Source organism: Candidatus Palauibacter polyketidifaciens, from assembly GCF_947581785.1.
GTDB lineage: Bacteria > Gemmatimonadota > Gemmatimonadetes > Palauibacterales > Palauibacteraceae > Palauibacter > Palauibacter polyketidifaciens.
Window position 1 is genome coordinate 1 of sequence record NZ_CANPVO010000019.1, and the last position, 57671, is coordinate 57671.

Annotated in this window: 45 protein-coding genes and 1 pseudogene (1 of these 46 running past the window's edge); 12 read left to right on the forward strand and 34 right to left on the reverse strand. The window is 69.2% G+C overall.

Going from position 1 to position 57671, the window contains the following annotated elements; genetic code table 11:
- From RN729_RS05915 to RN729_RS05935, 5 genes and pseudogenes are all read right to left on the reverse strand, one after another.
- Positions 1-1641 (reverse strand): annotated as a pseudogene (locus tag RN729_RS05915) (hypothetical protein); the annotation flags it as partial.
- 261 nt (positions 1642-1902) lie between these two features.
- Positions 1903-2694 carry a 23S ribosomal RNA methyltransferase Erm gene (gene erm / locus RN729_RS05920; RefSeq protein ID WP_310782756.1) on the reverse strand — a complete coding sequence of 264 codons (792 nt, stop codon included), beginning with the start codon at positions 2692-2694 and terminating at the stop codon, positions 1903-1905.
- A gap of 52 nt (positions 2695-2746) precedes the next feature.
- A complete protein-coding gene (locus RN729_RS05925; RefSeq protein ID WP_310782757.1) occupies positions 2747-3166 on the reverse strand; it encodes a type II toxin-antitoxin system VapC family toxin in 420 nt (139 codons plus the stop codon).
- Between the two features lie 9 nt (positions 3167-3175).
- A complete protein-coding gene (locus RN729_RS05930; RefSeq protein ID WP_310782758.1) occupies positions 3176-3421 on the reverse strand; it encodes a hypothetical protein in 246 nt (81 codons plus the stop codon).
- 61 nt (positions 3422-3482) lie between these two features.
- Positions 3483-4040, reverse strand: a complete 558-nt coding sequence (locus tag RN729_RS05935; RefSeq protein WP_310782759.1) for a hypothetical protein — start codon at positions 4038-4040, stop codon at positions 3483-3485.
- Between the two features lie 233 nt (positions 4041-4273).
- Here RN729_RS05935 and RN729_RS05940 point away from each other — a divergent pair, with 233 nt between their 5' ends.
- Positions 4274-5011, forward strand: a complete 738-nt coding sequence (locus RN729_RS05940; RefSeq protein WP_310782760.1) for a class I SAM-dependent methyltransferase — start codon at positions 4274-4276, stop codon at positions 5009-5011.
- A 130-nt stretch (positions 5012-5141) separates the two neighbouring features.
- Here RN729_RS05940 and RN729_RS05945 read toward each other — a convergent pair whose 3' ends face one another.
- The 3 genes from RN729_RS05945 to xsc are packed head-to-tail and all read right to left on the reverse strand — an operon-like array spanning position 5142 to position 9455.
- Positions 5142-6287 carry a reductive dehalogenase domain-containing protein gene (locus RN729_RS05945; RefSeq protein ID WP_310782761.1) on the reverse strand — a complete coding sequence of 382 codons (1146 nt, stop codon included), beginning with the start codon at positions 6285-6287 and terminating at the stop codon, positions 5142-5144.
- A complete protein-coding gene (locus RN729_RS05950) occupies positions 6287-7681 on the reverse strand; it encodes an aminotransferase (protein WP_310782762.1) in 1395 nt (464 codons plus the stop codon). The genes RN729_RS05945 and RN729_RS05950 overlap by 1 nt, the downstream gene beginning before the upstream one ends.
- A 43-nt stretch (positions 7682-7724) precedes the next feature.
- Entirely contained in the window at positions 7725-9455 is a 1731-nt protein-coding gene (gene xsc / locus RN729_RS05955) for a sulfoacetaldehyde acetyltransferase (protein WP_310782763.1), read from the reverse strand.
- Positions 9456-9563: 108 nt separating this feature from the next.
- Between xsc and RN729_RS05960 the strand changes: the two genes are divergently transcribed.
- From RN729_RS05960 to RN729_RS05970, 3 genes are read left to right on the forward strand one after another with little or no spacing between them, the layout of a single operon-like run.
- Positions 9564-10997 carry an alanine/glycine:cation symporter family protein gene (locus RN729_RS05960; protein ID WP_310782764.1) on the forward strand — a complete coding sequence of 478 codons (1434 nt, stop codon included), beginning with the start codon at positions 9564-9566 and terminating at the stop codon, positions 10995-10997.
- 10 nt (positions 10998-11007) lie between these two features.
- Positions 11008-11754, forward strand: coding sequence for an ABC transporter ATP-binding protein (locus tag RN729_RS05965; RefSeq protein ID WP_310782765.1), 747 nt, complete (start codon positions 11008-11010; stop codon positions 11752-11754).
- Positions 11751-12617, forward strand: coding sequence for a hypothetical protein (locus RN729_RS05970; protein WP_310782766.1), 867 nt, complete (start codon positions 11751-11753; stop codon positions 12615-12617). The genes RN729_RS05965 and RN729_RS05970 overlap by 4 nt, the downstream gene beginning before the upstream one ends.
- A gap of 33 nt (positions 12618-12650) precedes the next feature.
- Here the strand turns inward: RN729_RS05970 and RN729_RS05975 are convergent, their stop codons facing one another.
- The 9 genes from RN729_RS05975 to RN729_RS06015 all read right to left on the reverse strand — a co-directional run bounded on the left by RN729_RS05975 (position 12651) and on the right by RN729_RS06015 (position 24410).
- A complete protein-coding gene (locus RN729_RS05975) occupies positions 12651-13952 on the reverse strand; it encodes a choice-of-anchor B family protein (RefSeq protein ID WP_310782767.1) in 1302 nt (433 codons plus the stop codon).
- Positions 13952-14995: a hypothetical protein gene (locus RN729_RS05980; protein ID WP_310782768.1), complete on the reverse strand. Its 1044-nt coding sequence runs from the start codon at positions 14993-14995 to the stop codon at positions 13952-13954. Before RN729_RS05980 ends, RN729_RS05975 begins: the two co-directional genes overlap by 1 nt.
- A gap of 277 nt (positions 14996-15272) precedes the next feature.
- Positions 15273-17222 (reverse strand): ankyrin repeat domain-containing protein, encoded by a 1950-nt coding sequence (locus RN729_RS05985; protein ID WP_310782769.1) that lies wholly within the window; start codon positions 17220-17222, stop codon positions 15273-15275.
- Positions 17219-18643, reverse strand: coding sequence for a DUF1552 domain-containing protein (locus RN729_RS05990; protein WP_310782770.1), 1425 nt, complete (start codon positions 18641-18643; stop codon positions 17219-17221). Before RN729_RS05990 ends, RN729_RS05985 begins: the two co-directional genes overlap by 4 nt.
- A complete protein-coding gene (locus tag RN729_RS05995; RefSeq protein WP_310782771.1) occupies positions 18640-21141 on the reverse strand; it encodes a DUF1592 domain-containing protein in 2502 nt (833 codons plus the stop codon). Before RN729_RS05995 ends, RN729_RS05990 begins: the two co-directional genes overlap by 4 nt.
- A 100-nt stretch (positions 21142-21241) precedes the next feature.
- Positions 21242-22438 (reverse strand): AAA family ATPase, encoded by a 1197-nt coding sequence (locus tag RN729_RS06000; protein ID WP_310782772.1) that lies wholly within the window; start codon positions 22436-22438, stop codon positions 21242-21244.
- Between the two features lie 109 nt (positions 22439-22547).
- A complete protein-coding gene (locus RN729_RS06005) occupies positions 22548-23795 on the reverse strand; it encodes a PQQ-dependent sugar dehydrogenase (protein WP_310782773.1) in 1248 nt (415 codons plus the stop codon).
- Between the two features lie 29 nt (positions 23796-23824).
- Positions 23825-24160 (reverse strand): type II toxin-antitoxin system YafQ family toxin, encoded by a 336-nt coding sequence (locus RN729_RS06010; protein WP_310782774.1) that lies wholly within the window; start codon positions 24158-24160, stop codon positions 23825-23827.
- Positions 24129-24410 (reverse strand): type II toxin-antitoxin system RelB/DinJ family antitoxin, encoded by a 282-nt coding sequence (locus tag RN729_RS06015; RefSeq protein WP_310775110.1) that lies wholly within the window; start codon positions 24408-24410, stop codon positions 24129-24131. The genes RN729_RS06010 and RN729_RS06015 overlap by 32 nt, the downstream gene beginning before the upstream one ends.
- 154 nt (positions 24411-24564) lie before the next feature.
- On the opposite strand from RN729_RS06015, the gene RN729_RS06020 reads away from it, so the two are divergent.
- Positions 24565-25911, forward strand: a complete 1347-nt coding sequence (locus RN729_RS06020) for an amidohydrolase family protein (protein ID WP_310782775.1) — start codon at positions 24565-24567, stop codon at positions 25909-25911.
- Positions 25908-26501, forward strand: coding sequence for a GNAT family protein (locus RN729_RS06025; RefSeq protein ID WP_310782776.1), 594 nt, complete (start codon positions 25908-25910; stop codon positions 26499-26501). Before RN729_RS06020 ends, RN729_RS06025 begins: the two co-directional genes overlap by 4 nt.
- A 51-nt stretch (positions 26502-26552) precedes the next feature.
- On the opposite strand, the gene RN729_RS06030 is transcribed toward RN729_RS06025, so the two are convergent.
- From RN729_RS06030 to RN729_RS06050, 5 genes are all read right to left on the reverse strand, one after another.
- The gene (locus RN729_RS06030; protein WP_310782777.1) at positions 26553-27170 is read right to left on the reverse strand and encodes a DUF2911 domain-containing protein; all 618 of its coding nucleotides are present in this window, start codon (positions 27168-27170) and stop codon (positions 26553-26555) included.
- 33 nt (positions 27171-27203) lie between these two features.
- On the reverse strand, positions 27204-28259 hold the full coding sequence (locus RN729_RS06035) for a carboxypeptidase regulatory-like domain-containing protein (protein WP_310782778.1): 1056 nt from the start codon (positions 28257-28259) through the stop codon (positions 27204-27206).
- A gap of 67 nt (positions 28260-28326) precedes the next feature.
- Complete coding sequence (locus RN729_RS06040) at positions 28327-29682, reverse strand: Na+/H+ antiporter NhaC family protein (RefSeq protein ID WP_343218904.1); 1356 nt, start codon at positions 29680-29682, stop codon at positions 28327-28329.
- A gap of 178 nt (positions 29683-29860) precedes the next feature.
- Positions 29861-30718: an MOSC domain-containing protein gene (locus RN729_RS06045; protein ID WP_310782780.1), complete on the reverse strand. Its 858-nt coding sequence runs from the start codon at positions 30716-30718 to the stop codon at positions 29861-29863.
- Positions 30715-31989 carry a hypothetical protein gene (locus RN729_RS06050; RefSeq protein ID WP_310782781.1) on the reverse strand — a complete coding sequence of 425 codons (1275 nt, stop codon included), beginning with the start codon at positions 31987-31989 and terminating at the stop codon, positions 30715-30717. Before RN729_RS06050 ends, RN729_RS06045 begins: the two co-directional genes overlap by 4 nt.
- Before the next feature lie 186 nt (positions 31990-32175).
- On the opposite strand from RN729_RS06050, the gene RN729_RS06055 reads away from it, so the two are divergent.
- Positions 32176-34818, forward strand: a complete 2643-nt coding sequence (locus tag RN729_RS06055; protein ID WP_310782782.1) for a M14 family zinc carboxypeptidase — start codon at positions 32176-32178, stop codon at positions 34816-34818.
- A gap of 117 nt (positions 34819-34935) precedes the next feature.
- Here the strand turns inward: RN729_RS06055 and RN729_RS06060 are convergent, their stop codons facing one another.
- Positions 34936-37014 (reverse strand): S9 family peptidase, encoded by a 2079-nt coding sequence (locus RN729_RS06060; RefSeq protein ID WP_310782783.1) that lies wholly within the window; start codon positions 37012-37014, stop codon positions 34936-34938.
- A 217-nt stretch (positions 37015-37231) separates the two neighbouring features.
- Here RN729_RS06060 and RN729_RS06065 point away from each other — a divergent pair, with 217 nt between their 5' ends.
- Positions 37232-39580 (forward strand): choice-of-anchor B family protein, encoded by a 2349-nt coding sequence (locus RN729_RS06065; protein ID WP_310782784.1) that lies wholly within the window; start codon positions 37232-37234, stop codon positions 39578-39580.
- A complete protein-coding gene (locus tag RN729_RS06070; protein ID WP_310782785.1) occupies positions 39577-40050 on the forward strand; it encodes a thiol-disulfide oxidoreductase DCC family protein in 474 nt (157 codons plus the stop codon). The genes RN729_RS06065 and RN729_RS06070 overlap by 4 nt, the downstream gene beginning before the upstream one ends.
- 40 nt (positions 40051-40090) lie before the next feature.
- Here the strand turns inward: RN729_RS06070 and RN729_RS06075 are convergent, their stop codons facing one another.
- The 3 genes from RN729_RS06075 to RN729_RS06085 all read right to left on the reverse strand — a co-directional run bounded on the left by RN729_RS06075 (position 40091) and on the right by RN729_RS06085 (position 42719).
- Complete coding sequence (locus RN729_RS06075; protein ID WP_310782786.1) at positions 40091-40498, reverse strand: PIN domain nuclease; 408 nt, start codon at positions 40496-40498, stop codon at positions 40091-40093.
- Positions 40499-40519: 21 nt separating this feature from the next.
- Positions 40520-40729, reverse strand: coding sequence for a type II toxin-antitoxin system VapB family antitoxin (locus RN729_RS06080; protein ID WP_310782787.1), 210 nt, complete (start codon positions 40727-40729; stop codon positions 40520-40522).
- 124 nt (positions 40730-40853) lie between these two features.
- Positions 40854-42719 (reverse strand): amidohydrolase, encoded by a 1866-nt coding sequence (locus RN729_RS06085; RefSeq protein WP_310782788.1) that lies wholly within the window; start codon positions 42717-42719, stop codon positions 40854-40856.
- A 264-nt stretch (positions 42720-42983) separates the two neighbouring features.
- On the opposite strand from RN729_RS06085, the gene RN729_RS06090 reads away from it, so the two are divergent.
- On the forward strand, positions 42984-44483 hold the full coding sequence (locus RN729_RS06090; RefSeq protein WP_310782789.1) for an Nramp family divalent metal transporter: 1500 nt from the start codon (positions 42984-42986) through the stop codon (positions 44481-44483).
- 1 nt (position 44484) lies between these two features.
- On the opposite strand, the gene RN729_RS06095 is transcribed toward RN729_RS06090, so the two are convergent.
- Together RN729_RS06095 and RN729_RS06100 are read right to left on the reverse strand one after the other, a co-directional pair.
- Entirely contained in the window at positions 44485-45228 is a 744-nt protein-coding gene (locus RN729_RS06095; protein ID WP_310782790.1) for an ion transporter, read from the reverse strand.
- A 17-nt stretch (positions 45229-45245) separates the two neighbouring features.
- Complete coding sequence (locus RN729_RS06100) at positions 45246-45680, reverse strand: VOC family protein (protein ID WP_310782791.1); 435 nt, start codon at positions 45678-45680, stop codon at positions 45246-45248.
- Between the two features lie 161 nt (positions 45681-45841).
- Between RN729_RS06100 and RN729_RS06105 the strand changes: the two genes are divergently transcribed.
- Together RN729_RS06105 and RN729_RS06110 are read left to right on the forward strand one after the other, a co-directional pair.
- Positions 45842-47950, forward strand: a complete 2109-nt coding sequence (locus RN729_RS06105; protein WP_310782792.1) for a hydantoinase/oxoprolinase family protein — start codon at positions 45842-45844, stop codon at positions 47948-47950.
- A complete protein-coding gene (locus RN729_RS06110; protein ID WP_310782793.1) occupies positions 47947-49638 on the forward strand; it encodes a hydantoinase B/oxoprolinase family protein in 1692 nt (563 codons plus the stop codon). Before RN729_RS06105 ends, RN729_RS06110 begins: the two co-directional genes overlap by 4 nt.
- Before the next feature lie 6 nt (positions 49639-49644).
- Here the strand turns inward: RN729_RS06110 and RN729_RS06115 are convergent, their stop codons facing one another.
- The 6 genes from RN729_RS06115 to RN729_RS06140 form a co-directional block, all read right to left on the reverse strand.
- Complete coding sequence (locus RN729_RS06115) at positions 49645-51219, reverse strand: D-aminoacylase (RefSeq protein ID WP_310782794.1); 1575 nt, start codon at positions 51217-51219, stop codon at positions 49645-49647.
- A gap of 32 nt (positions 51220-51251) precedes the next feature.
- On the reverse strand, positions 51252-52232 hold the full coding sequence (locus tag RN729_RS06120) for a 2-dehydropantoate 2-reductase (protein ID WP_310782795.1): 981 nt from the start codon (positions 52230-52232) through the stop codon (positions 51252-51254).
- A gap of 13 nt (positions 52233-52245) precedes the next feature.
- A complete protein-coding gene (locus RN729_RS06125; protein ID WP_310782796.1) occupies positions 52246-53817 on the reverse strand; it encodes an acyl--CoA ligase in 1572 nt (523 codons plus the stop codon).
- 73 nt (positions 53818-53890) lie between these two features.
- Positions 53891-55663 (reverse strand): ankyrin repeat domain-containing protein, encoded by a 1773-nt coding sequence (locus RN729_RS06130; protein WP_310782797.1) that lies wholly within the window; start codon positions 55661-55663, stop codon positions 53891-53893.
- Positions 55663-57054 (reverse strand): DUF1552 domain-containing protein, encoded by a 1392-nt coding sequence (locus tag RN729_RS06135; RefSeq protein WP_310782798.1) that lies wholly within the window; start codon positions 57052-57054, stop codon positions 55663-55665. The genes RN729_RS06130 and RN729_RS06135 overlap by 1 nt, the downstream gene beginning before the upstream one ends.
- Positions 57054-57671, reverse strand: the final stretch of a protein-coding gene (locus tag RN729_RS06140; RefSeq protein ID WP_310782799.1) for a DUF1592 domain-containing protein. Its footprint extends 1896 nt past the window's final position; 618 of the gene's 2514 nt are visible here — the last part of the coding sequence; its start codon lies beyond the right edge, outside the window; its stop codon occupies positions 57054-57056. The genes RN729_RS06135 and RN729_RS06140 overlap by 1 nt, the downstream gene beginning before the upstream one ends.

A 57671-nucleotide genomic window follows, 5' to 3' on the forward strand; every position in this document is an offset into this window, starting at 1 on the left:
GACGATCCCCGTCTCCGCGCCGCGCGTCAGCCGCTCGCCTCCGGAGCCGTCGGGCGCGACGCGCCAGATGTCGTGCTCGTCGTAGAGCAGGACGGCCTGGTCCCCGTCGAGCCAGCCGCCGGGACCGAAGTTGTGCGGGGGGATGACGTCGGTGGGCGTGTCGTAGCCGGTGTCCGCGAACTCGGCGGCCAGCGCCGACGTCATGTCATGCCGTTCGCCCGTGGCGATGTGGAGGCTGTGGTAGGCGGAGCCGTCCCACGAGAGCAGCCAGTCGCCGCCCGCGCTGGGCCACTCGTAGCGCACGCGGGTCAGGAGCCGGCGGCGCTCGCCGGTGTCCGCGTCGATCGCCCACACGTCGTGGTACGGACGGCCGAACATCGCACCCCACGGGTAGGGCTCGCTGATGTCCTCCAGGGCGTACTCCCAGCCTTCCAGGAGTTGAGCCCCGGCCATGAGGTCGGACCCGAGGACGACCGCCCGGTCGTCGTCGAGGTGCCAGACGGCGAGCAGCGAGCGCGCGGCGTCGCGGTTCTCCGAGACCTTCTGCTCCGGGAAGAGGCGGACGTCGCTCGTGTGCCAGATCTGCAGACCGGGCAGGTCGGGCTCGGCATCGGCGGCCGGGGCGTCCTCACCGTCCGGGTCACCGTCCCGCGGCTCGTCGTCCGCGCCGCCCTCATCGGCATCGTCGCCCGCTTCCGGCTCGATCGGCCGGAGCCCCAGGGAGATCATGCGGCCGTCGTCCGACCAGGCCGGGGCGCGGTGCCGGACCGCCTCGAGCGTGTCCGGGATGCCGGCCGCGTCCGCCCCGAGGACCATCGTCTCGACGCCGCGGTCCAGGCCGCGCCACGCCAGCACGTCGTAGGCAGCGCCGTCCGCGGAAGCCGCTTCGCGGGAGCGGAGGGCGGCCAGATCCGCCGAGTCGTCACGCCAGCGGAGGCTCCGGTAGGACGAACCGGAAGCGTCGGCCGAGCGCAGGGTGCCGGCATCGGCGTCGTACACCTGCACGCCGTTCCCCACATCGGCGCCCGTCGCGATGGCGAGCGCCAGAAGAGATCCGCCTGGGCTCCAGGCCATCTCGCTCACGTTCCCGAAGGAGGTCTCCGCCCCCGTCGCCAGCGTCACGATGCGCAGGTCAGCGCCCTTGCCCGGGGGCTCGTCCGGCGAATAGCCGCGCAGCGCCACGTACCGCCCGGAGGCGTCGAAGCGCCCCTCGGAGACCGCCTCGAACTCGCGGATTTCCCCGGTCTCCAGATCCATCACCGAAGCCTTCTCGCGCACCGGCTCGTCGCTCTCCGCCAGCCGCTCCCGTTCCTCCGGCGGGAGCCCGATGGTCCAGGCCAGCCAGCGCCCGTCGGGCGAGAACCGCGGCTCCGACCCCCACGGAAAGACCCGAGCGGAGTCCTCTTCGATCCTGCGCACGCCGAGTTCCGACGTCTCGTCCACCCGCGTGACCTCGTAGGCGATCCAGTCCCCGAGCGGCGAGAACTCGCCAGCGCCGAGCCGCTCCCAGCGGCCATAGTCGTCCGGCGTGACGAGCGGTCGCTCCTGGGCGGAAGCGGAGGACGGAAGGACGAACACGAGACCGCCAAGCGCGGCCAGCGTCGCAAGCGTCCGGAAACGGGAGGCGAGGGTCCAAGTCATCGCGCACTCCTGAAAATCACTGAGACTCCAGCCGGTTTCGATCGGCGGCCAACTCTTCGCTGGCCGAACGGCCCGCGGGCGCACGCCTGACCGCTTCATCGGCGGCATCGAGCCATGAACGCAACCATGCTTCGTGTCTATCCGGGATATCGCTGGGCGTTTTCATGTCTGCCATGATAGCTGTACCACCGTATCCCCCCCAACGCGTCCGGGGCACGGCTGCTTCTCCTGTTCTCGTATCGGCGCATACAACCGCGGCGCTTACGACCGCGTCAGCTTCCGGAACCGGAACAGTGCGAGCCACTGGTCGAAGGTGAGGTCGCGGGATGGTCCGGAGGGATCGAATCGGAGATCCCGACCCAGCCGGGAGATCTGCGTTCGCGTGAATTCGGATCGCAGGCACCGCCGGATCGAGCGGCCGTCGCGGCCGAAGCAACTGCGGATGAAGCGCCGGTAGTCCGCGGCCTGGGAGCGGTCCACGAGCGGTCGCGTGCGTCGCGCCAGCCACAGGGCGACGGCGTCGACGCTCGGAGGAGGATCGAAGTCGGTACGGCGAAAGCGCCGCGCGATCTCGATCTGCCACCACGGCTTGAGCAGCAGCGAGGACTGGGTCTCCCGGGCACAGGGACGGCCGGCGAACCGCTCGGCCGCTTCGCGCTGGACCACGAGCCAGGCGTCCCGCGGCGGAGGATCGGCCCGGACGAGCCGCCGGACGATGGCGGCCGTCCGGTTGAACGGGATGTTCCCCAGGACCTTGTAGGGGACATCGGGCAGCCGAAAACGCAGGAAGTCGGACCCGACGATTGTGATACGGCTGTCAGTCCGGAAGCGCGCGCGAAGCGCTTCGGCCAGCGCGCCGTCGAACTCTACCGCAACGACCGCACGGCATCGACGCGCCAGCTCTCGAGTGAGGATGCCGCGGCCCGACCCAACCTCGACGACCAGATCGCTTCGCGTGACGGGAGCCTGAGCGATCAGGCTAGCCGCAAGCGACCTGCTCCGGAGGAAGTGCTGCGAAAGGTCCGCACGCCTGGGTGTCCGTTGCCTGGACACGGCGAACCATCACGAACGTAGACATGCAATCTCCCGCGCTACACGAACAAGATTATCCCGACCAGGGATCGATCACATCCAGTCCGGTACCGTCAAAGTCACGCACGTTGCGCGTGACCAGAGTGGCCCCGCGGGCGCGGGAAATGGCAGCGATCCGGCAGTCGGCCTCGCCGATGGGTCGGCCCGCGTGGCGGCGCTCGGCGGCGATCTCCGCGTACGCTCGGGCAGCGGCACTGTCGAACGGAAGGATACGCTCTCTGAAGCCAAGATTGAGCCAGCGGGTCATGGCAGCCTCGAGCGCGTTCCGCCGCTTGCCGGCCGGCAGGATCGCGACACCGTAGAGCAATTCCGCTTCGCTGACGGCCGTCAGGTACATGTCCTGCGCATCGTGCCCGGCAATCCATGCCGCTACTGCCGCCGTCGGTTCAGTGCGCATCAGTTCCGACGCGACATTCGTGTCTATTACGAACATGAGAGCCGCTCAGGAGAAATCCGGAGGCGCACGCATCGGGCCGCGAGGGGGAAGTTCGAGTTCGACGCCGCCAAGGGACGCGAAGCACTCGCGGGTGAACGTCGCGAGGTCTCGCGGACCAGTGCGACCATCGGTGACGGCGTCGCGCAGGATGATACGCACTTCCTCCTCCATCGAACGGTGATGCTCGGCCGCGCGTACGCGAAGGCGCGTCTTTACGTCGTCGTCAAGATTGCGGATCGTGATGCTCGCCATCGGCCGTGCCTCCTCGCGGTACGGGAGCGGGCGGAGAAGCTACTGAATGATTGCAATGCAATCAAGCGTCTTCCGAAGGGGAATCGGCGGGAACGTTGGCCTGGCCCGGGGCGACGGCATGGCGCGCCGGAGAGGCCAGTTGTTCGTTTTCGGCGGGGTCGGCCGGCAGGCGCACCATGGCCAGCGACAGCTCCGCGGCGAACTCCTCGGCAAGGAGCCGATCCGGGCGCTTGATCCGCAGAACCATCTTGGCGGGGTGTTTCAGCTTGAGCCCCTGCTCGCCCGCGATCTTCTCGAACGCCAGCAGGTCCGAAGCCGCGATCACCAGCCTGGGCCCCCGGATGTGCCACCAGCGGCGCGGGGGCACCGCCGCGCCCGCCACCTTGGCCAGCGGGATCACGATCTCCTTTACGGGCTCGATCGTCTCGCTCGTCTCCCAGGTGTCGCCCATCTTCTCGGTCTGCACGGCGATCCGCCACTGAATGACGAGCTGGTCCGCCTCCAGCCGCACGAGGCCGTGCGCGGTCTCGGTCGTCGACTCGTAACCACCATGCGCATCCCAAAGGTCGGAGCTGCGCTTCAGCGTGAACGGAACAGCGGAGAAACGGGTCGCGTTCATGTCACGTGTTCTAAGGCACGCACGTCCGATCGACCAGATCCCGGTCCTGGATCTTGCGATCGGGGTCCCATGAGCGGCCGAGGCCGACAACCATCGTGACACAAGGCCGCAAAGCCGTCCGTAGTCGTCTCGAAGGGACGGATGCTCTGCAAAGGCTTAGCTCTGAGAACATCTGGCTTCTTGAGCCACGGATGGATCGGGGATCAGAGGGTGGGCGTATTGAGGCCGTGCGAGTGAACCGCTACGACGCATATGACCCCTTTGCTGGCATCTACGATCGGCATTGGGGGTTCTTCGCGACGAACGTGTACCCGATCCTCGACGATCTGGTCCTGGGGAAACTTCCACCAGGATGCGCCGTCCTCGATCTCTGCTGCGGTACCGGACAGCTTGCCGCCGAGCTTTCGCGGCAAGGCTTTCTCACGACGGGTCTGGATGGCTCGGAAGCGATGGTCGAGATCGCGAGAAGGAACGCCCCGGATGTGGAATTCGTCGTTCAGGACGCCCGGGCCATCGCTTTGTCCCACAGGTTTTCGGCGGTCTTCTCGACCTTTGACAGCCTGAACCACGTGATGAGTCTCGGCGAGCTGGAACAGGTATTTGAAGGTGTCTTCACCGTCCTGGAAGATGGCGGCTACTTCCTGTTCGACCTCAACACGGAATACGGCTACCTGTCCAGGTGGTGTGGTTCCTTCGCATATGTGGAGGAGGATCACGTTTGTGCGGGTCGGTTCTCGCACGATGCGAACGAGAGAATCGGAAGGTGCGACGTCACGCTGTTCGAACCGAAAGGTCCAAACTGGGAGCGGACTGATTTCTCTCTGACTCAGCGCTGTCACGAAGAAAGTGAGGTCAGGGAACGATTGCGAAGGGTCGGTTTCGAAGAGTTGCAGTCTGTCGATGGGAACGCACTCATCCTAGAGGGCGTGTCGCACGAGGGCAGGATGTTTTTCGTCGCAAGGAAGCCGTAGAAGTGTGGCGTCTCGCTCACACCACCGCGTCGTATGGCCCATCGTCGCCCCAACGGAAGCAGATACGCCATTGGGCGTTGATCCGAATGCTGTGCTACCGACTCCCGTCTGAAGGCGTGATCGCGGGCGGTCAGGCGGGGGACCACCAGCGGGACGGTTTCAGGCGCTCGCCGCGGCCGCTGATGCGGTCCAGCCAGAGGGCGAGTCGCCGGAGCGGCGTGCCGGCCATCCAGCGCCACACTCGACTCCAGCGCTGGCGATAGTCGCGGTTGTAGGGGCAGACGCGCACGCAGATCGAGCAGTCGGTGTTCTGGTTGGCCCAGAAGCGGAAGCACTTCTCGGCATCCGTGGTCCACTTCCGGATGCCCTGGATGTTCGACCGGTTGTGGACCAGCGTGGACGGCGCGCCGTCGGCGATCGCCCCCGCGGGGCAGCCGCTCGTACAGGCACGGCAGATGTCGCACGTCTCCTTCACGCCGAATCCGACGGGCCGGTCGTGGGCGAGCGGCATGTCGGTGAACACCTTGCCGAGCCGCACGCGGGGACCGTACTCGCGGGTGATGAGGAGGCCGTGGCGCCCGTACTCGCCCAGCCCGGCCTTGATGGCGAGCGGGATGGCCAGCGCCGAGTCGTTCATGCTGGCCACGGCCCGGTAGCCGAGGTTCGTGATGTACTGCGCGATCGCGAGCAGCACGATCGTATCCCGGGAGTAGGTGGCGCCCGTCGCGGTGCCGCTCAGCGCCGAGGGCGCCGTGCTCAGGAGTTCCCGGTCCATGGATTGGGCGATCACGATCACGTTTTCGAGATCGGTCGAGACCTCCTGCGGTTTCTCGTGCTCGTTCTCGCGGCTGTAGGCGTGCGTGTAGAGCCACCGCTCGTCGTTCCCGGTGATCCCCACCAGGTCGGCGCCCAGGGTCTTCGCGGCGTGCTTGATCTCGCGCGCCATCTCCTCGGGAGACCCCACCGGCAGCGTGCTGTCCGGGCCCTCGCGAACGGTCGTGTACGGATCCAGGAAACCTTCGCGGCGGTCGTCGCCGTCGCGCAGTTCGGCGAAGACGTCCGTCACGTGCCAGGACGCGTTGCGCAGCGCGTAGTCGCGCTGGGTGAAGCCGTCGACGGAACGCCAGGTCAGCTTCGGCGTGCGGTACGTCTCATAGAACATGTCCGAGCGGTGCGTGCGCACCTCCGGGTCCCAGAAGGAGCGGCAGAAGATGTCGTCCCTCTGTGAGAAGCGCTGGAAGTCCTCCCGGACGTCGAAGCCGGCTTCCGTGTCCATCAGAGATCCCTGCAGCCGAATTCGATGCCGGTCTTCACGGCTTCGACCAGCTCGTCGATGTCCGCCCGGGTCACGATGAGGGGCGGGGCGATGGTCACGGTGTTGTTCAGGCCGGGAATGCTGCGGGTGGTCCGGCCCACGAGCACGCCCTCCCGGGCGGCCCGGCCCACGACGGCCGCCATGACGTCTTCGCTCACGGGCGCCTTCGTCGCCTTGTCCTCCACCAGTTCAACGCCGGCGAACAGGCCCCGGCCGCGGACGTCGCCGACGTGGTCGTGGTCGAGCAGTTCGCGCAGCCGGTCCTGCAGGTAGGCGCCCATCACGCGACTGTTCCCGATCAGGTCCTCTTCCTCGATGATGCGGAGGTTCTCCAGCGCGGCCGCGAACCCGGAAGTGCATCCGCCGTAGGTGCTGATGTCCCTGAAGTAGTGGAACCTGTCGCCCGGATCCGCCAGGAACCTGTCGAACACCTCGCCGCGCACCGCGGCCGCCGAGATCGGTGCGTAGGAGCTGGCCATGCCCTTGGCCATCGTCACGATGTCCGGCACGAAATCGTAGTGCTCGAACCCGAACATCGTCCCCGTGCGTCCGAACCCGCACACGACCTCGTCGATGATCAGGATGACGCCGTATTCGTCGCAGATCTCGCGGATGACTGAAAAATATTCATCCACCGGAGGAATGACCCCCCCGCCCGCGGTGATCGGCTCGAGGATCACGGCCCCCACCGTCTCCGGCCCCTCCTCCTCGATCGCGTCGCCGAGGGCGCGCGCACACTCGATGTCGCAGGACGGATACGTTTTCCCGAAGGGACAGCGGTAGCACATCGCGTGCGGAATCCCCGAAAACCCCTCCGGGAACGGCCCGTAGGCCTGCTTGCGCTCCTCCTGACCGCTGGCGGCGAGGCAGGCGATGGTCGTGCCGTGGTAGTCGCGGTCCCGGTACAGGACCTTCGACTTCCGGCTCCCGTTCAGGTGGGCGATCTGGCGCACCATCTTGAAGGCCTTCTCGTTGGCCTCGGAGCCGCTGTTGGCGAAGAAGATGTGGTCGAGCCCGGGCATCCACTCGGCCAGCGCGCTCGCGTACTGGGCGGCCGGGACGGTGCCGACGACGCCCGCGTAGTACGGCAGCCGCTTCAACTGCTCGTAGACGACCCGCGCGATGCTCTCCCGCCCGTGGCCGACGTTCACGCACCAGACGCCGCCCGAGGTCCCGTCCAGGTACTCTTTCCCATGGATGTCCCGCACACGCGCGCCGCGGCCCTCCACGAACACCTGCGGATCCTGCGTCTCGAAGACGCTGTGCTGGAACAGGTGGTGCCAGAGATGCTTCCGGTCCTTCTCGATGACGTCCTGGACGTCGTAGTCCGCCAGCAACGCCTGTGTGTCGGACATCCGGCTCTCCTCAGCGGGCCGCAGCGGGGGCCGCCACGGCACGCTAGCTCAGGCTGAGATGGGCGTATTTCTCCAGGTGGCGCGTGGGCATGGCGAGCGCGTCGCGGCGGAAGGGCTCCGCGAGCACGTTGGCGCCTCCCTCGACGATGGCGTTGATGACGCACGGCTCGCCGCTCGCCACGGCGTCGCGCACCACGTCCCGGACGTCACGGTAGTCCTCGACGGTGTAGCCCCTCGCGCCCATCGACTCCGCCACCTTCGCGAAGTCCGGATTGCTGCGCAGGTTCGTGCCCACGAAGCGGTTGCCGTAGAAGTCGATCTGGTTCTTCTTCTCGGCGCCCCATTCGTGGTTGTTGATGACGATGGCGATGACCGGGATCTCCTCGCGCACCGCCGTCATCACCTCGCTCATCCCGCTGATGCCCCACGCGCCGTCCCCCTGGATGGCGAACACGGGAGCCGTCGGGTTGCCGATCCTGGCGCCGAGCGCGGCTCCGTACGCGAAGCCGCAGTTCCCCCACGTGAGCGCCGCGAGGTGCTGCCGCGGGCCGTCGAAGCGGAGATATCCGTTCGTGATCGAGCAGGTGTTGCCGATGTCCGTGGTCACGAGCGCGTCCCCGGGCAGCGCGCGGGTGAACTCCCACAGGAAGCGCCGCGGATGCATGAGGGCGTTGGTGGATGATGACCAGTTCTCGAGTTCCTCGTCCCAGGCCCGCTTCTCGCGGGCGACGTCGGCGATGCGCGCCTCGTTCCGCCCCGGATCCGGCCGCGCCTCCCGCAACTCGCCGAGCAGTTCGACGGCGTACTCCTTCACGTCCGCGACGGAGAAGAGCGCCGGGATCCTGCTCATGCCCCACTGCCGGGCGTCCCGGTCCACCTGAATGAGGGTGGCGTTTTCGGGCCAGTAGGTCATGTCGTACTGCGGCAGGAGGCCGAAGACCCCGAGCCGGGTCCCGAGCGCGAGTACCACGTCGGCCTTGGCGATGGTGCGCATCGCCGCCTTCGACCCGCAGTAGCCGATCGGCCCGCACCCCAGTTCATGGCTCCAGGGGAAGGTGTCGTTGTGCAGGTAGGTGTTGACGACCGGCGCGCTCAGGTGCTCGGCGAGCGCCCGAACCTCCTTCAGGGCGTCCCCCTGGCTCACGCCCCCTCCGGAGACGATGACCGGGTAGCGGGCGCCTTTCAGGATCCGGACCGCCTCTTCGATGTCCCCCTTCGGAGGCCGGCCGGGACCGAGGGAGGGCGTCGCGAAGATGTCCTCCTCGATGTCGCCGTAGAAGTAGTCCCTGGGGATGTTGAGGTGCGTGGGGCCGAGTTCGAGCTTCGCGCGGTAGAAGCAGCGCCGCGCGAGTTCGCCCATGCGCTCGGGACGGTTGACGCGCACCTGGAAGACGGTCTGGGCCTCGAACATCGGCATCTGGTCGAGTTCCTGGAAGCCTCCGGTGCCGATGCCGAGCGATCCGGTTTCGGGCGTGATGGCGACCACGGGGGAGTGCGCCCAGAAGGCGGCCGCGATCGCGGAGACGAAGTTGGCCGCGCCGGGGCCGTTCTGGGCGATGCAGGCCTGGGGCCTTCCCGTGACCCTCGCGAGCCCGTCGGCGGCGTGCGCGGCCGCCTGCTCGTGCGCGACCGAAATGAAGCGGATGCCCGCATCCGGGAACAGGTCGAGGGCGTCCATGAACGCGGATCCCACCAACCCGAATACCTCGGTCACGCCCTCCGCGACCAGCGTCTCGACGAGCGCTTCGGAGGGAGTCATCGTTCTTTTCGGCACGTCCAGCCTCCAGCGGTGCGAGCGGCGCGGTCCCGGAAGGAAATCGAGGGCGCCCGTGGTCCCCGCCCGGGCGCGCATGCAATCCGGGGAACGTAGTATAGGCGCGCCATGGGTGTCGACGAACTCATCAACAGGGTCATGCGGCCGGTCGCGGACGCGGTATCGGAGTTCATCTTCTTCTCCGTGCCGGTCGGCGGGGCCGAGATTCCGCTCATCGTGGCGTGGCTCATCGCCGGGGGCGTGTTCTTCACGCTGTACCTGGGCTTCATCAACGTGCGGGGCTTCAGGCACGCGCTCGACCTGGTCAGGGGCCGCTACACGGATCCCTCGCAGCCGGGCGAGGTGACGCCCTTTCAGGCGCTCGCGACCGCCGTGTCGGGCACGGTCGGCATCGGGAACATCGCGGGCGTGGCCGTGGCGATCTCGCTGGGCGGGCCCGGAGCTACGCTCTGGCTGATCATCGCGGGGCTGCTCGGAATGAGCACGAAGTTCGCCGAGTGCACGCTGGCGGTGAAGTATCGCCGCACCAACCCGGACGGCTCCGTGAGCGGCGGCCCGATGTACTACCTGCAGCACGGCCTGGAGCTGCGGAACCTGCCCGGGCTCGGGCGCGGCCTGGGGCTGTTCTACGCCGCCGCCATGGTGCTGGGCTGCCTCGGCATCGGCAACATGTTCCAGTCCAACCAGGCCGCCGCCATCCTGATCGAGGTGACGGGCGCCGAAGCGAGCTTCTTCAGCGACAGGGCCTGGCTGCTGGGCGTCCTCATGGCCGTCGCGGTGGCGCTGGTCATCGTCGGCGGCATCAGGAGCATCGCCCGCGTCACCTCCCGGCTGGTGCCCTTCATGGCCGTGCTCTACGTGCTGTCGGCGCTGGCGATCATCGGGCTGAACGCCGACCGGCTGCCCGGCGCCATCGTCCAGATCTGGGAGGGGGCGTTCTCGGCGGACGGCATCGGCGGCGGCATGATCGGCGTGATGGTCATCGGCTTCCGGCGCGCCGTGTTCTCGAACGAGGCCGGCCTCGGTTCCGCCGCCATCGCGCACTCGGCGGTGCAGACCGACGAACCGTCCACCGAGGGCTTCGTCGGCCTGCTCGAGCCGTTCATCGACACGGTCGTCATCTGCACGATGACGGCGCTCGTCATCATCACGACCGTCTACGATCCGGCGCTGGCCGACACCGGCATCACCGGCATCGAGATGACCAAGACCGCCTTCGAGAGCACCCTATCGTGGTCGCCCGTGCCCCTCTCCGTGGCGGCGGTGCTGTTCGCCTTTTCCACCATGATTTCGTGGAGCTACTACGGCCTGAAGTCGCTCACGTACCTGACGGGCGAGAATCGAGCCGTGGAAGCCGGCTTCAAGCTGTTCTTCTGCGGGTTCGTGGTCCTGGGCGCGAGCGTGCAGCTGGGCGCGCTGATCGATCTCTCGGACGCCGTGATCTACGTGGTCGCGATTCCCAACCTGCTCGGCCTCTACCTGCTGGCCCCGGTCCTGAAGCGCGAGATGCGCTCCTACCGCGAACGCCTCGGCCGCTACTGAGCGACGAAGCATGAAGGAGAACGAGGAGAACGAGGAGAAAGTGACCATAGCAAACGGTCCGGCGGAGCTGAGGCTCCGCGCGCTGGGTGTCGGGTATCGGCGGGGGCGGGTGGTGCTGGGCGGGCTGTCGCTCGACATCGTGCCGGGGGAGGTGCTCGCGGTGGTGGGGCCGAACGGCTCGGGGAAGACGACGCTCTTCCGCACGCTGCTGGGGGTGCTGGCTCCGATCGAGGGCGAGGCCACGGTGGCCGGTGCGGGGCCGGGGGACTACCGGCGGCGGCACGGGATCGGCTACCTGGCGGAGGACACGGTGCTCCCGCCGGGGTGGACGTGCGACGGGCTGCTCGCGCTGGCGGCGGCCGCAGCCGGTCCGGAGGCCGACGTCGAGCGGGCTTGCCGGCTGGCCGGGGTGGACTACGACACCGACGGTCCCGTCGACGCGCTCTCCAAGGGGATGCGCCGCCGGCTGGCGCTCGCCATGGCCCTGATGCGGCCGACCGGGCTGCTCTTCCTGGACGAGCCCGAGTCGGGACTGGATCCCGGGCAGCGCATCCGTCTCCGCCGGCGGATCGAGGAGATTCGCGGCCAGTCCACGATCCTCGTCGCGAGCCACGACCTCGGCGAACTGGCGATGATGAGCGACCGCGTCCTCCTGATCGACCGGAAACGCGGCCGCATCGTGCTGCCACCGGAAGGCGGGTTCACGCGCGAGTTCCTCGAGACGGAGTTCGTCGGACTGGAAGGGGCGGTGTCATGAACGGGACCATGAACATCATCAAGACCTCCATGCTGAACGCGTTGCGCCGCAGGTGGAAGCTCGCGCTGGTCGTGTTCCTGTTCGGCGTCGGCCTGGTCATCTTCACGCACGCCTACGACATGACGGCCCTGGATAACGTGCGGATCAGCGGGACGCCGGTCGGCGCCGACGGCGGCGAGCCGACCCCCGAGGAGGTCGAAGCCATGGCGCGCCGAGCGGGCATGTTCGTCCTCTTCGCTCTGTTGGCCGCCGCCTTCGCCTTCGGCACGATCCTCTTCGCCTTCCTGATGCCGGGCGGGATGGTCGCGAACGAGCAACGGAGCGGCGCGATCATGCTGTGGGCGCAGCATCCGATGCCGCTGCGCTCCTTCTACCTGCGGCGATATGCCGGCGTACAGATCGCCACCGTCGCCGCTCTCGCGATCTTCGGTCTGACGGGCGCCGTCGCGGCCCTGTCGCCAGGGGGCGGGTCCCCCACGGGAGTGGGAGGGGCGGTGAACCTCTGCCTCACCGGCGTGCTCGCATGCGCGATCAGCTTCGCGATCACCGCGCTGGGCGTCCGCCGCGCCGCGCTCTTCGGGATGCTGTACTTCGTGCTCTCGGGGACTGTGGAGGGGGTGCAGGTGACCAGCTCTGAGATGGGCAGGAATCCAGAGACCTGGTCGGCGGGGGAGGCGGTCGGGGGCGTACTGCCGTTCCTCATCTTTCCCAGTAGAGTCATCGACGATCTCGTCGCGGGGTTCGGGGCCGGCGCGGCGTGGGACTGGGGGGCGACGGGACTCGTCCTCTATCACTTCGCGCTGTGGACCGGCATCGCGTGGCTCGGGCTGCTCAGGATCGAGAAGCGGCCGCTGAAGCTGTGACGCGGCGGCTGTGACGCAGCTGCCGCGGCGCAGTTACTGCTGCAGGCGGAGGACGAAGAGGCCCTCGTCCCAGCTCGACGCGATGAAGATGCCGCTCTCGAACCAGGGGTAGGTCGACCAGGAGCCGTCGAAGTTCGTTTCGTTGTGCGCGGGCACGGTGTCGAAATACCCGGCCTCCATCGGGTTCGCGGGGTCCGAGATGTCGAGGATGCGCACGCCGAACGCGTAGTTGGAGTGGTAGATCAGGCTGCCGTGCACGTAGAGGTTGTGGTCGATCGCCTCGGTCGGGCCCAGATGCTCCTTGGCAAGAACCGGATCGTCGAGGTCGGCGAGGTCCCACACGAGCAGGCGCGTGCGAGAGACACGGTTGTTCCTCTCGTCGTTCTCGTCGTTCTGGTAGAAGTACCGGTGGTCCTCGCTGAGCCACCCCTGGTGGATGTAGTCGCGGTCGGCGTATGTGGCGGTCGACAGCGTCACCGGGTTCGCCTTGTCCGTCACGTCGGACACGACGATCGCCGTCTCGTTCGAACCGAAGCAGATCTCGCGGCCCGCGTGCTCCGCGTCCGGCCCCCGGTACACGACGCACTGGACGTCGTGCGTGTAGCCGCTGCCGCGGAACCCGGTCCCTTCCGCGGCATGGCAACCCGCGAAGGTCGGGCTCTTCGGGTCCGAGAGGTCGATCATGTGCAGGCCGCCACCGCAGGTCTCGCCGCCGGAGTTGCTGCCGACGGCGTAGGCGAAGCCCGTCTCCTCGTTGATCGCGATGTTGTGGACCGCGCTCACCTCCCGGTAGCGCGCGTCCGCCGCCAGTTCCGTGAACGCCGTGAGTCCGCGAAGCCGGGTGAGATCGAGGACCTGCATCCCGTGGCCCGTGATGTTGTCCGCGACGACGTAGGCGTGATCCTCGTACACCTTCATGTCGCGCCAGCCGCTGTGCGAGGTCGCCGAGGGCATGAAGGCGATGGGGCGCGGTTCGGTCGGGGTCGAGAGGTCGACGATGGCGAGCCCGTCGTGGCGGCCCACCAGCGCGTACTCCACGCCCGTCTGCGGGTCGGTCCACCCCCAGATGTCGTTCACGGCCCATTGGTCCGCCGATCCCGCCGGCGTCCGTCCCGGGCTCAGGTCCGGCAGGGATACGTGCGCCGCGAGATCCACGCGGTCGCACGGGAACCCGGCGGCCGAGCCACCCGAGCAGGGCACGATCTGCGCCGCGACGGGAGGAGGCGGCGGCGGCTCGGGCGGATCGATCGGACCCGGATCGGGCGGACCGGTCGGGGGGTCCCCGCACGCGGCCGCCGCGACCGCCACGATGGCGAGCGCGGGGATGCGGCGCATCAGGGGCTCAGCAGGAGCCGCGGGCCCAGGAGGCGGGCCGGGTCCGCGTCCGGCTTCGGCGTGAACTTGTTGATCCAGCCTCCGCTGTAGGACGCGATATACAGGTTGCCGTCCTCGTCCATGTCCATCTGGTGTGGGAGCGAGAGGCCGCCAGGCCATATCCCGCGCCCGATGGCGCCGGCCGCCCCGTAGGCGCCCCAGTAGTCCTGGAGGACGCCGTCCCGATCGTACTTCAGGACGCGGTTCAGCGACGCGTCCAGGACCCACACGGCGCCCTGCTCGTCGAGCCAGATGTTCACGGGGTCGAAGATGTTCGGCCATTCCTCGATGAACTCGCCGTCGTGCGTGAACAGCTGGAGGCGCTCGTTCTGGCGGTCCCCGACGTAGACGCGCTCCTCGTCCGCCGCGAGGCCGTGCAGGAGATCGAATTCACCGGGTCCGGTGCCGAGCCCTCCCCACTGCATGATGAACTCCCCATCCTCCGAATACTTGATGATCCGCGAGTTCCAGTACCCGTCTGCGAGGAGGAAGCTCCCGTCCGGGAGGAACGCGAGCTTGGACGGCCAGCCGTAGGTGTAGGGTCCCCAGTCGTCCCGGGCGCGGGCGGCTTCGCGCGTCTTCGGGTGATCCCGTTCGCCGAGGCGCATGACGATCTCGCTGCCGTCGTTCGTGAACTTGACGACCTGCATGTGCCCTTCGCCGCCGCCGCTGTCGATGACCCACACGTGCCGGTCGGGGTCGTAGGGGCTGATGTACACCTGGTGCGGGAGGGTGAAGATCGAGTCCCACTGCGCCCACTGTTCCACGATCTCGCCGTTCCCGTTCGCGACGACGATGTAGTTCGTGCGGCGGAGGCGCCCCTCGCGGGGGACGGACCGGTCGGCGGGCCAGTCGCCGCGTGTGACGACGATGATGCGGTCCGCGTGGTCCACGGCGACGCCGGCCACCTGTCCCCAGCCCCATTCGTCGTCGTGGTCGGGCGCGGACTTCCACCAGCCGGCCACGGGATCGTAGGGTCCGGTGCGGTCGTCTCCCCCCTTCACGACAGCGCCGTTCGCCGTGTCCGCGGCCCGGCCCTCGCCGCCGCACGCCCAGGAGGCGGCCGCGACGGCGGCCAGCGCCCAAGTCGCGAACAGGCCCCCTCCCGCGCGTCTTTGCGGCGGTTCGGGTTCGCCCGACTCAGGACCGTCGCCGCCGATGGGCCCGCCAAACCGGGCACGGGAATCCTCCGCGCATTCCCAGCAAAGGAACGGGTTGGACCTTGGAAAACGCGCGACGTCCCCGCACCTGCGGCACAACCTTTCCGAACGCTTCGAGCCGTCAGCCACGTCTCTTCTCCTCGGTGGTTGTCCGCGCGGGGGCCCATGGGTCGTCGATGCCGGCGCCGGGGCACGAGTCGCCGGTGTCGAGGAAGTGCGTGTGGAGGCACTCGAGCGTCGCGCCGAGGCTCGTCAGCAGATCGACCGTCTCCGGGAACGGGACGCGGGTGAAGAACCCGGCCCGGCCGCCGCGCGCCATGTCCGCCGTGGACTGTCCGAGGCGGGTGATCGCGGTGACGTCCCCGCCCCGTGACACGAGGTACTCGATCAGTTCGTTGTCGCCGCGCGAGGCGGCGTAGTGCATCGGCGTGTAGAGCCAGGAGTCGCGCTGGTCGACGTCCGCGCCGAGTTCCTCGATCAGGTACTTCACGGCGGGGATGAACTGGTCGGGCCGGTTGCGGACGCTGAACGCGCCCAGACCGAGATAGCCTCCGCCCGCGGCGGCGTGGATCGGCCACGCGTTGGGCGCGCCCTCGGGGATCCAGGGCAGGGCCGAGTCCTCCTGCTGGCGGCCGTCCTGCTGCCGACGCTCGCGCATCCCGACCTCGGGCCAGCGCGTCGGGATGTTCGGATCCGCGCCGTGCGCGACGAGCAGCCTCATCGCCTCGAGGTCCTGGGCGAAGGCCGCGCGCCAGAACGGCGTCGCCCCGGTGAGATCGACCCCCATCTTCGTGAGGCCGTATTCCCAGTACCACAGGTGCGTGTTGAGGCGCCGGTTGGGATCGGCCCCTGCTTCGAGCAGCGCGCGGAGCACGTCCATGTGCCCGGCGTCCTGCAGGTCCTGCGCGCGCGGCTGCGGGTAGTTGGACTTCGGCGCCCACTGCGTCTGGAGGACGGCGAAGAGGGGCGTGGCCCCGTCCGTCGAGGCGGCGAGGTCGGGGTCGGCCCCGCGCTCGATGAGGGCGAGCGCGAAGTCGAACTGGCCGTTGAGCGCCGCCATTAGGAGCGGGGTCGTGGCGTCCGCGCTCGCCTGGTCGATGTCCGCGCCGCCGTCGAGCAGGGCCGTGGCCGCTTCGATGTGGCCCTCGCGGGCCGCGTGCAGCAGCGCGGTCATCCCGCCGGTCCGGCCGACGAGCACCTCGCGGTACGGCGGACGGATGAGGTCGGGACCGCCCGGATAGTCGGGTCCCAGGCGGCCGAGCGAATGTGCGCTGACTTCGCCGACGTCGTAGCCGGAGCGGAGGAACTCGCGCTGGGCACGGATGGCCGCCTGCACACGGGCCGGGCCGGGCTCGCCCGGCCACTCGGCTTCGGGGTCGACCTCGGGCCCGTACGGTCCGAGCGTCTCCGGGGGCGCGCCGATCATGTCCCGCATGCGGCGGTTGGCTTCACGGTCCAGCGCCAGACTGGGCAGGACGTCGACCACGGCGGTCGCGATGCCGGGGTCGGCGCCGGCCTCGAGCAGCGCGGCCGCGGCGGCCGGCCGGTTCGCGGCGGCGGCGAACATCAGGGGGGTCTGCCCCGCCGACCCCTCCCGGGCGTTCGGATCCGCGCCGTGGTCGAGCAGCGCGGCCACGGCCGACCGGCCGTCCACGGCGGCGGCGGCGAGGTGCAGCGCGGTCACGCCGCTGTTCGTCGTCGCGGCGTTCGCGTCGGCCCCGGCCTCGAGCAGGAGCGCGACGACGGGCCCGTGCCCTCCGCGGGCAGCCAGGTGCAGCGGCGCATAGCGGCCGATCCGCGTCCCGGCGTCGACCGCCGCGCCCGCATCGATCAGCGCCCGGGCCGCGTCCGCGTGGCCGCGCTCGGCGGCGAAGTGCAGCGCCGTCACCCCGTCGCCCGGCGCCGCGTTCACGTCCGCGCCGTCCTTCACGAGCCCCCGCACGACCTCCACAGCCCCATCGCGCGCGGCTTCGAGCAGGCGGTCGTCGGGGGAGGACGCTCCCTCCTGTGCGGCGGAGCCCGCCGGGAGGAGGGCCGACAGCACGAGCGCGACCGCGAAGCGCCGCCTCATCGCGCGCCGCTCCCCGAGGCCGCTTCGCCCGTGAATTCGAGCGGGAGGATCCCGTCGCTGTCGCCGAAGGTGGCCATCTCCGGGTGTCCGATCTTCCGCATGAGGCTCACGAACGCGTTCGCCATCGGGGTTCCGTCCGGGGCCCGCAGATGGACGCCGCCCTCGAGCGCCCCGTTCGCCCCGCCCATGATCAGCAGCGGGGCCCGCCGGTGGTTGTGGAGGTTCCCGTCCGCCATCGGCGACCCCCACACGATCGCCGTCTTGTCGAGCAGCGACGCGTCGCCCTCCACCGTGTCCCGCATTTTTTTCAGGAAATAGGCGACCTGCCCCAGCCGGTACGTGTTGATCCGGTTGAAATCCATGATGTCCTCGGGGACGTTCCCGTGGTGCGAGGCCCCGTGGACGGACTTCGTCGTCCCGCTCTCCGGGAAGGTCCGGTTGGATTGATCGAAGCCGGTCTTGAAGGTGATGACGCGCGTGAGGTCGGTCTGCAGCGCGAGCAGCTGCAGGTCGAACATCAGCTGCATGTGCTCCTCGAAGGAGTCGGGGACCCCGGAGGGCGCCTCCGGCATCTCCCGTTCCTCCCCGCTCGAGTTGCGCGCCTCGACGAGCTGGATCCGGCGCTCGATCTCGCGGATGTGCTCGACGTATTCGTCCAGCGCGACCCGGTCCGCCGCGCCCAGCGTCCTGCGGAGCCGGGCGACCTCGGTCGCGATCCAGTCGATCATGCTGCGGTCCGTGCGGCGCCGCGCCGCCCGGTCCTCGGCCGAGTCCCCGGCCCCGAACAGGCGTTCGAACACGACGCGCGGCTCCCGGATCGCCGGCAGCGGCTGGTTCGGCGACGCCCACGCGAGCGACGTCGTGTACGCACAGTGGTAGTTGTACGCACAGCCCCCACCGCGATCGATGCCCTCGATGCAGAGTTCGAGCGAGGGGAGCACGGTCTCGCGCCCGAACCGCTGCGCGTGCAACTGGTCGAGCGAGGTGCCGAGGAAAATGTCGGAGCCCTGCGTCTGCTTCGGATGCGCCTGGGTGAGGAACACCGCCGTCGACCGGTCGTGGTCGCCGCCGATCTCCTCCGCCCGGAACGCTTCCGCCGAGCGGCAGTCCGTGTTGCTCACGATCGTCGTGTACTCGCGGAACGCCTCCAGCGGCTTGAGCTGGCTGTCCGCCACGAGTTCGAAATCGCGGCCCGGCGTCGCGGGCGCGAACAGGTGACGTTCGTCGCCCCAGTCGCTCGAACCCGCCACCCCCATCGACTCCTCGATGCAGACGAGGCGCGTGAACTCCGCCGCCTTCATCGGGTCGGCCCAGAGCCGCCCCGCGGGGACCATCGCGTCGAGCAGCGGCAGCGCGACGCTGGCGCCGGCCCCCCGAAGGAAGGTGCGGCGCGAGAGGTGTGTACCGGTGATGAAGTTCATGAGCCTGCTCCACTTCTCGTGCGGTCGTCCGCCACCTCCTCGTCGTCCACGGTGGGCGCGGGACGCGCCATCCGGAAGGGGTCGCTATTAACGACGCCGAGGATGAACGAGGACAAGCGGTAGTCGTTGGCTTCCGCTTCGCGTGCGATGGCCCGGATCCCGGGCTGGTCGAAGTATTCCGCGCGGCGTCCCGTCGCGTACGCGAGCAGGTGCGCGGTGAAGTTCCGGACGAGCGGGATCGGCCGCTTCATGAGGACGTGGACGAGCTCCGCCGGCGTGCTCACGTCGGTCCCGTCGTAGAAGGTCCCTCGCGTGTCGAGCGCGACGCCGTTCTCGCGAACCCGCACCCGCCCCGTCACGTCGTAGTTGTCGAGCGCGAGCCCGATCGGGTCCATGAACCGGTGGCAGGCGCGGCACGTCGGGCTGGCCGCGTGCATCTCCAGCCGCTCCCGCGTCGTCAGCAGCCGCCCCGACCGGGCCGATTCGGTGTCGTCGAAGGCGGGTATGTTGGGCGGCGGGGGCGGGGGCGGCGTGCCCATGAGCACCTCCATCACCCACTTGCCGCGCAACACCGGCGACGTGCGCGCGGACATCGAGGTGAGGAGCAGCACGCTCCCGTGCCCCAGCACCCCGCGCCGGCTGTGGTCCGGATAGGTCACCCGCCGGAACTCGGGTCCCGAGACCCCCGGGATCCCGTAGTGGCCGGCGAGGCGCTCGTTCAGGAAGGTGTAGTCCGCCGTGAACAGCTCGAGTAGACTCCGGTCCTCCCGGACGAGGTAATCGAAGAGGAACTGCGTCTCCCGGACCAGGTCCTCGCGAAGCTGACCGGTGAAGTCCGGGTAGAGGTAGGGCTCGGGCTGGTTGTCCTCCGCGTCCTGGAGCCGCAGCCACTGCGAGGCGAAGCGCGTGGAGAGCGCCTCCGCGCGCGGGTCCGCGAGCATCCGCCGCACCTGCGCCTCGAGGACCGCCGGATCCGAGAGCCGTCGCTCCGCGGCCAGCGTCAGTAGTTCGTCGTCCGGGCTCGCCGCCCAGAGGAAGAAGGAGAGGCGCGAGGCGAGGTCCACGTCCGCGATCGGGTAGCTCTCGCCGGGCGCGATTTCGGACGGCGCCTGCTCGAGACGGAAGATGAAGGAGGGGTTGGCGAGGATCGCCTGGAGCGCGGTCCGGACCCCGATCTCGAAGCCGTCCTCTGACGCGGCATCATCGTAGAAGGCCATGGGTCCCGCGAGATCGTCCTCCGTCACCGGCCGCCGGTACGCCGCTCGCGCGAGCCGGGTCACGATCGCCTCCGCGCACGCCCGAGCCTCCGCCGGCGCAACCGACGCCTCCGCCTCCGCTGTCTCCGCCGGCCCAGCCTGACCGGGATGGCAGTGGAAGATCTTCCGCCGACTCGCCGTCTCGGAGAGTCCGGAGCTGCGGCGGGGACCCGTGATCATCAGGTCGCTCAGGTGGGGGAGCGCGGTGATCCCGTAGTTCGCCCACGCCTGGGAGTCCTCGCCTCCGACGAAGGACCAGCCCGGCGTCTTCAGGCGGTCCTCGTACGGTCCCTCGATCGTGCGCACGAACGCGGCCGCGACCTGGCGCTGGCCCGCCTTCACGAAGATGGGCTCCGTGCGGATCGGCACCGTCGAGCGCCCGCCGTGCTCGAGGCCAAGAAGGGCGACCCCCTCCCCGCCGATCGAGATGTCGACGTCCTGGAAGCCGGTCCCCTGCCCGAAGAGCGTCTCGATCGAGACTACGTACTCTCCGTCCACCGGGAAGTCGTGGGTTACGACCATCCCGCCGCGGGTCCCGTACGGCGTGCCCTCGATGTGATCCCAGGCGTGCTGCGAGACGTCGATCGGGTTCGTGTACTTGGCGGTCTTCGAGAGGGCGGACGGGTTGCCGACCGCGATCCGGCTCACCTCCGTAGCGGCCCTCAGGTAGGCCTCGAGGAGGGTGGTCGAGAGGCCCTGCGCGTCCGACATGTTGTCGAAGGCGCCGAGGTAGGTGTCCGCCGGAAGCCAGCGGCTGGCGTCGATCTCGAGGTCGAGGAGATCGCGGATGACGCGCTCGTACTCGGCCCGGTTCAGCCGCTGAAAGCGCCGTGAGCCGGGGTTCCGGTCGCGGGCGGCCTCGCGGTCGACGACGGTCTCGAGCGCCTCGACGAGGGCGAGGAGCGTGTCCGGCGAGGGCCGGCGCTGGCCGGGCGGCGGCATCATCCCCGCGCGGAGCTTCCGGATCATCTTCTCCGCCGTGGGGGCCCGGTCGTGCGCCGCCTCCACGGCGAACGTCTCCAGCGTGAGGTTCCCGCGCAGGAGGCGCTCGTTGTGACAGCGGACGCAGTAGCGCTGGACGACCGCCGTCAGATCCGCCGTGTCCGCGAGGGCGGCCGCGTAGGCCGACGCAGCGGAGGTTTGCTCAGGGAGCGGGCCGGCGCGGGACGCACGGTCCCCCGAAGGCTGCCCCGTGAGAGCCAACCACAGCCACAGAACCGCACCCGCACTCAGTGTCTTCACGCGCCCGTCCTTCGAGACCGATGGATGACGCCGCTTCGCAACCCTTCAACTTAGGAAACGTCATTTCTGCGGGCCACGCCCTTCACCCCTTCACGCCGCTTCATACGGCGCGGACAGCTCGCTCCAGCCCCTGTCCTGGGTGCAGGCGGGTGAGAAAGTCCCCTACCGGCAGGCACAGGATGTCGCGCACGGCAAGCCGCTCCGTGCCACGGTACAGAAGCACGCGGCGCGCGTCCGGGTATTCTGTGCCGAAGGCCGCCAGACCTCGCAGGTCCTCGGGCCGTATGCGGTCGGAGTTCTTCACCTCGAACGCCCAGATCCCGTCCGCGCCGTAGAGCACGAAGTCCACTTCCACTCCGGAGCGCGTGCGCCAGTAGTAGAGTCGGGCGTCGACTCCGGAATATGCCAGCCACGCCCGAAGGTGCTGTGCAACGAGCCCCTCAAGCGCGGGGCCGCCGATCTCCTCGGGCCGGTCGAACGGGCCTGCCGGTCGCAGGCTCCTGAAGATGCCGCAGTCGAAGTAGAAGAACCTGGGGTGCGCCGCGAGCCGGCGTTTGGCACGCCGGGTGAACACGGGCAGGCGGAAGGCGAGCAGGAGATCCTCGAGCAGCTCCAGGTATCCTGCGACGGTCGTTCGGCTCGTCTCGCACTCGCGCGCGACCGCGCTCACGTTGAGCGTCGTACCGTGCGAAAAGGCCGCCGCCTCCAGGAAGCGCGAGAAGCTGCCGACGTCGCGGGCCAGTCCCTCCGCGCGCACTTCCTGCTCGAGATAGAGCGCCGCATAGGCAGCGAGTGCCGACTCCGGATCCTGCGAGGAGAAGACCGCGGGAACGGTTCCGAGCCTCAGACACGTCTCGAGATCGAAGCGGCGTCCCGCTTCGCCGGCGACCTCCCCCGCCGTCATTTCCCCGGCCATGAAGGGATGCATGGAGCGCATTGCGGCGCGGCCCGCCAGGAGGTTCACGCCGCCGCGCCGAAGCTTGCGGGCGCTCGAACCCGTGAGGACGAACCGATATCCTCGCGCGGACTCCATGAGGTCATGGACGACGTTCAGCAGTTCCGGGACGCGCTGGATCTCATCGATGACCACGTCGCTTCTCGCCGGAGTTGCCAGCACCAGTTCGCGCAGACGTTCGGGACGGGCGGCCAGCCGGCGATACTCCTCCGGCTTCAGAAGGTCCACTACGAGAGCGTCCGGCAGCGTCGAGGCCAACCAGGTGGTCTTGCCGGTCCCGCGCGGGCCGAAGAGGAAGAAGCTGCTCCGCGGAAGCGCGAGGAATCGCGGCAGTGTCGTCATAATGCGCGTCAAAATGACGATAGAACCGTCATTTTGTCAACGTGTGCGTGCACGGGAGAGGCAGTAGAAGGAGGGGGAACGCGCGAAAGCCGCCGACGCTCCGCATGGGCTACCGGCGGCCGGCGGGTACCAGTCGCACGATGCCGGTCGGGGGGCCGTCCACGTCCCGCGTCTCCCCGTCGATGGCGAGGTAGATGAACCCGTCGGGTCCCTGGCGGACGTCGCGGATGCGGCCGATCCCCTCCAGCAGGGTCTCTTCGTGGGTCACCTCGCGGCCCTCCATCCGCAGCCGGGCGAGGCGCCGCCCGCTGAGGCCGCCGACGAGCATGTCGCCGCGCCACTCGGGGAACGCGTCCCCCGTGTAGAAGAGCATCCCGGAGACGCCGATGGAGGGGACCCAGATGTGCTCCGGCGGCTCCATCTCCTCCATGAGGGTCCCCGAGTGGATGCGCGAGCCCGTGCGGTAGTTCACGCCGTACCCGACGACGGGCCAGCCGTAGTTGAGCCCCGGCTCGATCAGGTTCAGTTCGTCGCCGCCCTGCGGGCCGTGCTCGTTCTGCCACAGGTCGCCCGTCTCCGGATGGACCGCCATCCCCTGCGCGTTCCGGTGACCCCACGTCCAGATCTCGGGGTGGATCTCCTCGTCGCCCACGAAGCCCGCGAACGGGTTGTCCTCGGGTACGCGTCCGTCGTCGTGGATGCGGATCGTGCTGCCGTTGTGGTTCGAAAGGTTCTGGGCGGGGTGCGCCTCCAGTTCGCCCGCCGGGGGCCACTGCCGGTCGCCCAGCGTCATGAACAGGTAGCCGTCGTGGTCGAAGACGAGCCGCCCGCCCCACATCGAGCTGCGCTCCGTCCCGTTCCCGGGCGCGTCCGCGTGGAACAGTTCCTCGACGTCGCTCAGGCGGTCGTCCTCGAAGCGGCCGCGGGCGATCGCGATCGTGCCCAGCGAATCGGGCCCCGGCTTCACGTAGCTCAGGTAGAGGAGCCGGTTCGTCGCGAAATCCGGGTGCAGGATCGCGTCGCGCAGACCCGCCTGCTCGAAGCCGGCCATCGAACGGGCGCCGCGCCCGAGCGCCCGGATCGGTGGCAGGCCCTCCACGGAGTCCGGGAGCAGGACGCCGTCGCGGATGATGCGGAGCCGGCCGGGACGTTCCGTCACGAGGAGGTCGCCCTCGGGCGTGAAGGCGATCGAGAACGGGCGCACGAGCCCGTCCGCCACTTCCTCGACCCGGAAGTCGTGCAGCGCGGTCTGGATAACACCGCCGTCGTCACCCGCCGGCTCTCGGCCACCAGGGGCGCACGCGGCGACGGCCAAGAGCAATACGACGAGGAAGCGGGAGGCGCGGGGATGGTTCATCCGGGGATCGTCCGTCCGTGTCTGGGGAGTCATTTGAAGAGTTCGGCGTGGGAGCCAGCGCGAACAAAGTTGATGGAGCCACTCGGCTTCGGCGAATCATCGACCTGGTAGATCAGAAGGAAATCTCCGCCGACATGGCACTCGCGGTGATTCGCCCAAGCGCCTTTCAGCGCGTGATCCCTCCGTTCCGGACCCAGCGGGGCGTCGTTGGCGATGAGGTCGAGCATGACCGCCTTGAGTCGATTCAGATCGTATCGGCCGGAACGCGAGAGACGCTCCCAGTCCTTGAGGAACCCCCGCGTAAAATCGACGCGGCGCGGCGGGCGCGCCCGCTTACGGGCTGCCGGCTTCTTCAAGCTCGGCAAACATCTCGTCCGCGCTGGCGAATCTGGCCGTCCCCCGCCTCATCATTTCCTCCGATTCGGCCATCGCCCGTCGGGTCTCGGTGTTCGGCACCTTCAGTTCAAGGGGGAAGGCCTGATCGACCGCGATTCGGTGGAAGAACAGCCGCACCGCCTCCGAGGCCGTTAGCCCCATGGCCGCGAGTGCCGCCGTCGCCTTCCGCTTCATCTCCGTATCCATCCGGACATGGAGCATCGAACTGTTCGTCTTCATCCGAACCTCCCGTATCTCAATTGCGATGCAAGTTGGCTTTGCTGCCTCATCCGGTCAACTCGGGGGGCCGGCGGCGGGATCGTCCGTCCGTGTCTGGGGAGTCATTCGGTCTCTATACTTATGGCGTCCCACAGGAGCCTGACAGGAGGCAGACATGTTTCGCGCCAACGCGGCCACATCTGCGGTCACATCGATTCCCGCCCTTCGTCTCGCCTTTCGTTCCGCCCTTCGCCCCGCCTTCTTCGCGACCGCCGCAGCCCTCATGGTCGGTTGCGCGGCGGATGGCGGTGGAGACGCGACCGAGGGAGGCGGAGTCGCCACCGGCGCGGTCGCCTACGAGGGGGCGCGCGTGATCGCGGGCGACGGTTCGGTCATCGAGTCCGGTGTATTCGTAGTTGAAGCGGGACAGTTTGCCGCGGTCGGGGCGAGCGGGGAGGTCGAGGTGCCGGGCGGCGCGCAGCGGGTGGACCTGTCCGGCAAGACGGTCATGCCCGCGATCGTGAACGCGCACCTCCACCTTTCCTCCGAGCGCGACGAGCGGATCGAGCAACTCCAGCACATGGCGTACTACGGGGCGGGGGCCGTCGTGAGCCTCGGCACCGAGACCGGCGGCATCGGAATCGAGATGCGCGACGAAGTCATCCCGGACGCGGCGCGCGCGAAGACGGCCGACCGCGGGATCACCACGGCCGAGCCCGGCCGTTCCGATGCCCCCTACTGGATCGCGACGGAGGAAGAGGGGCGGGCTGCGGTCCGCGAACTGGCGGAGCGGCAGGCCGACATCGTGAAGATTTGGGTCGATAACCGCGGAGGGCGCTACGAGCAGCTCTCCTCGGAACTTTACGGCGCGATCATCGACGAGGCGCACCGGCACGGGCTCATGGTCACCGCCCACATCTTCTACTTGGAGGACGCCAAGGAACTCCTGCGCGCAGGCGTGGACGTGTTCGCGCACGGCGTGCGGGATCTCGACGCGGATGACGAACTCATGGAACTGTGGGCCGAGCGTCCGGAGGTCGTCCTCGTCCCCAACCTCCCCGGGCCGGGAGTGGCGCTCGACCTGAGTTGGCTCAGCGGCACCGTGCCCGCCGACCGGCTGGTCGAGATGCAGGCGGCGTCCGTGGACAATCCCGGTGCGCAGGAGTTCTTCGGCATCCAGGCGCGGAATCTCGCCCGCTTCGCCGAGGCCGGCATCAGGATCTCGTTCGGCACCGATGGCAACGCTGCCTGGGCCGTGCACCAGGAGATGGAGGACATGGTCCGCGCCGGTTTGAGCCCGGGCGACGTCATCGTGGCGGCGACGAAGACCTCCGCCGATCTGATGAACTGGGACGACCTCGGCGAGATCGCGGCCGGGAAGAGCGCCGACTTCATCGTGCTGGACGCGAACCCGCTCGACGACATCACGAACACGCGCCGGATCGACGCCGTCTACCTGCGTGGAGACATGGTCGACCGGGAGGGGATCAGCGCCCGCCTGCTCGCGGCCGGGACCGAGTGATTGAACTTCGGCCGGTGACCCTCGAGGGGCACGGCGTCCGTCTCGAGCCCATGGGCCTCGAACACGCCGACGCGCTCGCCGAGGCCGCCGCGGACGGGGAGTTGTGGAACCTCTTCTTCACCTTCGTCCCGGCCCGGGAGGAAGTGACCGACTACATCGAGACCGCGCTCGAGGGCCAGGCCACCGGCCACATGCTGCCGTGGGTCGTCCGGCTCGCGGACACCGGCGCCGTGATCGGCTCCACCCGCTACCACGACATCCTGCCGCAGGTTGATCGGGTCGAGATCGGCTACACCTGGTACGGCGCGAGCCACCAGCGCACGCACGTCAACACCGCGTGCAAGATCCTCCTCATGACGCACGCTTTCGAGACGGTGGGGTGCGGCGTGGTGGGACTGCGCACGGACGGCATGAACCTGCGCTCGCAACGGGCCATCGAGGCGCTCGGCGCGAAGAAGGACGGCGTCATCCGCAACCACTCCCTGCGCCGCGACGGAAGCGTGCGCGACGACGCGATGTACTCCGTCCTCCTCCACGAATGGCCCGGAATCAAGCGCCACCTCGAAACCCGCCTCTGGCGCCACCGCTGACGGCGGCTGACGACCCGCCCTTCGCGGGTGACGTCAGCCGCCTGCGCCGGGCTACATGCCGAGGGAGATGTCGACCTGCGTGTTCTCCCATGAGAGGCGGAGGGCGCCGTCCACCTGCTCGAAGGTCATCATCTCCACCATGCCGGCTGTCGCCGAGGGCGTCGCCATGAAGCTGCCCACCTCGGTGCTCTGGACGGCGGCATCGATCGGGATCCCCCAGCGGTCGTATTCCGAGTTCACGTGGAACGTCCATTCCGTCTCGCCGGGCGTGGCGTAGAGCGAATAACTCCCCGCCTCGAGCGCGACACCGCCGACCGTGGCGGCGGCCGAGAGGTGGAGCGCGGTCGCCTCGTTCGCCCCCAGACGCCAGACCTCCCCGTAGGGAACCAGCTCGCCCATTACGACGCGCTCGCGGGCCGAAGGCGCGCCGTAGCAGAGGAGACCTTCACCCCCGTCGTACGAGAAGCTCAGCTCCTGGAGCGGGCTCGCCCGGCCTTCCACATCGCCCATGACGACGCAGGCCAGCCCCGCGTCCGTCATGTCCATTTCGGCCATGGCTTCGGTCTCCGCCATCTCCGTCTCCGCCATCTCCACCTCGCCAGCCTCGGATCCTCCGCCGCATCCCGCGACCAGAAGAACGGCGAGGTACCACGCGCTGCTTCGCTTCATTTTGTCACCTCCATGGATTGCTTTTCTCGAACCCTATTTTGTCCAAACCACGACGAGACCGCACCGGGAAGCCGGGAACTCCGCCGGACCGGACGACAGCCCCTTGTATATCTCTATGCCTGCGATCTCGTTCGGTCTCACGACGTCGTCCAGCGCGATCCCTCTCGTCGGCAGACCATCGACGTAGAAACTCAGCGTACAGGCGCCCGCGGCCCCTGACGAATACCTCGTGTTCACCAGCCTGCAGTCGGCACGCCGGAAGTTGCACTCGAGCCGGATGCCAGACTCGTCGGCGATCATGTGCGAGATCTCCACGGGCCGGCGACGATCGATGTCCTCCGCCGTGTAGAAGGTGCCCGTGCCGACGATTTCGCTCCAGAGCATGCGCTCGTAGAAGCCCTTGACCTCCAGCCGGCGAGACCTCGTCACGGTCGCGACGATCGGCTCCATCTCCACGGGATCGGGGACCATGCCGATCTCCACCTCCGTGGTCAGGCCGGGTGAAACCTCGAGCACGTAGGACAACGGAGCGTACCCGAGGTGCCGCACGTCGAGTACCTGCGGGCCGACCGGAACGCCGCTGAGGACGAAGCGCCCCCGGCGGTCGGTCTCGGCCACTCGCAGACGGTCGGGAACGGACACCGTGGCGGCCACTACCGGATCATCCGTGATGGCGTCGTGCACCCGGCCGATCAGCCTCCCGGTTCTGACTCGCCCCGAGCGCAGCATGAGCGTGATGTCGTGAGGCATGCCGGCGACGATCACGACGACCGCCTCTTCGCTGGAGAAGTTCCCGTGCTCCGACCACAGCGTGGCCTGGGTCGCATCCCGCGGAGCGCAGAGGACGAGGCGTCCGTCGGATCCGACAGCCTCGCGAACCGGCCTTCTCGCGCGCTCTGTCTCGGTCCACCGCACGACCACCACCGCGTTGGGGACCGCAGCCGTGCCGTCGTCGTCGACGACACGGACCCGCAAGCTCGCGCGGTCGTCGCACTCCGACGTCTGGGCCGAGAGAGGTCCGGCGCCCACGGCCAGACCGAACGCCGCAACGGCGCTCGGGGCGAACTGCCGCGCCGCCAACCGTGTCACCGACCTGGGATCAGAACTCGGGAATCTCCGCATCTCCCTTCAAGACTGGGATACGGACCCCCCGGCATCAAGCGAGGAGGAGAAAGCCTGTGGCGGCCAGTCCCGCGGCGAAGAGGGCGTAGGGGAGTTGGGTCAGGGCGTGCTCGACGACGCCGCAGCCGCTGCCCCGGGCCGCGAGGACGGTCGAGTCGCCGTAGAAGCAGGTGTGGCTGCCGAACGCGCTGGCGGAGATGAGCGCTCCGATCACGAGCGGCATGTCCGCCCCCACCGAATCGGCGAGCGGCAGCACGATGGGGATCGCCACCGCGAAGATGCCCCAGAACGACGCGGTGGCGAAGGCGACGAGCGACATCGTGAGGAAGGTGACGGCGGGGAGGAGCCACGGCGTCATCAGCGGCTCGACCGTCTCGATGAGGTAGGCGGTGAGTCCGAGGCCGTCGTTCACCTCCTTGAGGAGGAAGCCGCCGAACACCGTCGCCAGGGGGACGATCATCGTGAGCACACCGGCCATGGTGGTGTCGAGCGCGGCGCGAACCGGGAGGAGCCTTGTGCCCACGACGATGGCGAGAGTGAGGGTGAGCGCCACGACGACGCCCTTCAGGATGTCGAGGTCGAACCACCAGGTGGCGGCCACGAGGGTGAGGACGGGGACGATGAAGTGCCACGGTCGCGCGCGCTCGGCGGCGCGCGGATCGGTTTCGCCTTCGAGCCTTGCCTCTTCGAGGCCCGGGGGCACGACCCGCCCGGTCTCGCGGGCGCGACGCTCCGCCTTGCGCATGGGGCCGATGGCGGGGACGAGGCCGGTCCCGACGAGGAGCGCCAGAGCCACCGCGATCCAGGCGTAGAGCATGAACGGAATCGCGTCGATGTAGAGTGAGAGGCCGCGGCCCGCCGCCGCCCACCCCGTCTCTTCGAGCAGGCCGGAGAAAAAGGCGGCCCAGGTCGAGATCGGCACGAGGATGCAGACCGGCGCGGCGGTGGAGTCCACGATGTAGGCGAGCATCTCGCGCGACACGCGATGCCGGTCGGTGAACCGCTTCACGGAGGAGCTGACCGCGAGGACGTTCAGGTAGTCGTCGATGAAGACGGCGAGGCCGAGGAGCCACGTCGCGGCCAACGAGCCGCCGCGCGTCCGGATGCGCGCCGACACCGCGTCGCCGAAGCGGGCCGCCGCACCGACCCGGACGAGCAGCGTGATGAGGCTTCCGAAAAGCGCGCAGACGAGGATGATCCAGCCCACGGTCTCGTTCTGCATGACCGTGACCATGCCGTCGGTGAACGCGGTGAGCGGATCCCGGGGCGCGAGGATCAGGAACCCGACGAGCGCCCCGATGATGAGGGATTCCACGGGCCGGCGCGTCCAGACCGCAACGGCCAGTACGACGGCCGTCGGTATCAGGCTTACGACGCCGAAGTGCTCCAGCGGCAACTCCCTTCTCCGGAGGCGAGGTATCCAGCGATCATGGGTGCTTGCGGCATCCCTGCATCGGCTTAAGCCAATTGAAAATGCAATTTTGAATTGGCTTAAGCGTTTGCACGGACTGCAAACAAACCCCGTCGTGGAGCTGGGGGTCGGCCAATAACGTCCTTGTTACACATCGCTAGCCAAGGCGGACCTCGTCGCCGACCCGGACGGCGCCGGGCTCGGCCACCTCGCACTTCACGCCGACGTTCCCCTCGTTGTGGTCGAAGGCGGCGCGCAGCACCCGCGGGTCCTTCGGGAGGTCCCGCAGCGGGAGGGTGACCATGACGCAGCGCATGCACGGCTTCGTCACCCACAGGCGCGCCCCGCCGATCTCGAGCGTGCCGCCCACCCAGTCGTTTTCGACGAACCCCTCCGCCCCCGCCACGGGTTCGATCACGAGGTTGGGCCGGAAGCGGCCGACATCGAAATCGCTCCCCGGGACGAGCCCCCGCAGATGGTCGAGGCTCGCCGTCGTCAGGGCGTGGAGGCCGGAACTGTCGAAGAACGTCCCGGGCGGCAGCTCCCACTCGGTGATCTCGTCGCGGTACGTCCGCCCGCCCTGGACGAGCCCCTCCATGTCCGGCCAATGGTATTCGCACGTCGCGCCCCCGACCGCCTCCGTCGCGAACGCGACTTCGCGGCCCAGGAGCGCACTCAGGCGGGCCTCCAACCCCTCGCGGCGAGCGCTCGACAGCGTCGTCCCATCCTCGAACCGGACGCGGATCGACGCGGCTCCGTTCTCCCGTTCGAAGCTCGCGGAGAGGCCGTAGACCGCACCCCACATCCGCGGCCGCTTCGCGCTCACCACGCGCCCGGTCTCGCGGTCGACGAGCGCGCCGGTCCGGTCGCCCTCCATGCCGCGCACCGTGATTCGGGCGGCCTCGAGGCGCTCTCCCCCCATCGACTTCACGGGATAGCGGTACAGGCTCACGACGCGCCCCACCACCATGCCGCGCGGAGCCGCCGCTTCGTCCATGGCCGGGTGGGCGCTCACCGCACGAGCGACACGAGGTAGGCGAGGCCGGTCCCGCCGAGGAGGACGAGTCCCACCCAGGTCAGCGTCACCATGCCGCGGCCGGGCCGGTGCTCCGGCGGCACCGCCTCCGACGTCACGGCGCGGAGGTTGAAGTAGCCGAGGATGGGCGCGGTGAGGAACGCCACCGTCGTCGCGAAATCGACCATCGCGGTGAGGCTGCCGGAGAAGCCGAGGAGAATGAAGAAGGCGATGACGGGAAGCGTGATCATGCTCCCCCAGTACACGCGGCCCACGCGGGTCACGGTGTCCTCCGCGACGTGCCCCCGCAGGTTCGCGAGCGTGCGCTCGATCGCGCGCGGGAAGCCGTCGGTCACGGCGAGGAGGCTCGAGAAGATCGTCGCCATCGCCGCCACGAGGACGATGGGACGGGACCACGAACCCAGCGTCGTGCTGTACATGTCGACGAGTTGCGTGGAGAACACGGCCCCCGCGTCGCTGAGGGCGACGTCCGCCTGGTAGAGGACGGTGGCCCCCACCGACACGAAGATGAGGGCGAGGATGCCGGTGCCGACGAAGCCCACGAGGAAGTCGCGCTTCGCATCCGCGACCGAGGTCCGCGCGCCCGTGGTCTTGTCCTTGGCGAGCGTCCACAGGCTGCTCCACACCGCGACATCGACGGGCGACGGCATCCACCCGATGAGGGCGAGCAGGAAGGCGAAGGGGACGACGGTGCCGACGACGTCGCCCGGCCAGATGGCCAGCGTCGAGAGGTCGGCGCGCGGGGCGGCCACGAGCGCGGTCGCCACGGTCGAGAGGACGAGCATCGCGAGCAGGATCTTGATCGTGATGTCGAGGCCGCGGAAGCGCCCCACGGCGAGCACCGCCACGCAGGCGCCCATCAGCACGGCCCCCGTCGCCGCCAGCGGCCACTCGGCGCCGAAGGCGTAGCGCGTGAGGAAGGCCATGAACATCGCCAGCGCGGCCAGCGAGATGATCGCGGTCACGAGGGTGATGGCGAGAAAGAGCCACAGCGCCCAGGTGCCGATGTCGCGGTAGCCCTCGACCAGGCTCCGCCGGGTGGCCGCGGCGTAGCGCGCCCCGTACTCGAAGAAGGGATACTTGAGGACGAGCGCGAAGACGATCACGCCGACGAAGGCGAACCCGGCCTCCCCCCCCGCGCGGGTGGACTGCACGAGGTGAGAGACTCCGATGGAGGTCGCGGCCCAGATGAGCCCGGGGCCAAAGCTCCTCCAGAAGCTGGAGCGGGAACGCGCGGCGGGTTCGCTCATTGGGCTTCCTCCGGCCGGACGTGGGCGGCGGGGCCTGGCAGCCCGGTCTCGGCACCCGCTGCCAGGATCGGATGGGCCTGAGGATGCGCCATCGCCGCCCCGGCGTGCAACGCATCGTGCAACCCTGCGGCGATCGTGCGATAGTGAGTCGACGGCCGCCCGTTCCCCGTACCCGGAGATGTGCCCGTGCTATCCACGCTCGCGCTCGCTGCCGCGATCCAGCTGCCCGCCCAGGCGCAGGAACTCGTGCCCGGAACGCGCTACGACCCCGACATCCCGACGCTCGAAGAGGTGGCGGGACACGGCTTCCGCGAGGTCGTCACGCCGCCGGACGACGTGATCCGGTACATCGAAGCGCTCGCCGCGGCGGCGCCGGAGCGGACGCGTCTGATCCAGTACGCGGAGAGCTGGGAGGGGCGGCCGCTCGTCGTCCTCGTCATCGGTTCGGCGGAACGCATGGCGCGGCTCGACGAGGTCAAGGCCGGGATCGCGCGGCTCGCGGATCCCCGCCGCCTCTCCGACGAGGAGGCGGAGGCGCTGCTGGCCGAGCTTCCGGTCGTCACCGCGCTGATGCACTCGATTCACGGCGACGAGATCAGCCCCAGCGGCGCGGCAATGGCCGAAGCCTATCACCTGCTCGCGGCGACGGGGGATCCGGACGTCGACCTCATCCTCTCGGAGTCGCTCGTCCTCATCGATCCCCTCGAGAACCCGGACGGGCGGAACCGCTTCGTGTACCAGAACTCGGTCGCGCAGGCGCGCTGGCCGGACGAGGCCCGCGTCTCCGCCGAGCACGACCCGCCGTGGCCCGGCGGCCGCGGCAACCACTACCTGTTCGACCTCAACCGGGACCTCTTCATCCAGAGCCAGGTCGAGACCCGGGGGAAGGTGGACGTCTTTCTCGAATTCCGGCCCCACATTGTCGCGGACCTGCACGAGATGGGAGGGGACGCGACCTACTTCTTCCCGCCGACGGCGCCGCCCTCCAACCCCTGGTTCGGGGAGCGGCAGGTTGCGCTCATGGACGTGTTCGGGGAGGCGATCGCGGCGCGCTTCGACGCACGCGGGTTCGCGTACTTCAACCGGGACGTGTACGACCTCTTCTATCCGGGGTACGTGGACATGTGGCCGATGGGTTACGGCGCGCTCGGAATGACGTACGAGCAGGCGGGTTCGGGGGGCCTCAGGCTCCGGCAGTCGGATGACGATCTGCTCACCTACGGCGACGGCGTGCTGCACCACTTCACGGCGGGGATCGAGACCGCGCTCACGGCCGCGCGGAACCGGGACCGGATCCTGCGGGACTACCTGGCGTACCTGCGCGAGGGGATCGCGCTCGGAGAGCGGGGGCCGGCCGAGATCGTGCTGCACTCGGCGCACGACCCGGGGATGGCGGAGCGGCTCGCCCTCATGCTCGTCGAGAACGGGATCGAGGTGTTTCGTGCCGCCGGTCCGGTGACGGCCGACGACCGGACGCTGCCCGCCGCTTCGAGCTTCATCGTGCCGCTCGACCAGCCCGCGCACCGCCTCATTCACAACCTGCTCGACGCGCACGTTCCGATGGAGGAGGAGTTCGTGCAGCGGCAGATCGAGCGCCGCGCGAACCGGCAGCCGGACGAGATCTACGACCTGACGGCGTGGAGCCAGCCGCTGCTCTGGGACGTGGAGGCGATCGAGACCGCGGCGACGGGGGCACGGGGCGCGGCGTTGACCGCGAGCGACGCCGCCGCGCGTCCGGAGGTGGCCGGCGACGCGGGCGGAGTCGAGTCCGCCGACCCGCTGCCCGAGGCGCTCGTCGGTTACCTCGTCCCGTGGGGCACGAACGGGGCCGCGGCGGTCGCCGAGGCGCTGCGCGAGGGCCTCCGCGTCCGGGCCGCCGGTGCGGAGTTCACGCTGGACGGCCGCCGCTTCGGCGTCGGCACCGCCATCCTCCGGTCAGCCGAAAACGGCCCGGATCTGCGCCACCGCCTGGCCGGCATCGCCGCCCGGCACCGCGCCGAGGTCGTGCCCATCGACGACGCGTACGTGCGCGAGGGCATGTCGCTCGGCAGCCGTTACGTCCGGGCGCTGCGCGAGCCGCGCGTGCTCCTCGTCTACGACGCCCCGGGCGGGAGCTACTCCGTGGGCTGGACGCGCTACGTCCTCGAGCGGCGCTACGGCCAGCGCGCGACGGCCGTGCGGGCGTCCAGCCTCGGCCGGGCGCGGCTCTCCGACTACGACGTGGTCGTGTTCCCGAGCGGCAACTACGGATCCGCGGTCGGCGAGGGGATGCTGGACCGTCTCCGCGCCTGGATGCGCGATGGCGGCACGCTGATCACGATGGCGGAGTCATCCCGCTGGGCCTCGCGGGCGGGGCTCCTCGCCACCGACACCGAGCGCCGGGGCGGCCGCGCCGAGGGCGACGACCCGCCGGAGCCCGAAACCCCCGAGCAACCCATCGAGTACCTCGATGCGATCTCTCCCGCAGACGAATCGCCGGAGGGCGTGCCCGGCGCGATCCTGCGCACGCTGCTCGACACGGAACACTGGCTCGCCGCCGGCACCGATGGCGAGATCGGCGTCCTCGTCACGGGCTCCCGCGTCTTCCGTCCGGTCACGCTCGACGAGGGCACGAACGTGGGACGCTACGCCGACCTCGAGGATCTCGTCCTGAGCGGCATCGTGTGGGAGGAGTCGCGCCCGCAACTGGCGAGCAAGGCCTTCCTCATCCACCAACCCGTCGGCCGCGGCCAGCTCGTCGCCTTCGCCGAAGACCCGAACTACCGCGCCTACACCGAGGCGACGCAACTCCTGTTCATGAACGCCGTCCTCCTCGGCCCCGGCCGCTAGGGCTCGCGGGTCTTCCTCCGAGCCGGAAATTGCAAAACCACGACCACAGACGTTGCAGATCGCCAAACGGGCCCGTCGCCGGGGCGCGAAAACGCCCCGGCCGGCCCGATTTGATCGTCAGGAGCTGGCGTCGTCGGAGACGGCGCGGGTGGTGTCGTCGTCGTGCGTGCCGAACTTCTCGAACCAGGTGCGCAGGAAGAGCTGCGTGCGCAGGAAGTTCGACGGCGTGCTGCTCGTCCCGTGCCACTCGTTGCGGAAGCGGATCATCGCCGTCGGCACCCGCTCCATCTTGAGCGCCTGGTAGTACTCCTCCGTCTGCGGCATCGGCGTCCGCAGGTCCATCTCCCCCGTCATGAGCATGGTCGGCGTCGTCACGTTGCCCACGTACATGAGCGGCGAGCGGCGCAGGTGCTCGGAGGGATCGTCCCACGGGAAGTGCTCGAAGTTGCGGTACCAGCCGGGGCCGTCCGTCGTCCCCACGAAGGAGAGCCAGTTCGTGACCGGGCAGTTCGCCGAGGCGGCCCGGAAGCGGTCGGTGTGGCCGACGACCCATGAGGTGAGCACGCCGCCGCCGGAGCAGCCGTACACGAACATGTTGTCCTCGTCGACGTAGCCGCGCTCGATGACCTCGTCCACGCCCGCCATCAGGTCATCGAAATCCTGCGACGGATAGGCGTTCTTGATCGCGTTCCCGAAGTCCGTCCCGTACCCGGAGCTGCCGCGCGGGTTGGTGTAGACGACGACGTAGCCGTTCGCGGCGTGCTCCTGCCAGCCGAAGTTGAACCCGGTGTTGTACATCCCGTGCGGTCCGCCGTGGATCGACAGGATGAGCGGATACTTCTTCGACGGATCGAAGTCGGGCGGCTTCACGATCCAGCCCTGGATGTCCCAGTCGCCCACCGACTTGTACCAGATCTCCTCGACCTCGCCGAGCGTGACGCCCGCCAACACGTCGTCGTTCACGTTCGTGAGCTGCATGACGTTGCCGCCGTCGTCGAGATCGAAGGAGACGACGTCGCCGGGACCGTGCGGCTCGGTCAGCGTGCCCATCGCCTTCCCGTCGTCCGTGAAGGAGCTGAGGCTGAGGAGGTGGTTGCCGCTCGTCACCTGCGTCACGCCGCCATCCACGGAGGCGAAGTGCAGGTTGCGCGTGCCCTCGCGGTTCACGTTGAAGTAGACGCCGCTCCCGTCGGGCGCCCACATGAGCTGCGGGCTCCCCCGCATGCCGCGGTCGAAGTCGCCCGAAATCTGACGCACGCCGGAGCCGTCCGGGTTCATCACGTAGAGGTGGGAGTTCCGGTAGGTGTCGTCGTTCCAGTCCTGTCCGGAATAGGCGACGAGGCTGCCGTCGGGCGAGGGATAGGCGCCCCCGTCCGGCCCGTGCCGCGTCGTGAGCTGCCGGATCGCGCCCGAGGCGACGTTCACCGCGTAGATCTCGGACTCGCGCCAGTTGTACTCGGAGTCCTCCTCCCGCAGCGACGAGAAGTAGATCTCGGTCCCGTCCGCGCTCCACTGGGGGTTGCCGTGGTTCCACATGCCGTCGGTGAGCTGCCGCGGCGTGCCGCCATCGGCCGGGACGACGAAGACGTGGGAGTGGCCCTGGTCGACGTATCCGCGGCGGTCCTGACGGTAGTCCATGCGGGTGACGATCTTCGGGCCTTCCGTCCACTTCGCGCCGTCCGGGCGGCTCGGCAGGTCGATCGGCCAGCTCTCCTCGTCCTCGACCAGCATCGTGAACGCGATGTGCGTGCCGTCCGGCGACCAGCGCAGGCTGCCGGGCGAGTGCTCCAGCCGCGTGATCTGGGTCGTCGCGCCCTCCGCGTCCATCCAGCGCACGAAGATCTGCGAGCCCTCCGGCTCACCCGACGCCGTGAAGGCGATGCGCGTGCCGTCCGGGGACCAGATCGCGCCGGACCCGTCGATCAGCTCCCGCTTGCGGGTGCCGTCGGCGTTCATGATGTAGAGCGTGGACTCCCAGCGGTCGTTGATCTGGTCGATCCAGCCGCGCGTGTAGACGACGTGGCGGCCGTCCGGGGAGATCTGGGGATTGGATACCCGTTCCCAGTCCATGTACATGTCGAGGGAGAGGGTTTTCATCCCGTCGCCGTTCTGGGCCGAAACCGGCGCGGAGTCGGCCAGGCCGAAGAACGAGAGGAGAACGAGACTCGCAAGAGCGATGCGGGCGGCGCGATACATGATGACCTCCTGCCGAAAGCGGGATATGTGCAGATCTGCAACGTACACGGGGGAATGTGGGGAAGGAAACCATCGGGGCGGCGCGGACGCCGGCGTGCGTGCCGGCGTGGTGCCGGCGCGGGCGCTGGCGTCTCCGCCCGGTGGGAACGCAGCTTGCATGCGATGGTCGTCTGCATGTGTCATCGATGACAGGACGGAATTTCGGGAGAGGGATCTCATGAATCGGCGAATTCTTTTGGTGGCAGCGGGGCTGGCGCTGGCGGGTCCGGCGGTCGTGGGCGCGCAGCAGTTCGGCGGTGCGCTGGCCTTGAGCGGCGACCAGGTGCTGGTGGGCGAGGCGGGCAACGGCACGATGTCCGGCATCGTGTGGATCTACGGCCGCACGGCCTCGGGCTGGGCGGAGACGGGGCGGGTCACGGTCTCCGACGAAGTGCGCGTCCCGGATGGGTTCGGCCGCGCGATCGCCACGCGGGGGAACTGGCTGTGGGCGGGCGCGCCGCTCGAAGCGGACGGGGCCGGCGCGGTGTACGTGTTCCTCGCGGACGGAGCGGGGGGCTGGGAGCAGGTCGACCGGCTCGATGCGCCGGAGGGCGCGGCGGCCTTCGGGAGCGCGATCGCCCTGGCCGAGGGCGTCGCGATCGTGTCCTCCCCCGGAGCGGACGACGGACGAGGGGCGGTGTTCTCGTATACGCTCGACTCTGACGGGACCGCATCCGCGGGCATGGCGCTGCGGCGGAGGGAGAACGTGGCGACCGAGGGATTCGGCGCAGCGCTGGCCTTCGACGGCGAGACGCTGCTGGTCGGCACGCGGGACGCGGGTGACGCGCCGCCGGTCGTGTTCGCGTTCGAGCGCGACGGTGCGGGGGCGTGGATGGCCGAGGGCACGCTCGAGGCCGCGTCGCTGCCGGAGCGCAGCGGCTACGGCGCCTCGCTCGCCGTTCGGGACGGCTTCGCCCTCGTGGGCGCTCCGAGGCTCAGGGAGAGCGGCGGGGCGGTGTTCGCCTTCTCTCGCGGGGCGGACGGCTGGGCGATGGAAGCCCGCCTCGGCCCGCTCCTGCCCGAACCCAACGCGCAGTTCGGGTCCTCCCTCGGCTTCGACGGCAACGACATCCTCATCGGGGCTTCGGGCAGCGGCATGGGCGCCGGCACCCTGTATGCCTACCGGCGCGATGCGGCCGGGGAGTGGAGCGACGCGTCCATCCTCCTTCGGTCTCCTCTGGGCGACCGCTCCGGTTTCTCCGGCGCGGCCCACGTCTCCGGCGACCACCTCGTCGTCGGCGCGACCGGCATGGATTCCGGGGCGGGCGCCGCCGTCGTCTACGAGCGCTCGGCCGCCGGCACCTGGGAGGAGGGCGGCACGCTCGTCAACGACTACCGCGGCTTCCCCGCGATCGCCGGCGAGGAGATCGAGTGCAGCGAGGGGCACGCGGATGTGTTCGAGTGCCGGGACGTGAACATCACCGCCTTCATGCCGATCAAGGATCTCGGCGGCACCCGGGCCACGCGCGTCAACGACATCTGGGGCTGGACCGACCCGGAGACGGGGCGCGAGATCGCGATCGTCGGCCGTACGGACGGCACGTCGTTCGTCGACGTCAGCGACCCGTACCACCCGCGCTTCCTCGGCGACCTGCCCGCCACCGAGGGGTCGCGGCACATGATCTGGCGCGACATCAAGGTGTACCGCGACCACGCCTACATCGTCGCGGACGCGGCGCTCGAGCACGGCGTGCAGGTGTTCGACCTCCGGCAGCTGCGCGACGTGGGGGCGGAACCCGTGACCTTCGGGGAGACGTTCCTCTATGACGGGATTCACTCGGCCCACAACATCGTCATCAACGAGGAGACCGGCTTCGCCTATGCCGTCGGGAACAGCGGCGGAGGCGAAACCTGCGGCGGCGGCCTCCACATGATCGATCTCTCGGAGCCGGCCCAGCCCGTCTTCGCCGGCTGCTTCGCGCAGGAGGGGACGGGACGCCGGGGCACGGGTTACGTGCACGATGCGCAGTGCGTCATCTACCGCGGCCCCGACACCGAACACGCGGGCAAGGAGATCTGCCTGGGTTCGAACGAGACGGCGTTCAACATCGCGGACGTGAGCGACAAGGACGCGCCGGTCGGTCTCGCCACGATCGACTATCCGAACGTCGCGTACGCGCACCAGGGCTGGCTCACCGACGACCACCGCTACTTCTACATGAACGACGAGGGGGATGAGCCGCAGGGTCTTGTGGAGGGGACGCGCACGCTGGTGTGGGATGTGACGGACCTCGACGATCCGATTCTCGTCACCGAGTACATCGCGGAGACGACGGCCACCGATCACAACCTCTACGTTGTCGGCGACCTCATGTACCAGTCGAACTACTCCGCCGGCTTCCGCGTCCTCGACATTTCGGACCCGGAGAACCCGGTCGAGATCGGCTTCTTCGACACCTCGCCCTACCAGGGGGGCGCGTCGTGGAGCAACTACCCCTACTTCGAGAGCGGGACGATCGCGGTGACGGGGACGGGTGACGGGCTCTTCCTGCTCAAGAACATGGCGAGACCCCGCCTCGTGCCGTGAACCAGGCGGCTGGAACCGGCGACCGGAGCCCCCGGACCGACGACCCGGGTCCGGAGGGCCCCGTCGTCCTCTTCGACGGCGTCTGCAACCTGTGTGCGGGCGCCGTCCGCTTCATCATCCCGCGGGACAGGCGGGGCCGCTTCCGTTTTGCCGCGCTCCAGTCCCATGCCGCCCGGAGGATTCTCGCAAGCGCCGGCGCGCCGCGACCGAAAGCGGGAGAACCGCCCGCATCCCTGATGCTCGTCGCGAACGGACGCACCCACGTGCGGAGCGGAGCCGCGCTTCGCATCGCGGCGGGACTCGACGGTGGATGGCCGCTGCTCGCGGTCTTCCTGGTCATCCCCGCCCCGCTGCGCGATCTCGCCTACCGGTTCGTGGCCCGGAACCGCTACCGCTGGTTCGGGAAGGAGACGGCCTGCGAACTGCCCCGGAACGAGGAGAGCCGGCGATTCGTCGATGCTGAGGAGTAGGTCGTCAAACCGTTTACGACCTCAAACCGCTCCTGCAGTCCTACAGGGAACCCCGTGGGGCCACCCACTCGGTAACCTGTCCCGTGACGGCCGCGATCGTGTCAAAATCCGCAGCGTAGTGGAGAACGGTCAGGTTCGAGGCCTCAGCAACGGCGGCAATAATCAGGTCAGCGATCGGCACCCGGTGCTGCGCCCGGCCGGCGAGCAGTCCCTGCACTGTGATGGCCCGTTGGAAGATCGCTTCCGTGAGTGGCACGTGACGGTACGCCAGGGTACGCCGGGCCCGCGCTCGCCCGTGCTCCTCGCCATTGCGAGTGGAATAGAGAACTTCAAGGTCGATGATGGCGCAGGTCGTCGCCTGGCCCGCCTCGATGACCGGCGTGAGTCGTGCGTGGACCCGGGGATGGGCCATGCGGGCCAGCGCGCTCTTGTCGATGAGATAAGGCACTCGCGTTCGACCCGGCCTGGTTCAGGAACGCCAGGCGCCGGCCATGACCTTCTCGTTCGACAGTTCGAGCCCGTCCATCGTCGTCAGGGCCTCGATCTCCTCGCGTCGCGCCTCCCGCCGCAGGACTTCACGCAAGGCGGAGTCGATCGTCTCCTTGATGGAAGACGTCCCAAGGAGGATCCGCACTTGCTCGATGAGCCCGTCGTCGATTTCGACGCTGGTTTTTCTCACTCGGTCACTCGCTGGTCACCGCGGGAAGATATACAACCCACGACGATTGATATGTCCATCCCAAGAACGTCAAGATATCATGCGGTCTCGCGTCGTCCCTCAGGGGGTGTCGTCGGCCGGTCCTCTACGGGGCGCCGCGCTCGTGGACGACGCGGCCACCGACGATCGTGTACAGCGCCTCGGCCTCGAGGAGCCGCGCGGGATCGTTCCGGCCGGCCTCGATCAGATCCACGTCGAACACGGCGATGTCCGCCAGCCTGCCCGGCGTCAGCGTTCCCTTCACGTCCTCCTCGAACGAGGCCCACGCCGGGTTCCGCGTGTAGGCCTCGATCGCCTCCTCGATCGTCAGCCGCTGCTCCGGGAACCACCCCTCGGCCGGCTCGCCCGCGAGCGTCTGCCGGCTCACCGCCGCGTACAGTCCGTACCGCGGATGGAGGAAGTAGCGGGCCGCGTTCGTCCCGGGACTGTCGCTCCCGAACACGAGCACCGCCCCCGCGTCCTTCAGCGACCGGAACGCGTAGGCACCGCGGGACCGCCCGCCGATCCTCTCCTCCATCCAGCGCATGTCGTCCGAGATGTGGTACGGGTTCACCTCCGCCACGAGGTTGAGCTCGCCGAAACGGTGGAAGTCCGCCTCCTCCACGACCTGCGCGTGGATCATCCGCCACCTGTGGTCCGCTTCGATCATGTCGTGCTCGCTCAACACGGTCTCAAACAGGTCGAGCAGGATCTTCACGGCCTTGTCTCCGATCGCGTGGATGTGGGGCGGGAGTCCCGTGGGCACCGCCTCCTCCATGAGCCGCTGGAGGTTCCCCTTCGGGAACTCGGCGTAGTTCTGGTCGCGGGTCAGGGAGAGGGCGAGGCCGTCGATGCCCTCGGGAAGCATGATCTGACGCACGATCCCGAAGTTGCCGGGCGCATGGTCGTACTGCTCGTAGAACATCGCACTGGAGCCGCCCATGATCCCGTCGACCCACGCCTTGTAGCCGATGAAGCGGAGCCAGTCGTCGCCGAAGCCGCGGGTGATCCCGAGCCCGCCGGTGTGCGTCACGTTGTCGAGCGAGGGACGGATGTTGATGCGGGCGGTGAGTTCGCCGCGGGCGTGCAGTTCCTGGTAGGCGCGGAACTGCTCGGAGGAGGTGATGTCCTGGATCGTCGTGACGCCGCCCTCGCGGGCCTCCTGCAGCACGGCGCGGATCTCGGTGAGACGCTGCTCGAACGACTTGGGCGTGATGGCGGCGCGGACGAGGTCGACGGCGGAGCCCCAGAGGATGCCCGTGACCCGGCCGTCCTCGTCCTTCGCAATCCTCCCGCGCGGGGGGTCCGGTGTGGCGTCGGTGATGCCCGCCATCTCGAGCGCGAGGCTGTTCGCGAGGTACATCGAACGGTCGAAGCGGTTGACGAGGACAGGGTGATTCGGGGTCACGTCGTCGATGAGGTCGCGGTGCGGCGTGAACGGCCCGCCGGCACCCGCATCGCCGGCCTCCGCGGCGCCGTCCTCGCCCTCGCGGCCGGTCGACCCCACCTCCCACTCCTCGTACGCGCCCCAGTCGCCGCGCGTGATCCAGCTGCCGGGCGCCAGGCGTTCGGCCGCGCGCGCGATCTCCTCGCGGAACCCTTCCGGCTCGTGGACCTCGAGCAAGTTGACGCCCACGATGAGCGCACCCGTGCTCTCGACGTGGACGTGGCCATCGTTGAAGCCGGGCGAGACGAAGGCGCCATCCAGGTCGATGACCCGCGTGTCCGGGCCCACCAGCGCCTGCGCCTGTGCGTTCGACCCGACGAGGGCGATGTGCTCGCCACGGACCGCGATCGCCTCCGCGGCGGGCCGAGCCTCGTCGAGCGTGTACACGTCTCCGTTCAGGAGGACGAGATCCGCCGGCTCGCCGGGACCGCTTCCGCCGCACGCCGCCGCGAATACCGTCGCCGCGCCGAAGACCAGGGTCCGGGCGCAGCAGACGCGGCGCACCGGGGGATGGATCGCAGACATTCGCACCTCCGCTTCGCTGGGCCGCGCCTGTCCTCAACGGTCTGGCAGCCCGTGGCTGCCAGTGACGATAGGTCCGATCCCGGCGCCTTTCCACTGCGGCTGTTTCCCATCCCGTTTTCGGCCACGTTCCCGCGGGAACGTCTTGAGCCGCGCCCGCGCGCGGATCGCCGACCCTCTCGGCAGGGGGCGATGTCCCTTGTACCTTCCGTGTCCGGCCTGAAAGGCACCGGCGTGACGCAGTGGTCCCTGAAAGGGAGGCCCGGCTTGTCCGATCGCGAAACGAAGGCCGACGACGGATTGAATCCGGAGGATTTCACCCTCCCGTCGCTCAGGCCGCGCGATCTGCTCGCTCATTTCGGCCCCGGGCTGATCCTCATGATGACGGGGATCGGAACGAGTCACGTCGTGACGGCGCCGACTGCCGGGGGCCGGTTCGCCTACGCCCTCCTCTGGTGCCTGCCCGTCGCCTACATCTTCAAGTACTACGGCTTCGAGATGGCCTTCCGGTTCACCAATGCCACCGGGAAGAGTCTGCTCGAGGCCTATGCCACGGCACGCTGGAAGTGGCCGCTCTGGTACGTGATGGTGACGACGCTCATCCAGTGCGCCATCGGTCAGGCGGGGCGTCTGATCGCCGCGGCGGCCGTCGTCTACTACCTGTTCAGCGAATACCTGGGCCTTCCCATTCCGCTCGAAGCGTACGCGGCCCTGCTCGGCGTGCTCTCCGTGGGCATCATCCTCCGGGGCAGTTACAAGGCCGTGGAGAACACCACGAAGGCGCTTGCGGGCGTCCTCGTCCTCTCATCGGTCGCGGTCTACATCGTCCAGCCGGCGCCGCTCGCCGAAATGGGGAACTTCTTCCTCTTCGAGATCCCCGATGGGTCGTGGCTCGTGATCGCGGGCTTCCTCGGCCTCCTGCCGACCGGCATCGATGTCTCGCTGCAGGCGTCGGAGTGGGGGAAGGCGAAGCGCGCGGGCATGAGCAAGGTCCGGCCCCACCTCGAGGCGACCGGCGTCGCACCCCGCTTCGACCCCTTCACCTCGCCCGCCTCCGACCTCGCGGTCGATACGGCGCGGCTGTCCCCGCACGCGCGGGAGTACTGCCGGCGCTGGTTCCGGATCGGGCTCTGGGACTTCCGGACCGGCCACATCATCTCCTTCGTGCTGGCGGCGATCTTCGTCCTTCTCGCCGCGGTGTGGCTCTATCCGAGTCCGATCGAGGGACGCGCCGTCATGGGAGAGATCGCGGGCATCTTCACGCTCAGCGTGGGACCGTGGATGATGATGATCTTCATCCTCGGCGCGCTCGCGGCCACGTACTCCACCGCCTTCAACTACTTCGACGGATGGCCCCGCATCGTCGGCGCCTGTTGCCGGAACCTCTTCCGCACGACGGCGCGCCTGCACGGGATATCATCCGAGGATCGAGCCGATCCGGAGCGGCGGCGGACCTGGAACTCCGAGTACAACATCTATCGGATGACGATGTTCTACTCGCTCATCGCCTCCGTCCTCTACATCGCGTTCGACCCGCGCCCCGTGTTTCTCGTGCTCGTGGCTTCGGCGCTCGCCTTCTTCGTCGCGCCCGTCATCTACTTCTTCAACCTCTATTTCTGCCTCAAGGTGATCCCGAAGGAGGACGAACTCTTCTACCCGTCCTGGTTCGCACGCTGGTTCGGGGGGTTGAGCCTGTTCATCTTCACGGGCCTCAGCGTGATCCTGATCTTCGCGCGCGTGTTCCGGATCCCCCTCTTCGGCGCCTGACTCAACCGTCGCCCTCGGGCCGCCCGGCCCGCCGCCGCCGATCATCCTCCTCCGCCGCTCGCGACATGCCCGTCGCGACGAGTCCGGCGGGCACCGCCACGATTCCCATCCCGCACAGCAATATGATGAACGTGAAGATTCTGCCTCCGACCGTGACCGGGTACGCATCTCCGTAGCCCACGGTCGTCAGCGTGACGACCGCCCACCACAGGCTGTGGAACACGGATTCGAACTTCTCGGGCTGGGCCTCGTGTTCGAAGTGATGGATGCCGAGCGCCGCGATATACAGCAGGACCAGCGTGGCGAAGAGGAACACCAGCGCCTCGTTGCGCGCGTACTTCACGGCGTTCATCAGTCTCGTGACGGCCGTGCTGTATCGCGCGATCTCGAAGAGCCGGAAGACGCGGAGCAACCGCAGGCCGCGCACCGCCCGGAGGTCGATGCCGACGGACAGGAGCGAGAGGTAGAACGGAAGAATGGCGACGAGGTCGACGATTCCATAGAAGCTGCGGATGAAGGACCACTTGTGCTCCGCCGCGATGATCCGCAGGGCGTATTCGATCGTGAAGAGCACGACGATGACGATTTCGCAGACGGCGAGCGCCGACTTCCAGGCGGGAGGCAACTGGTGGAGGGTGGACAGCGACATCGCCAGGAGGGAGGCGATGATGAGAAAGAAGACGCTCTTGTCGAACCAGCGACCGGACCCCGCGCCCGAACCCTTCACGACATCGCGTATGCTCATCGGCAACTCCGGGGCCGCTATCCGCGCAGTCGCTGCACGAACCACCAGTAGTGACCTTCGAGGTCCCGGACTTCGTAGCTCCGGTCGGACCAGTAGTCCTCGCCGTAGTCCTGCGTGGCGGGCTCGGTCGTGATCGCGGCGCCGGCGGCCCGCGCCCGCTCGCAGTGAGCGTCCGCGTCGTCCACGTAGACCATGAGCGACTGCGTGTTCGCGCCATCCGCTCCCCGCGGGGACCGTGGGTAGGTTCGGCCCGGCGTGAGCCCGGCCTGCCCAACCATGATGAGTCCGCCGTTCAGGGCGAGCTGGGAATGGACGACCTGTCCCTGTTCGTTCTCGATTCTCTCGCGCACCTCGAACCCGAAGGCGTCCGCGAGCCAATCGATCGCCGCCCCTGCGTCGTCGTAGAACACGGCGGGAGTGATCCTCGGCCAGCCCTTGGGTGGATCGATCATGTGTTCCTCCTGGCGTGTCCCTCCTGACGGGGCGTGGCAAAGCCGCGCCACGCCATGAGCGGGACTTGCACATCGTCAAGCTCCCGAATCTGATGCAGTCTGCAGTTCGGGGCGACAGCCCGCAGCCGTCGGGACGTGCCCGCGGCGCGTGGGATGGTTACGTGAATCGTACGAAAGGCGCACGGATGGGAATCCGCGTCGGCGTGGACGTCGGCGGCACCTTCACGGATGTGGTCCTGCTGGGAGACGACGGGCGCATGGTGGCCCGCAAGGTCTCGTCCACGCCGGAGGACTACAGCCGCGGTATCGCCGAGGGTGTGGCCGCCGCGCTCGCCGACTGCGGAGCCGCCCCGGGCGATGTCACCTCGGTGGTCCACGCCACGACCGTCGCCACCAACACCATCCTCGAGCAGAAGGGCGCGAGGACGGGCCTCATCACGACGCGGGGCTTCCGCGACGTGCTCGAGATGCGGCGGCTGCGCATTCCGGTAATGTACGACCTTCAGTACGAAAAGCCGCCGCCGCTCGTGCCCCGCCACCTGCGCCGGGAGGTGGACGAACGCCTCGGTCCCGACGGGGCCGTGCGCCGGGAGCTGGATCCGGCGAGTCTGGACGCGGCCGTCGCGGAACTGCGGCGCGAGGGGGTGGAGGCGGCGGCGGTGAGCCTGCTCCACGCCTATGCGAACCCCGCCCACGAGCGGGAGGTCGCGGCGCATCTGCGGGAGGCGTTTCCGAACGGCCTCTACATTACCTGCTCTTCCGACATCCTGCCGGAGATCCGGGAGTACGAGCGGACGAGCACCGCCGTCGTGAACGCCTACATCGGACCCGTGGTCCAGCGCTACATGGAGACGCTGCTGGACCGGCTGCGGGAGCTGGGCGTCGACTGTCCGGTGCACATCATGCAGTCGAGCGGCGGCGTCATGTCCGTCGAGGCGGCCGGGCGCAAACCCGCCTGCATGGTGGAATCCGGGCCCGCCGCCGGGGTCATGGCCTGCGCCCGCCTCGCCCGCGGCGCGGGGCTCGACAACTTGATCTCCTTCGACATGGGCGGCACGACGGCCAAGGCGGCCATGGTCGAAGGCGGCCAGGCGGCCAAGACGACCGAGTTCGAGGTGGGCGGCGGCATCAACCTGTCGAGCAAGCTGATCAAGGGCGGCGGCTATCCCGTCAAGCTCCCCTTCGTCGACGTCTCGGAGATCGGTGCGGGGGGCGGCAGCATCTGCCGGGTCGACGGCGTGGGCCACACGAGCGTGGGCCCGCAGAGCGCCGGCGCCGTACCCGGCCCGGTGTGCTACGACCTGGGCGGAGTGGATCCGACGCTTACCGATGCACTGGTCGCCATCGGCTACCTGAACCCGGGTTACCTGGTCGGCGGGAGCCTGCCCCTGAACACGGCGAAGGCGCTTGCCGTCCTCGAGGAGAAGGTGGCCCGGCCGCTGGACCGCCCCGTGGCGGAGGCCGCTCACGGGGTGCTCGCCCTCGCCTGCTCCACCATGACCCGGGCCGTGAAGGCGGTCACGACATACCGCGGACGGGACCCGCGCGATTTCGTGCTTGCGGCCTTCGGCGGCAACGGACCCGTGCTCGGCGTGGAGATCGCCCGCGCGCTGCAGATCCGCCGGGTCCTGGTGCCGCCGGTGCCCGGCGTGTTCAGCGCCCTGGGCCTTCTCTATTCGGATGCCGAGCAGGAGTTCATCCAGACGGTCATGATCCGGGCCGAGGGTGCCGATGCGGACGCGGTGGCCGCCGCCTTCGACAGCCTGGAGGCGGAGGCCCGCGCGGCGATGATCGCCGATGGTTTCCCCGCCGAAGCGGTGACGGTGGAGCGGCTGGCCGACCTGCGCTACGCGGGGCAGGCGTACGAACTCACGGTCCCCGTCGCCCCCGGCACGCCGGACCTCGAGGCCATGGCGCGTGCCTTCGACCGTGAGCACGAGCGCACCTACGGGCATCCATCGGAGGGCGACCCCGTGGACCTGGTGAACGTGAAAGTGCTGGCCCGGGTGGCCGTCGACGCGACCGAGCCGAGCCGCCGACTGCTGCCCGCGCCGCCCGCGACCCTCGGGGCGCCTCGCGACGTCTACTTCGGACCCGCGGACGGCACCCTCGAGACGGCCGTTGTGGCACGCACCGACCTCACGGGGGACTGGCGCGACGGGCCGGTGATCGTGGAGGAGTACGACGCCACCTGCGTGGTGCCACCCAGCTGCCGGGCGCGGCTCGACGCCTTCGGCAACATCGACATCGACGTGGACACCCGCCCATGACCCGCGCGCCCATGAGCCGGAAGATCGATCCCATCACCTTCGAGGTCGTGCGCAACGCGCTCTCGTCGATCGCCGACGAGATGGCGCTCGTCGTCCTGCGGAGCGCCTACTCGCCGGTCGTGCGGGACGCCATGGACTACTCCACGGCCGTCTGCGACCGCCATGGACAGGTCGTCGCACAGGGGCTGACGCTGGCGGTTCAACTCGGTTCCTTCCCGGACGTCATGGAGGTGTTGCTGCGCGAATTCCGCGACGACATGGCCCCCGGGGACATCTTCATCTGCAACGATCCCTACGGCTCGGGCGGCCAACACCTGCCCGACCTCTACGTCATCCAACCCCTCTTCGTCGATGGGGCGGTGCACGGATACGCGGCGACGATGGCTCATCACAGCGACGTCGGCGGCATCGCGCCCGGGAGCGTCGCGATCCACGCGACCGAGATCTACCAGGAGGGCCTGCGGCTGCCGCTGCTCAAGCTCTACGAGGCGGGGGAACCGGACCGGAAGCTGTTCCGCATCATCGAGAAGAACACCCGCTCCCCCGTCCAGGTGCTGGGCGACCTGCGGGCCCAGCTCGCGGCGTGCCGCATCGCGGAGCGGGGATTCGGCCAGCTTGTCGACCGATACGGCGTGACGGAGCTGGAGACCTACCTGGAGGAGCTCCACGACTTCGCCGAAACCCGGATGCGTGCCGAGATCGCGCGCATCCCCGACGGCACCTACCGCTTCGTCGACTGGATCGACGGGGTGGGGGACGACCCGGAACCGCTCCCCATCGCGGTCACGGTGACGGTGGACGGGGACATGATCGCGCTCGACTTCGCGGGCTCGGCCGGTCAGGTCCTGGCCGCGATCAACTGCCCGATGGCCATGGTCCGCTCCGCCGCGTACTGCGCCATCCGCTGTCTGGCCACGGACGACGTCCCCAACTGCGAAGGCTACATGCGCCCGATCCGCATGAGCGCGCCCGCGGGCACGATCGTGAACCCGGTGGAGCCCGCCGCGTGCGCCGCCCGCGGCGTGATCGGCTATCGGGTGTTCGACGCGATCATGGGCGCGATCGCCGAAGCCGTGCCGGAACTCGTCATCGCCGGCTGCGAAGGGGGGCCGACGCTGTTCTCGGTGGGCGGCCACCACGAGGGAAAACCGTTCGTGCTCACCGAAGTCCTCGTCAGTACCTGGGGCGCCCGGGCCGCGCGGGATGGCGTGGAAGGCATCTCCAACCCCGCGGCCAACCTCTCGAACCAGCCGGTCGAGTTGATCGAGGCGGAATTGCCGCTCGAGGTCACCCGGTACGGACTGGTCCCCGATTCCGGCGGCGCCGGCAAACACCGGGGCGGCCTCGCGTCGGTGCGGGAGTTCCGCTTCCTCGCCGAGCGCTCCGAATTCACGATCCGCACCGACCGCCGCGACTACCCGCCGTACGGCATCGCCGGCGGCCATCCCGGCGTACCGTCGGCCAACACGCTGATCGACCGTGACGGCGAGCACGAGGTGCCGACGATGCCCATGAAGAGCTTCATCGCGCGAAGAGGCGACATCTTCCGCATGGTCTCCGCGGGCGGCGGCGGCTACGGCGATCCGCGCGAGCGGGACCCGGTCGCCGTGCTGGGGGACGTTCGGGAGGGGAAGCTGACCCGCGCGGCGGCCCGCGACCTTTACGGCGTCGACATTACAGGCGACTGAGCCGGCCTAAGCCCCTTTTCGCAGCACGGCGCCGGCCCGTTCGCCGGTGAGGGCCCCGTCGCGAAGGGTGACGGTGCCGTTGACCACGACGTGGCGCATGCCCGTCGCGAGCCGGTTGGGTTCGAAGGTGGTGCCGGTGTCGGCAAACGTCTCCGGTTCGAACGCGACGACATCGGCGCGCATGCCCGGCTTGAGCAGACCCCGATCCGGGAGGCCGACGATCTCAGCCGGCAGGCCGCTGAGCCGATACACCGCCTCCTCGGGCGTGAGCCGACCCGTCTCCCGGACCATGAAGCGCCAGAACCAGGAGGCCCACGTGTAGGCGCCCATGAAGGAGGCGCCCGCAAGCGGTCCGGTCAGGGCGAGCGCCGTGGCGTCGGAGGCCGGCACGCAGAGTTCATGGGAGAACACGTCCTCCTGCTGATCCTCCGAATAGGCGCGGAGGAGCACCATGGGAGCCTTTTCAGCGCCGATGCTGTCGAGGAGAAGGTCACAGGCGGCGTCGAGGGCCGTGGTGCCCCGGCGGCGCGCGATCTCCTCGAAATCGAGGCGCGCCATCTCCGGCCAGACCTCGTTGTCCGCGAGGTAAATCCGACCCCAGTCTTCGAGCCCCGTGATGATGGATTTATGGGCACCGATCCGCGCCCGAACTTCAGGCGTCTCAAGCAGTCGTGCCTGGTCCTTCGGGCTCGCGTTCAGCACCTGCGGGGGGAGCATCGCGTAGAGGAAGGTCAGGCCGAAAAGGCGCGTGTGCATGTCGAACGCGATGTCGTCGCCCGCGGCTCTGGCGGCGTCCACAAGGTCGATGCAGCGCTTCGTCTGGTCGGGCCCGCTTCTGGGGGCGAGGTGGGAAACCTGGAGTCGGATGCCCGCGTGGCGGGCAGTGCGAATCGCCTCGGCCACCGCCTCGTCGGCGCGGTCCTCGCGCTCCCGCGTGTGGGTCGCGTAGAAGCCGCCCCGCCGCGCCGCGACCCGGGCGAGTTCCGTGATCTCCGCCTCACCGGCGCCCTGCTCCGGCGCGTACTCCAGACCCGTGGAGTAGCCCCAGGCGCCCGCTTCCAGCCCCTCCTCCAGCAGCCGCGTCATGGCCGCGACTTCGTCGTCCGTCGCCGGACGGCCCTCCAGTCCCAGCGTGGCCAGGCGCAGCTGCCCGTTCGGGACCAGCGTCATGACGTTGACGGCGGGTGCGGCCTCCTCGAGCCGATCCAGATATGCGGCGGGCGTGGACCAGTCCAGCGGCAGGCTGCCGTCGAAGCCGTAGATGATGCGGCTCGACAACTCCGCATCCCTGATCGGAAAGCAGCCATGACCGCAGTTGCCGATGACCTCCGTCGTCACGCCCTGGTGGATGGCGCTGACCGCCCGCGGGTCCACGAGTAGCGTGTAGTCGGAGTGGCTGTGCACGTCGATGAAGCCGGGCGCGACGGCGAGACCGCGGGCGTCCAGCTCGGTGGCCGCTTCCGCCTCGACGGCACCCACGTGGGTAATCCGGCCCTCGTGAACGATCACATCGGCCCTGACCGGCTCCGCCCCCGTGCCGTCGAACACCAGACCGCCGCGAATGACCAGGTCAGGGCTCATGGAATCGGGTCGCTCGTCGTGACGCTCGGGTTCTAGCCCGGAGGGTAGGCATCGGCGATGCGGGCGCGCTGGCGGACCAGGGCGAGGACCACGTCGATCGTGGGAGTGGGGACGTCGACCATGCGCCCCATCTCCTGGACTGCCGTGACGAGGGCGTCGATCTCCATCGGACGACCCTTGTCGAGGTCCTGCAGCATCGAGGTACGGTGCTCGCCCACGGCCGCGATCCCCTCGATTCGCCGCTCGATGTCGATCGAAAAGCGGGCGCCCAGGGCTTCGGCCACGGCCTGTCCTTCGAGCATCATCGCCTTCGCGACCGCGCGCGTGTCGGGGTCTCCGGCTATGGTCCCCAGCGTCCCCAGCGTGAGCGCGCTGATCGGGTTGAAGGCGAGGTTCCCCCACAGCTTCACCCACATCTCGTTCCGGATCCCCCGGACCGGAGCCCGGAAGCCGGCTTCGATCATCGCCTTCGCGAGCCGCCGCACGCGTTCGGTCTTCTCGCCGCTGGGCTCGCCGAGCGTGAACCGGTTGTATTTCAGGTGCCGGATGACGCCGGGTTCCGACACCTCGGTGGCCGCATACACGACGCAGCCGATCACGCGTTCCGGACCGATCCCGTCCCACTGCACGCCGCCGGGGTCGAGGCTCTCGAGGCGGCGGTCCCGCCACGGTCCCTCGAGTTCGTAGAAGTACCACCACGGGAGACCGTTCGTCGCCATGACGACGGCGGTGTCGGGCCCGAGCAGCGGCTGCATCGGCTCCACGATCCAGGGGACGGAATGCGCCTTGAGCGTGACGATCACGTAGTCCTGAGGCCCCGCCTCCGACGGATCGTCCGTGCAGACCGGGTGCGCGACACGCTCCTCGCCGTCGATCAGCAGCCGCACGCCGTGTTGTCGCATCGCCTTCAGGTGGGGGCCGCGCGCGATGAGGGTGACGTCCCGCCCCGCGAGAGAAAGCTGCGCGCCGAGGTATCCCCCGATCGCGCCGGCCCCGTAGATGCAGATCCGCATCAGCCGGCGGCGGTCAGGTCAGGCCGAGCTTCTCGGCCATGCCGATGCGCTGGAGCTTGCCGGTGGGACCCTTGGGGATGTCGTCCATGATGAGAATCTTCCGCGGCACCTTGAAGTCGGCGAGGCGGTCCGCCGCGAACGCCCGGATCTCCTCCGGCGTCGCGGTCATGCCCAGGCGGAGTACCGCCGCGGCCGCGACCTCCTCGCCCAGCTTGGGGTGCGGCACCGCAAACGCCACCACCTGGCGGATCGCGGGATGGTCGAGGATCGCCTCGTCGATCTCGCGCGGCGATATCTTCTCCCCGCCGCGGTTGATGATCTCCTTCAGACGACCCGTGATCCTCAGGTATCCCTCGGCATCCATCACGCCCTCGTCGCCCGTGCGCAACCACCCATCCGTGAACGCCTCGGCGTTCGCCGCGGGGTTGTTCTCGTATCCCCGCGTGACGTTCGCGCCGCGAATCACGATCTCGCCCACTTCGCCCGCCGGCAGGAGCTGCCGGCCCGCCTCGGCCATCACCGACACCTCGGGGCCGGCCGCGACACCCACCGTCCCCGGCTTCCGCACCGCGGGGGGGAGCGGGTTGCTCGTCATCTGGTGTGCGGCCTCGGTCATGGCGTACGACTCGATGACCGGCACGCCGAACGTCGCCTCGAGTTCCGCCATCACCTGCGGCAGGAGGGGAGCCGAGGCCGAGCGGATGAAGCGCAGGCCGGCCCGTTCGATCACGTCCCGATTCCTTGGCGCGCGCACGAGGATCGCCTGGTGCATGGTGGGAACGGCCGAGTAGTAGGTCGGCCGCGCCTCATCAAGCCACGCATAGAAACGAAGCGCGTTGAAACCGGGCGTGGCGAACATCGAGGCGCCAGCGCGGAGCGGGGCGAGGACCGCGGCGATGAGCCCGTGGATGTGGAACAGCGGCATCACGTTCAGACAGCGGTCGGCGGCCGTGAGGCGCAGCGTGTGCGCGACGTTGTGCGCCGAGGCGCACACGTTCCGGTGCGAGAGCGGCACGATCTTGGGCCGGGAGGTCGTCCCGGAGGTGTGCAGGATGAGGGCGACGTCGTCCTCTTCCGCGAGGCCGCCCCGGAGGGCGTTCGCTGCCGGGGTCCCGTTCTCGGGGCCCTCGCTGCCCGACCCGTTCCCGCCGGTGCGCGACCGCGCCAGGTGGAACGTTCCGGCCGGCGCCTCCGGGTCGACGCACAACTCGAGTATCGCGATCCCCCGTTCCACGGCCGCGGCCCGCGCCGGCGAGTCGATCCCGAATTCCAGGATGACCGCCTTCGCGTCGAGATCCGAGAGATAGAACTCGTATTCCGGCTGCCGGTAGACGGGGTTCAGCGGCGCAGCCGTGGCCGCGCACGCCACGGAGACAAAGGCGGAGGCCATCTCGGGCCCGTTGGGGAGGACGATCGCCACCCGATCGTTCCGCCCGATGCCGAACCGGTTAAGGGCGGTCACGGTCTCTTCGACCTGGCGGCGCAGGCCCGTGAAGTCGAGCGGATCGCGGCCGGGGGCGTCGATGGCGGGACTCTCCCCCGAACCGCCCGCGAGCAGTTCCCAGACGGTGACGGTATCCGGCATGGTCAGGTCAGGCCGGCCTGACGTCGCCGGGCTTGGTTGAAGGTTCTCGGCACGGACAGCCGACCGCGTAAGCTCAGCAGGAGACGCAGCGGTGGTTGTTCTTCGCCCCCAGACTCTCGAGCAGAGCGATCGTCTCCGGGAACGGCTGCACGCGCTGCACCGGCCCGTTGGCCAGGTCGACGGTCGTCTGGCCGTTGCGGGCCACGAGCGTCACGTCGGCGCCCTGCTCGACGAGATAGAGGATCATCTCGTTGTCGCCGCGCGAGGCGGCGTGGTGGGCGGGCGTGTAGCCGTTGTGGTCGCGCGCGTTCACGTCGGCGCCGAGCTCCTCGACGAGGAACTTCATGGCGGGGAGCCAGCCGTCCGGTATATGGCGGTGGGAATTGCCGGCGAAACCCTGCCCGTAGCCGACGCCGGCCGCCGCATGGATGGGGTGGACGGCCGGACCGCCGACGGGGATCGGGTCGAGACCGGAGTGATCGATGTTGTCTCCGCCGCGGCGGTAACGCCGCTCCGGAACCTTCGCCGTCGGAGTCGCGGCATCGGCACCGTATTCGAGGAGCAGCTTCATGGCTTCGATGTCGAGCGCGTGCGCGGCCCGCCAGAAGGGCGTGGCGCCGGTGCGGTCGACGCCGAGCAGGTCGCGGTTGTACGTCGTGAACCAGAGCGACTTCTTCAGCCGCGGGTTCGGATCGACGCCCGCTTCGAGCAGCGTGCGCATCACGTCGAGGTACGACCACTCCTGCTGGTGCACGTCGGTGGGCTGCGGGTGCCGGGCCTTCGGCGCCCAGTGCATGTTGAGCGCCGCGTAGAGCGGCGTGGCGCCGGCGTCGCTCGCGAGGTTGGGATCGGCGCCGCGCGCGAAGAGTTCCATCGCGAGATCGAAGTGTCCGTTGATCATCGCGATGAGCAGCGGGGTCGTGTCGTCCGCGGCGCTCCGCTGATCGATGTCCGCACCCTTGTCGAGCAGGACCAGCGCCGCGTCGCGATGGCCCTCGCGGGCCGCGAGCAACAGCGCCGTCAACCCACCGTGCGTGCCGACGAGGTCGGCGTAGTTGCCCAGGCAGCCGGAGCAGGTGGGCTCCTCGGGGTCCTCGAGCCGCACGGTCTGGAGGCCGGGGCCGGGGCCGGCGGTGGGCTTGGGGGCGGCTTCGCGCCGTGACGGGGCCGGCGGCGTACGGCCGGCCCGGAGCGCGGCCACGCGGGCATTGCGTTCGCGGCGGTCGAGCTGGTCCCACGCGTCCCGGGCGACGATGTCGAGCACGTACGCGGTGAGCGAGGCGTCGGCCCCCGCGTCGATGAGGGCACTCACCGAGCCGGCGCGGCCCGCCGCCGCGGCGAACATGAGCGGCGTCTGGCCCCATTCAGGCTCCCGGGCGTCCGCATCGGCGCCGTGGCGCAACAGCGCCTCAACCGCCTCCGGCGACCCGGCCGAGGCCGCGAAGTGCAGCGCGGTCGCGCCGGTCGAGGTCGCCGCGTCCGCGTCCGCTCCCGCCTTCAGCAGCGCCCCTACAAGCAGACCGTGTGCCGCCCGGCTCGCTACGTGGAGCGGCGTGTGCCCGCCCAGCCGCGTGCCCGCCTCGAGGTCCGCGCCCGCGTCGATCAGCACCTCGGCCACGTCGAGCCGCCCCTTCATCGCGGCCCAGTGGAGTGCCGTCATGCCGTCGCCCAGGGCGCCGTTCACGTCCTCGCCCGCGACGAGCAGCGACCGCACGGCGTCCAGGTCGCCGCGCATGGCCGCATCGGCCACCGGAGCATCCGGCCCGGTCGGCGACCCGGCCGGCGCCGCCGCCCCCAGCGCGAGCAGCGCCGCGGCCGCGAAGACGATCGATCGCGCGCGCCGCATCAGTCCGCCGCCTCCGCGAAGGAGAACGACCCGGTGCTGTTCCCGAAGCTCGTCATGTCGTCCATCCCGAGCCGATGCATGAGGCTCAACATCACGTTCGCCATCGGCGTCCCCGGCGCGGCCCGCAGGTGCAGGTTGCCCTCCATCCTTCCGTGCGCGCCGCCCACCACGAAGAGCGGGCACCGCTTGTGGTTGTGCACGTTCGGATCCCCCATCGGCGACCCGTAGACGATCATCGTCTTGTCGAGCAGGTGCGTGTCCCCCTCCATCGACTCCTTCAGGCGGTCGAGGAAGTACGGGACGAGCCCGACGTGGTAGCGGTTGATCTGCGCGAAGTCCGTGATGTTGTTCTCGTTGTCACCGTGGTGCGATGCCGGATGGAAGCCGTTGTCGATCCCGCTCTCCGGATAGACCCGCCCCGACGCGTCCCGTCCCATCTTGAACGAGAACACGCGCGTCATGTCCGCCTGGAACGCGAGCGCCTGCAGGTCGAACATCAGCTTCACGTGCTCGTCGAACGAATCGGGCACGCCCGCCGGCGCCTCCGGAAGGTCCCGGTTCTCGCCGGACTCGTTGCGCGCCACGACCCGCTGGATACGGCGCTCGATCTCCCGCACGTTCTCCAGGTAGCGGTCCATGCGCTGCCGGTCGGAAGGATCGAGCCGGCCCTTCAGGCTCGCGACCTCGCCGGTGAGGAAGTCGAGGATGCTGGCGCTCGAGCGCTGCCGCGCCGCACGCGCCTCCGGCGTCCCGCCCGCCCCGAAGAGCTGGTCGAAGGCGACCCGCGGATCCCGGATCATCGGAAGCGGCTGCGTCGGCGACGACCAGCTGATCGTGTCCGTGTAAACGCACGCGTACCCGTACGCGCAGCCCCCCGCCTGGTCGACGTTCTCGATGCAGAGCTGCATGGACGGGATCGGCGTGTCCTGCCCGAACCGGTTCGCGTACAACTGGTCCATCGAGGTTCCCACGAAGACGTCCGAACTCTCCGTCTGTTTCGGATGCGCCTGGGTGAGGAACGTCGCGCTCGACCGGAAGTGGTCGCCCCCGATTTCCTTCGGCTGTCTGGCTTCGGCCGGCTCGACGTCCGTATCGCTGATGATCGTGAGAAGATCCCGGTACGGCTCGAGCGAACTCAACGCGGTCGGCGACAGGTCGAACGCCCGGCCCGTCGCCGCGGGAGACCAGTAGTTCTGCGCCGCCCCGAACCCGCTGCTGCCCGCCGAGCCATGCACCATCTCGATGCAGACGAGCCGCGTCGGATCCGCGACCTCACGCGCCCACAGCCGGCCCGCCGGCACCATCGCGTCGAGGAGCGGCAGAGCGACGGTCGCCCCCGCGCCTCGCAGGAACGTGCGGCGAGAGAGGTGTTTCCCTGTGATGAACTCCATCAGTCCTCCTGGGATCCCTGGCTTTCCGCCCCCATGTCGTCGACCACGGCCTCGGTCCCCTTCAGCCGGAAGGCCGGGCTGTTGACCACGCCGAGGATGAACGCGGACATGCGGTGGTCCTGTTCGGCGGCCTGCCGCGCGATGGACCGCACGGTCGGCATGTCGTAGTAATCGACCCGCCGGCCCAGCGCGTAGGCGAGCAGGTTCTCCGTGAACGCGCGCACGAGCGGCACCGGCCGGGCCAGAAGCGCCGCGCGCAGGTCCGCCGCGCTCGTCACCGGCGTGCCGTCGTAGAGTTCGCCCTGCGCCTCGATCGGCCTTCCGCTGTCCTTGATGCGCCGCGCCCCCGTCCCGTCGAAGTACTCCAGCGCGAGACCGATCGGGTCGATCACGCGGTGGCACGAACGGCAAGCCGGGCTCGCGCGGTGCATCTCCAGCCGCTCCCGCACCGTGAGCAGGCGGCCCTCCTCCGCCTCCGGCGTCGCCTCCAGATCGGAGACATCCGGCGGGGGCGGAGGCGGGGGCGTCCCCAGCAGCACCTCCATCACCCACTTCCCTCGCAGCACCGGAGACGTCCGGCTCGCGTGCGAGGTGAGAGTGAGGACGCTGCCGTGCCC

Coding starts and splice junctions, on each gene's coding strand:
- RN729_RS05970 (WP_310782766.1), top strand. CDS start 11,751: ATGAACGGGACCATGAACATCATCAAGACCTCCATGCTGAACGCGTTG.
- RN729_RS05930 (WP_310782758.1), bottom strand. CDS start 3,421: ATGGCGAGCATCACGATCCGCAATCTTGACGACGACGTAAAGACGCGC.
- RN729_RS06020 (WP_310782775.1), top strand. CDS start 24,565: ATGTTTCGCGCCAACGCGGCCACATCTGCGGTCACATCGATTCCCGCC.
- RN729_RS06050 (WP_310782781.1), bottom strand. CDS start 31,989: ATGAGCGAACCCGCCGCGCGTTCCCGCTCCAGCTTCTGGAGGAGCTTT.
- RN729_RS05965 (WP_310782765.1), top strand. CDS start 11,008: ATGAAGGAGAACGAGGAGAACGAGGAGAAAGTGACCATAGCAAACGGT.
- RN729_RS06125 (WP_310782796.1), bottom strand. CDS start 53,817: ATGCCGGATACCGTCACCGTCTGGGAACTGCTCGCGGGCGGTTCGGGG.
- RN729_RS05925 (WP_310782757.1), bottom strand. CDS start 3,166: ATGTTCGTAATAGACACGAATGTCGCGTCGGAACTGATGCGCACTGAA.
- RN729_RS06085 (WP_310782788.1), bottom strand. CDS start 42,719: ATGTCTGCGATCCATCCCCCGGTGCGCCGCGTCTGCTGCGCCCGGACC.
- RN729_RS05985 (WP_310782769.1), bottom strand. CDS start 17,222: ATGAGGCGGCGCTTCGCGGTCGCGCTCGTGCTGTCGGCCCTCCTCCCG.
- RN729_RS06100 (WP_310782791.1), bottom strand. CDS start 45,680: ATGATCGATCCACCCAAGGGCTGGCCGAGGATCACTCCCGCCGTGTTC.
- RN729_RS06030 (WP_310782777.1), bottom strand. CDS start 27,170: ATGAAGCGAAGCAGCGCGTGGTACCTCGCCGTTCTTCTGGTCGCGGGA.
- RN729_RS06135 (WP_310782798.1), bottom strand. CDS start 57,054: ATGGAGTTCATCACAGGGAAACACCTCTCTCGCCGCACGTTCCTGCGA.
- RN729_RS06115 (WP_310782794.1), bottom strand. CDS start 51,219: ATGAGCCCTGACCTGGTCATTCGCGGCGGTCTGGTGTTCGACGGCACG.
- RN729_RS06065 (WP_310782784.1), top strand. CDS start 37,232: ATGAATCGGCGAATTCTTTTGGTGGCAGCGGGGCTGGCGCTGGCGGGT.
- RN729_RS06060 (WP_310782783.1), bottom strand. CDS start 37,014: ATGTATCGCGCCGCCCGCATCGCTCTTGCGAGTCTCGTTCTCCTCTCG.
- RN729_RS06005 (WP_310782773.1), bottom strand. CDS start 23,795: ATGAACCATCCCCGCGCCTCCCGCTTCCTCGTCGTATTGCTCTTGGCC.
- RN729_RS06015 (WP_310775110.1), bottom strand. CDS start 24,410: ATGAAGACGAACAGTTCGATGCTCCATGTCCGGATGGATACGGAGATG.
- RN729_RS06130 (WP_310782797.1), bottom strand. CDS start 55,663: ATGCGGCGCGCGCGATCGATCGTCTTCGCGGCCGCGGCGCTGCTCGCG.
- RN729_RS05950 (WP_310782762.1), bottom strand. CDS start 7,681: ATGTCCGACACACAGGCGTTGCTGGCGGACTACGACGTCCAGGACGTC.
- RN729_RS06000 (WP_310782772.1), bottom strand. CDS start 22,438: ATGACGACACTGCCGCGATTCCTCGCGCTTCCGCGGAGCAGCTTCTTC.
- RN729_RS05945 (WP_310782761.1), bottom strand. CDS start 6,287: ATGGACACGGAAGCCGGCTTCGACGTCCGGGAGGACTTCCAGCGCTTC.
- RN729_RS06120 (WP_310782795.1), bottom strand. CDS start 52,232: ATGCGGATCTGCATCTACGGGGCCGGCGCGATCGGGGGATACCTCGGC.
- RN729_RS06110 (WP_310782793.1), top strand. CDS start 47,947: ATGACCCGCGCGCCCATGAGCCGGAAGATCGATCCCATCACCTTCGAG.
- RN729_RS05975 (WP_310782767.1), bottom strand. CDS start 13,952: ATGCGCCGCATCCCCGCGCTCGCCATCGTGGCGGTCGCGGCGGCCGCG.
- RN729_RS06095 (WP_310782790.1), bottom strand. CDS start 45,228: ATGAGCATACGCGATGTCGTGAAGGGTTCGGGCGCGGGGTCCGGTCGC.
- RN729_RS05960 (WP_310782764.1), top strand. CDS start 9,564: ATGGGTGTCGACGAACTCATCAACAGGGTCATGCGGCCGGTCGCGGAC.
- RN729_RS05990 (WP_310782770.1), bottom strand. CDS start 18,643: ATGAACTTCATCACCGGTACACACCTCTCGCGCCGCACCTTCCTTCGG.
- RN729_RS05935 (WP_310782759.1), bottom strand. CDS start 4,040: ATGAACGCGACCCGTTTCTCCGCTGTTCCGTTCACGCTGAAGCGCAGC.